At 68.5% G+C, this 56,828-nt stretch carries 49 protein-coding genes; 31 read left to right on the top strand and 18 right to left on the bottom strand.

The window, feature by feature from the left end:
* Positions 1-109: 109 nt before the first annotated feature.
* The 7 genes from U5798_RS20455 (at position 110) to U5798_RS20425 (ending at position 5,755) form a co-directional block, all read left to right on the top strand.
* The gene (locus U5798_RS20455) at positions 110-646 is read left to right on the top strand and encodes an NUDIX domain-containing protein (RefSeq protein ID WP_322082999.1); all 537 of its coding nucleotides are present in this window, start codon (positions 110-112) and stop codon (positions 644-646) included.
* A 139-nt stretch (positions 647-785) separates the two neighbouring features.
* On the top strand, positions 786-1,223 hold the full coding sequence (locus U5798_RS20450) for a thioesterase family protein (RefSeq protein WP_322082998.1): 438 nt from the start codon (positions 786-788) through the stop codon (positions 1,221-1,223).
* 9 nt (positions 1,224-1,232) lie between these two features.
* Complete coding sequence (locus tag U5798_RS20445) at positions 1,233-2,168, top strand: branched-chain amino acid ABC transporter permease (protein ID WP_322082997.1); 936 nt, start codon at positions 1,233-1,235, stop codon at positions 2,166-2,168.
* Positions 2,161-3,390 (top strand): branched-chain amino acid ABC transporter permease, encoded by a 1,230-nt coding sequence (locus U5798_RS20440; RefSeq protein ID WP_124455946.1) that lies wholly within the window; start codon positions 2,161-2,163, stop codon positions 3,388-3,390. Before U5798_RS20445 ends, U5798_RS20440 begins: the two co-directional genes overlap by 8 nt.
* A complete protein-coding gene (locus U5798_RS20435; protein WP_124455947.1) occupies positions 3,387-4,139 on the top strand; it encodes an ABC transporter ATP-binding protein in 753 nt (250 codons plus the stop codon). The genes U5798_RS20440 and U5798_RS20435 overlap by 4 nt, the downstream gene beginning before the upstream one ends.
* Positions 4,136-4,840, top strand: coding sequence for an ABC transporter ATP-binding protein (locus U5798_RS20430; protein ID WP_322082996.1), 705 nt, complete (start codon positions 4,136-4,138; stop codon positions 4,838-4,840). The genes U5798_RS20435 and U5798_RS20430 overlap by 4 nt, the downstream gene beginning before the upstream one ends.
* 168 nt (positions 4,841-5,008) lie before the next feature.
* Positions 5,009-5,755: an SDR family NAD(P)-dependent oxidoreductase gene (locus U5798_RS20425; RefSeq protein ID WP_124455949.1), complete on the top strand. Its 747-nt coding sequence runs from the start codon at positions 5,009-5,011 to the stop codon at positions 5,753-5,755.
* Between the two features lie 48 nt (positions 5,756-5,803).
* Here the strand turns inward: U5798_RS20425 and U5798_RS20420 are convergent, their stop codons facing one another.
* The 5 genes from U5798_RS20420 to U5798_RS20400 all read right to left on the bottom strand — a co-directional run bounded on the left by U5798_RS20420 (position 5,804) and on the right by U5798_RS20400 (position 12,151).
* Positions 5,804-6,298, bottom strand: a complete 495-nt coding sequence (locus tag U5798_RS20420) for a heme-degrading domain-containing protein (protein ID WP_124455950.1) — start codon at positions 6,296-6,298, stop codon at positions 5,804-5,806.
* Positions 6,299-6,396: 98 nt separating this feature from the next.
* Positions 6,397-7,215: a 5-deoxy-glucuronate isomerase gene (iolB, locus tag U5798_RS20415; RefSeq protein WP_322082995.1), complete on the bottom strand. Its 819-nt coding sequence runs from the start codon at positions 7,213-7,215 to the stop codon at positions 6,397-6,399.
* Between the two features lie 52 nt (positions 7,216-7,267).
* Positions 7,268-8,197, bottom strand: a complete 930-nt coding sequence (gene iolE / locus U5798_RS20410; protein WP_124455952.1) for a myo-inosose-2 dehydratase — start codon at positions 8,195-8,197, stop codon at positions 7,268-7,270.
* 65 nt (positions 8,198-8,262) lie between these two features.
* Complete coding sequence (gene iolD, locus U5798_RS20405; RefSeq protein WP_322082994.1) at positions 8,263-10,146, bottom strand: 3D-(3,5/4)-trihydroxycyclohexane-1,2-dione acylhydrolase (decyclizing); 1,884 nt, start codon at positions 10,144-10,146, stop codon at positions 8,263-8,265.
* Between the two features lie 46 nt (positions 10,147-10,192).
* Complete coding sequence (locus U5798_RS20400; protein ID WP_124455954.1) at positions 10,193-12,151, bottom strand: bifunctional 5-dehydro-2-deoxygluconokinase/5-dehydro-2-deoxyphosphogluconate aldolase; 1,959 nt, start codon at positions 12,149-12,151, stop codon at positions 10,193-10,195.
* A 316-nt stretch (positions 12,152-12,467) separates the two neighbouring features.
* Between U5798_RS20400 and U5798_RS20395 the strand changes: the two genes are divergently transcribed.
* The 8 genes from U5798_RS20395 to U5798_RS20360 all read left to right on the top strand — a co-directional run bounded on the left by U5798_RS20395 (position 12,468) and on the right by U5798_RS20360 (position 21,469).
* The gene (locus U5798_RS20395; RefSeq protein ID WP_124455955.1) at positions 12,468-13,394 is read left to right on the top strand and encodes a sugar ABC transporter substrate-binding protein; all 927 of its coding nucleotides are present in this window, start codon (positions 12,468-12,470) and stop codon (positions 13,392-13,394) included.
* Positions 13,395-13,462: 68 nt separating this feature from the next.
* The gene (locus U5798_RS20390) at positions 13,463-15,040 is read left to right on the top strand and encodes a sugar ABC transporter ATP-binding protein (RefSeq protein WP_322082993.1); all 1,578 of its coding nucleotides are present in this window, start codon (positions 13,463-13,465) and stop codon (positions 15,038-15,040) included.
* 27 nt (positions 15,041-15,067) lie between these two features.
* Complete coding sequence (locus tag U5798_RS20385) at positions 15,068-16,093, top strand: ABC transporter permease (RefSeq protein ID WP_124455986.1); 1,026 nt, start codon at positions 15,068-15,070, stop codon at positions 16,091-16,093.
* A 43-nt stretch (positions 16,094-16,136) separates the two neighbouring features.
* Positions 16,137-17,048: a sugar phosphate isomerase/epimerase family protein gene (locus U5798_RS20380; protein WP_124455957.1), complete on the top strand. Its 912-nt coding sequence runs from the start codon at positions 16,137-16,139 to the stop codon at positions 17,046-17,048.
* Positions 17,049-17,114: 66 nt separating this feature from the next.
* The gene (locus tag U5798_RS20375) at positions 17,115-18,128 is read left to right on the top strand and encodes a Gfo/Idh/MocA family oxidoreductase (protein WP_322082992.1); all 1,014 of its coding nucleotides are present in this window, start codon (positions 17,115-17,117) and stop codon (positions 18,126-18,128) included.
* A gap of 39 nt (positions 18,129-18,167) precedes the next feature.
* Positions 18,168-19,094 carry a TIM barrel protein gene (locus U5798_RS20370; RefSeq protein WP_124455959.1) on the top strand — a complete coding sequence of 309 codons (927 nt, stop codon included), beginning with the start codon at positions 18,168-18,170 and terminating at the stop codon, positions 19,092-19,094.
* Between the two features lie 39 nt (positions 19,095-19,133).
* On the top strand, positions 19,134-20,306 hold the full coding sequence (locus tag U5798_RS20365) for a Gfo/Idh/MocA family oxidoreductase (RefSeq protein WP_322082991.1): 1,173 nt from the start codon (positions 19,134-19,136) through the stop codon (positions 20,304-20,306).
* Positions 20,307-20,584: 278 nt separating this feature from the next.
* Entirely contained in the window at positions 20,585-21,469 is an 885-nt protein-coding gene (locus tag U5798_RS20360) for a MurR/RpiR family transcriptional regulator (RefSeq protein WP_322082990.1), read from the top strand.
* Positions 21,470-21,526: 57 nt separating this feature from the next.
* Here the strand turns inward: U5798_RS20360 and U5798_RS20355 are convergent, their stop codons facing one another.
* Entirely contained in the window at positions 21,527-23,047 is a 1,521-nt protein-coding gene (locus U5798_RS20355; protein ID WP_124455962.1) for a CoA-acylating methylmalonate-semialdehyde dehydrogenase, read from the bottom strand.
* 109 nt (positions 23,048-23,156) lie between these two features.
* Between U5798_RS20355 and U5798_RS20350 the strand changes: the two genes are divergently transcribed.
* The 7 genes from U5798_RS20350 to U5798_RS20320 all read left to right on the top strand — a co-directional run bounded on the left by U5798_RS20350 (position 23,157) and on the right by U5798_RS20320 (position 30,446).
* Entirely contained in the window at positions 23,157-24,092 is a 936-nt protein-coding gene (locus U5798_RS20350) for a LysR family transcriptional regulator (RefSeq protein ID WP_124455963.1), read from the top strand.
* Positions 24,093-24,208: 116 nt separating this feature from the next.
* A complete protein-coding gene (locus tag U5798_RS20345) occupies positions 24,209-24,436 on the top strand; it encodes a sulfurtransferase TusA family protein (RefSeq protein ID WP_006402122.1) in 228 nt (75 codons plus the stop codon).
* Positions 24,437-24,631: 195 nt separating this feature from the next.
* Positions 24,632-25,066: a peptidase gene (locus tag U5798_RS20340; protein WP_124455964.1), complete on the top strand. Its 435-nt coding sequence runs from the start codon at positions 24,632-24,634 to the stop codon at positions 25,064-25,066.
* Positions 25,067-25,333: 267 nt separating this feature from the next.
* A complete protein-coding gene (locus U5798_RS20335) occupies positions 25,334-26,038 on the top strand; it encodes a response regulator transcription factor (protein WP_006490421.1) in 705 nt (234 codons plus the stop codon).
* On the top strand, positions 26,035-27,396 hold the full coding sequence (locus U5798_RS20330) for a FecR domain-containing protein (RefSeq protein ID WP_322082989.1): 1,362 nt from the start codon (positions 26,035-26,037) through the stop codon (positions 27,394-27,396). The genes U5798_RS20335 and U5798_RS20330 overlap by 4 nt, the downstream gene beginning before the upstream one ends.
* 10 nt (positions 27,397-27,406) lie before the next feature.
* The gene (locus tag U5798_RS20325; RefSeq protein ID WP_322082988.1) at positions 27,407-29,794 is read left to right on the top strand and encodes a CHASE2 domain-containing protein; all 2,388 of its coding nucleotides are present in this window, start codon (positions 27,407-27,409) and stop codon (positions 29,792-29,794) included.
* Positions 29,795-29,831: 37 nt separating this feature from the next.
* On the top strand, positions 29,832-30,446 hold the full coding sequence (locus U5798_RS20320; protein WP_322082987.1) for a DUF4136 domain-containing protein: 615 nt from the start codon (positions 29,832-29,834) through the stop codon (positions 30,444-30,446).
* 52 nt (positions 30,447-30,498) lie between these two features.
* Here U5798_RS20320 and galU read toward each other — a convergent pair whose 3' ends face one another.
* On the bottom strand, positions 30,499-31,383 hold the full coding sequence (gene galU / locus U5798_RS20315) for a UTP--glucose-1-phosphate uridylyltransferase GalU (protein WP_124455968.1): 885 nt from the start codon (positions 31,381-31,383) through the stop codon (positions 30,499-30,501).
* Positions 31,384-31,470: 87 nt separating this feature from the next.
* The gene (locus tag U5798_RS20310; RefSeq protein WP_322082986.1) at positions 31,471-34,338 is read right to left on the bottom strand and encodes a valine--tRNA ligase; all 2,868 of its coding nucleotides are present in this window, start codon (positions 34,336-34,338) and stop codon (positions 31,471-31,473) included.
* A gap of 224 nt (positions 34,339-34,562) precedes the next feature.
* Between U5798_RS20310 and U5798_RS20305 the strand changes: the two genes are divergently transcribed.
* Positions 34,563-36,926 (top strand): UvrD-helicase domain-containing protein, encoded by a 2,364-nt coding sequence (locus U5798_RS20305; protein WP_124455971.1) that lies wholly within the window; start codon positions 34,563-34,565, stop codon positions 36,924-36,926.
* Positions 36,923-37,720 carry a 5'-methylthioadenosine/adenosylhomocysteine nucleosidase gene (locus tag U5798_RS20300; RefSeq protein WP_322082985.1) on the top strand — a complete coding sequence of 266 codons (798 nt, stop codon included), beginning with the start codon at positions 36,923-36,925 and terminating at the stop codon, positions 37,718-37,720. The genes U5798_RS20305 and U5798_RS20300 overlap by 4 nt, the downstream gene beginning before the upstream one ends.
* Before the next feature lie 66 nt (positions 37,721-37,786).
* On the opposite strand, the gene U5798_RS20295 is transcribed toward U5798_RS20300, so the two are convergent.
* The gene (locus U5798_RS20295) at positions 37,787-39,022 is read right to left on the bottom strand and encodes an MFS transporter (protein WP_322082984.1); all 1,236 of its coding nucleotides are present in this window, start codon (positions 39,020-39,022) and stop codon (positions 37,787-37,789) included.
* Between the two features lie 403 nt (positions 39,023-39,425).
* Between U5798_RS20295 and U5798_RS20290 the strand changes: the two genes are divergently transcribed.
* Positions 39,426-41,099 (top strand): methyl-accepting chemotaxis protein, encoded by a 1,674-nt coding sequence (locus tag U5798_RS20290; protein WP_322082983.1) that lies wholly within the window; start codon positions 39,426-39,428, stop codon positions 41,097-41,099.
* Positions 41,100-41,120: 21 nt separating this feature from the next.
* Here the strand turns inward: U5798_RS20290 and U5798_RS20285 are convergent, their stop codons facing one another.
* Genes U5798_RS20285 through U5798_RS20270 form a run of 4 tightly spaced genes read right to left on the bottom strand, consistent with a single transcriptional unit; the run spans position 41,121 to position 46,033 of the window.
* Complete coding sequence (locus U5798_RS20285) at positions 41,121-41,996, bottom strand: HlyD family secretion protein (RefSeq protein ID WP_011351755.1); 876 nt, start codon at positions 41,994-41,996, stop codon at positions 41,121-41,123.
* A 12-nt stretch (positions 41,997-42,008) separates the two neighbouring features.
* A complete protein-coding gene (locus U5798_RS20280) occupies positions 42,009-42,212 on the bottom strand; it encodes a DUF1656 domain-containing protein (RefSeq protein ID WP_011351756.1) in 204 nt (67 codons plus the stop codon).
* The gene (locus U5798_RS20275; protein ID WP_322082982.1) at positions 42,209-44,413 is read right to left on the bottom strand and encodes an FUSC family protein; all 2,205 of its coding nucleotides are present in this window, start codon (positions 44,411-44,413) and stop codon (positions 42,209-42,211) included. The genes U5798_RS20280 and U5798_RS20275 overlap by 4 nt, the downstream gene beginning before the upstream one ends.
* A 15-nt stretch (positions 44,414-44,428) precedes the next feature.
* Positions 44,429-46,033, bottom strand: a complete 1,605-nt coding sequence (locus U5798_RS20270; protein ID WP_322082981.1) for an efflux transporter outer membrane subunit — start codon at positions 46,031-46,033, stop codon at positions 44,429-44,431.
* A 157-nt stretch (positions 46,034-46,190) separates the two neighbouring features.
* On the opposite strand from U5798_RS20270, the gene U5798_RS20265 reads away from it, so the two are divergent.
* The gene (locus tag U5798_RS20265) at positions 46,191-47,132 is read left to right on the top strand and encodes a LysR family transcriptional regulator (RefSeq protein WP_124455977.1); all 942 of its coding nucleotides are present in this window, start codon (positions 46,191-46,193) and stop codon (positions 47,130-47,132) included.
* 117 nt (positions 47,133-47,249) lie between these two features.
* Complete coding sequence (locus U5798_RS20260; protein ID WP_185658256.1) at positions 47,250-47,402, top strand: hypothetical protein; 153 nt, start codon at positions 47,250-47,252, stop codon at positions 47,400-47,402.
* A 58-nt stretch (positions 47,403-47,460) separates the two neighbouring features.
* Here U5798_RS20260 and U5798_RS20255 read toward each other — a convergent pair whose 3' ends face one another.
* The 4 genes from U5798_RS20255 to wrbA are packed head-to-tail and all read right to left on the bottom strand — an operon-like array spanning position 47,461 to position 50,775.
* Positions 47,461-48,300 carry a metallophosphoesterase gene (locus tag U5798_RS20255; RefSeq protein ID WP_124455978.1) on the bottom strand — a complete coding sequence of 280 codons (840 nt, stop codon included), beginning with the start codon at positions 48,298-48,300 and terminating at the stop codon, positions 47,461-47,463.
* A gap of 25 nt (positions 48,301-48,325) precedes the next feature.
* Complete coding sequence (locus U5798_RS20250; RefSeq protein WP_322082980.1) at positions 48,326-49,747, bottom strand: FAD-binding oxidoreductase; 1,422 nt, start codon at positions 49,745-49,747, stop codon at positions 48,326-48,328.
* 18 nt (positions 49,748-49,765) lie between these two features.
* Positions 49,766-50,158 (bottom strand): DUF2069 domain-containing protein, encoded by a 393-nt coding sequence (locus U5798_RS20245; protein WP_322082979.1) that lies wholly within the window; start codon positions 50,156-50,158, stop codon positions 49,766-49,768.
* Positions 50,155-50,775 (bottom strand): NAD(P)H:quinone oxidoreductase, encoded by a 621-nt coding sequence (wrbA, locus tag U5798_RS20240; RefSeq protein ID WP_175844346.1) that lies wholly within the window; start codon positions 50,773-50,775, stop codon positions 50,155-50,157. Before wrbA ends, U5798_RS20245 begins: the two co-directional genes overlap by 4 nt.
* A 145-nt stretch (positions 50,776-50,920) precedes the next feature.
* Here wrbA and U5798_RS20235 point away from each other — a divergent pair, with 145 nt between their 5' ends.
* Positions 50,921-52,252: a YihY family inner membrane protein gene (locus U5798_RS20235; protein WP_322082978.1), complete on the top strand. Its 1,332-nt coding sequence runs from the start codon at positions 50,921-50,923 to the stop codon at positions 52,250-52,252.
* A 15-nt stretch (positions 52,253-52,267) separates the two neighbouring features.
* Here U5798_RS20235 and U5798_RS20230 read toward each other — a convergent pair whose 3' ends face one another.
* Complete coding sequence (locus U5798_RS20230; protein WP_069256448.1) at positions 52,268-52,585, bottom strand: Mpo1-like protein; 318 nt, start codon at positions 52,583-52,585, stop codon at positions 52,268-52,270.
* 157 nt (positions 52,586-52,742) lie between these two features.
* Between U5798_RS20230 and U5798_RS20225 the strand changes: the two genes are divergently transcribed.
* From U5798_RS20225 to aroC, 3 genes are all read left to right on the top strand, one after another.
* A complete protein-coding gene (locus tag U5798_RS20225) occupies positions 52,743-53,198 on the top strand; it encodes a CBS domain-containing protein (protein WP_006488504.1) in 456 nt (151 codons plus the stop codon).
* Positions 53,199-53,337: 139 nt separating this feature from the next.
* Complete coding sequence (locus tag U5798_RS20220) at positions 53,338-55,272, top strand: MFS transporter (RefSeq protein ID WP_124455983.1); 1,935 nt, start codon at positions 53,338-53,340, stop codon at positions 55,270-55,272.
* A gap of 290 nt (positions 55,273-55,562) precedes the next feature.
* Positions 55,563-56,663 carry a chorismate synthase gene (gene aroC / locus U5798_RS20215; protein WP_124455984.1) on the top strand — a complete coding sequence of 367 codons (1,101 nt, stop codon included), beginning with the start codon at positions 55,563-55,565 and terminating at the stop codon, positions 56,661-56,663.
* Positions 56,664-56,828 lie beyond the last annotated feature (165 nt).

The following is a 56,828-nucleotide window of genomic DNA, read 5'->3' as shown; positions in this document are numbered from 1 at the left end:
ACGGATCGTCTGCGGCGCGGGCAAACTCGCTAGAATGAAGCCTTTCCCGCGCCGAGCGGGTGCGCGGGCAGCCGTGAGGCGCCGTCCGGCGCTCGCCAGATCCTCACCGATGACCACCGCCGACTACCGTTTCTGCCCGCGCTGCGCGAGCCCGCTGACCGAGCGCGCCGATCCCGAACATGAAGGCGGCCGCGTGCGCCAGGCTTGCCCCGACGATACCTGCGGCTATGTGCACTGGAACAATCCGCTGCCCGTCGTCGCCGCGATCGTCGAGCTCGACGGCAAGATCCTGCTCGCGCGCAACGCGGCCTGGCCCGAAGGGATGTTCGCGCTGATCACCGGCTTCCTCGAAAACGGCGAGACGCCCGAGGACGGCATCGCGCGCGAGGTGTTCGAGGAAACCGCGTTGAAGGCCGAGCAGGTGTCGCTCGTCGGCGTGTACGAATTCATCCGCAAGAACGAGCTGATCATCGCGTACCACGTGCGTGCGTCGGGCACGGTGTCGCTGTCGCCGGAACTGCTCGAATACAAGCTCGTCGATCCGCCGCTGCTGCGCCCGTGGCGTGCCGGCACGGGCATCGCGCTCGCCGACTGGATGCGCGCGCGCGGCCTCGATTTCGAGTTCGTCGACCGGCCGGGGCAGTGATGGGCCGGCCGGTCCGCAGCGTGTCTGCCGCCGCGCCGCGAGCGATCGCGACGCGGCGTTCCGCTTCTCGCCGGCGTGCCGTGCCGCATGGCCGCCGCGCGTCATCCTCGTCGTTTCCCTCGTCCTGACCGCCATCGCCATGTCCGACAAGCCGCAGCCGCGTCCGCGCGACGCCTATCGCCACTTCCTGCCGATCACGACCCGCTGGATGGACAACGACGTCTACGGGCACGTGAACAACGTCGTCTACTACAGCTACTTCGACACCGTCGTGAACGAGTACCTGATCCGCGCCGGCGTGCTCGACGTCGAGCACGGGCAGACGATCGGGCTGGTCGTCGAGACGCAGTGCAACTACTTCGCGCCGCTCGTGTTCCCGCAGTCGGTCGACGCGGGGCTGCGGGTCGTGAAGCTCGGCACGTCGAGCGTGCGCTACGAGGTCGGCCTGTTCGCGCAAGGCGACGCGGCGCCGGCCGCGCAGGGGCATTTCGTGCACGTGTACGTCGATCGCAAGACACGCCGCCCCGTGCCGCTGCCCGATGCGTTGCGCGCCGCGCTCGAGCCGCTCACGGCCTGACGGCGCGCGGTGCACGCGTTCGCGCTCCAGGCCTTCAACGGCCTCAGCTACGGCTTGCTGCTGTTCATGCTGTCGGCCGGCCTCACGCTGATCTTCAGCGTGCAGGGCGTCCTGAACTTCGCGCATGCGAGCTTTTACATGCTCGGCGCGTATGTCGGCTACAGCATCGCGGCCTACGCGGGCTTCTGGCCCGCGCTGGTGCTCGCGCCGCTCGCGGTCGGGCTGCTCGGCGCCGGCTGCGAACGCGCGCTGCTGCGCCGCGTGCAGGCGCGCGGCCATACGAGCGAACTGCTGCTGACCTTTGGTCTCGCCTACCTGATCGGCGAGGGCGCGAAACTCGCCTGGGGCCTCGCGCCGCTGCCGGCGCCCATGCCGCCGCTGTTCGACGGCGCGCCCGTGACCGTCTTCGGCCTCGCATTGCCGCGCTACCGGCTGTTCATGATGGCGATGTCCGCGACGATGCTGGTCGCGCTCGGCGCGCTGCTGCGCGTGTCGCGCATCGGGCTCGTCGTGCGCGCGGCGCTCACGCATCGCGCGGCCGTCGAGGCGCTCGGCTACGACGTGCCGCGCGTGATGACGGGCCTGTTCGGCGCCGGCACCGCGCTCGCGGCGCTGGCCGGCGTGATCGGCGCGCCGCTCGCGGTGATCGAGCCCGCGCTGGCCGAGACCGTCGGGTCGGTCGTGTTCGCGGTCGTCGTGATCGGCGGGCTCGGCTCGCTCGGCGGCGCGTTCGTCGCGTCGCTCGCGGTCGGCTTCGCGCAGACCTTCGCGGCCGCGAGCGATACGTCGCTGCGCGACTTCGCGCAATGGGCCGGCGTCGCGCTGCCCGACCGCGTCGCCGCGGTGACGATCGCGCAACTCGCGCCGCTGGTGCCGTACCTGCTGCTCGTCGCCGTGCTGGTCGCGCGGCCGCGCGGGCTGTTCGGCGAGCGTGTCGATGCGTAGCCGCGTGCTCGCCGGCTGCGTGCGCTGGGCGCTGTTCGCCGCGTGCTTCGCGCTGCCCGCGTGGCTGTGGCCGCATGGCGCGGTGCTCGGCTATCTCGCGCAGACGGCCGCGCTCGTCGTGCTCGCGCTGTCGTACAACCTGCAGCTCGGCACGACCGGGTTGCTGTCGTTCGGGCACGCGGCGTTCGCGGGCCTTGGCGCGTTCGCGGCCGCGCACTGGTTCAATCATGTCGGCGGCCCGCTGCCGCTGCTGCCGCTCGTCGGCGGCGCGGCCGGCGCGGGCTTCGGGTTCGTCGCCGGATTGCTCGCGACACGCCGCTCCGGCACCGCGTTCGCGATGATCACGCTCGGGCTCGGCGAATGCGTCGCGGCCGCCGCGTGGAGCGTGCCCGCATGGTTCGGCGGCCTGGGCGGCGTGCCGATCGACCGCGCGAGCGGCGCGCCGTGGGGCAACTGGCATTTCGGCGCACCGGCACATGCCTATGCGGTGATCGCCGCGTGGTGCGTCGTGTCGGCGTGGGCCATGCACGCGCTGACGCGCACGCCGCTCGCGCGGCTCGCGAACGCGGTGCGCGACAACCCCGCGCGCGTCGCCGCGCTCGGCACCGATCCGCGCCGCGTGCGGCTCGCGATGGTCACCTGCGCGTCGTTCTTCGCGGGCATCGCCGGCACGCTGACGCTGATCGACATCGAGATCGCGACGCCCGACAGCGTGTCGATGGCGCGCTCGGCAACCGTGCTGATCGCCGCGGTGATCGGCGGCACCGGCGCATTCTTCGGGCCGGCGGCCGGCGCGGCCGTGCTGACCGCGCTGAGCATCGGCGTCGCGGGCGTGTCGCGTGCATGGGCGCTGTATCTCGGCGTGCTGTTCGTCGCGATCGTCGTGGCCGCGCCGCGCGGGCTCGCGGGTATCGCGCAGGCGTTCGCGCACGCGATGCGGCGCGATGCGCCGGCGGCCGAGCGGTGGCGGATGCTGTGCGCGCTCGGCGCGTGCATGTTCTGGGGCGTCGCGATCGTCTGCGCGGCCGAGCTCGGCTACGCGTGGCGCTTCGCGCAGGACGACGGCACGGGCCTCGCGTTCGGCGCATGGGCGATCGATGCCGATACGCCGGCCGGCTGGGCCGTCGCCGGCTCGGCGGCCGGCATCGGTACGCTGCTGTGGGGCTGGCGCGCGCGGTTCGTGCAGGGCGGGCAGGCCGGCAAGCGGGAGGACGCACGATGAGCGGCAATGCGATCGCGCTCCACGGCGTCGTGCAGCGCTTCGGCGCGCAGACCGTGCTCGACGGCGTCGAACTGAGCATCGCGGCCGGCGAGCGTCACGCGCTGATCGGGCCGAACGGCGCGGGCAAGTCGACGCTGTTCGGCGTGATTGCCGGTGCGACGCGGCCGACGCGCGGGCGCGTCGTGCTGCACGGCGTCGAGCTGCGCGGGCGCGGGCCGGTCGTCGCGAGCCGCCTCGGCATCGGCCGCAGTTTCCAGCAGACGAGTGCGTTCGCGCGGCTGACGGTATTCGACAACCTGCGCTGCGCGGCGCTGCATGCGCCGGCCGAACGGCGCCGATGGTGGAACCGGCTGCGCGAATCGGCGTCGGTCGATCTCGCGGCCGCGCGCGTGCTGCACGACATCGGCCTCGATGCGCGGCGCGACACGCCGGCCGCCGAACTGAGCTATGCGGAACAGCGCGCGCTCGACCTCGGGATCGCGCTCGCGAGCGATGCGCGCACGCTGCTGCTCGACGAGCCGACGGCCGGCATGAGCCGCGCGCAGGCGGCACGGATGATCGCACTGATCCGCGCGACGACGCAGGGCCGCACGGTGCTGATGATCGAGCACGACATGGACGCGGTGTTCGACTTCGCCGAACGTATCACGGTGCTCGTGCGCGGCACGGTGGTCGCGACCGGCGCGCCCGATGCCATCCGTGCCGATCCGCGCGTGCGTGCGGCGTATCTGGGCGAGGGTCGCGCATGAGCGCACTGCTCGACATTCGCGGCCTGCGCGCGTGGTACGGATTGCAACCCGTGCTCGACGGCGTCGATCTCGCGCTCGCGCCGGGCGAGACGCTCGCGCTGCTCGGCCGCAACGGCTCGGGGCGCTCGACGCTCGCGAAGGCCGTGATGGGGCTCGTCCGCACGGCCGGCTCGGTGCGCATCGCCGGTGCAGAATGCGCGGGCGCACGGACGTTCGAGATCGCGCGGCGCGGCGTTGCTTACGTGGCCGAAAGCCGCGACGTGTTTCCGCTGTTGACCGTTCGCGACAACCTGCGGCTCGGCTTGCGCGGCGCACGCGGCCCGGCCGAACGCGCGGCGCTCGACCGCCTGTTCGACCGCTTTCCGCTGCTGGCCGCGCGCGCGGACGTGAAAGCAGGGCGCCTGTCGGGCGGCGAGCAGCAGGTGCTCGCGCTGGTGCGCGCGCTGGCCGGGAGCCCGCGCGTGCTGATCGTCGACGAGCCGGCCGAAGGGCTCGCGCCGCTCGCGGTCGACGAAGTCGGCGCCTGCCTCGCCGCGCTGCAGGCCGACGGGGTCGCGATCCTGCTGATCGAGCAGCGGCTGCAGTTCGCGCCGCGGCTCGCGCGGCGCGTCGCGGTGATGGGGCGCGGACAGATCGTCTACGACGGCGCGCTCGACGGGCTGGGCGGCGAGGTCGCCAACGCGTGGCTGAGCGCCGGCTGACGGCGCGCGATCGATTGTTCGGCAAACTCCGCCAGTCAATTCGTCTCGAGCCGCTTTATCGCTGCAGTGCCGCAACGTAAATTTCCAGTCAGGCCGATTGCCGCGGCCACGCATCGACGCGGCAACCGGCGCCAACCATCGAAGGTCTTCTGACTGAGGAATGAAATCATGAGCAAGCTGACAGGCAAGGTAGCGATCGTCACGGGCGCATCGAAGGGCATCGGCGCGGCAATCGCGAAGGCACTGGCCGACGAAGGCGCGGCGGTCGTCGTCAACTACGCGAGCAGCAAGGCAGGTGCCGACGCGGTCGTGAGCGCGATCACCGAAGCGGGCGGCCGCGCGGTCGCGGTCGGCGGCGACGTGTCGAAGGCAGCCGACGCGCAGCGCATCGTCGATACCGCAATCGAAACGTATGGCCGACTCGACGTGCTCGTCAACAATTCGGGCGTGTACGAATTCGCGCCGATCGAAGCGATCACCGAAGAGCACTATCGCCGCCAGTTCGACACGAACGTGTTCGGCGTACTGCTGACCACGCAGGCGGCCGTCAAGCATCTCGGCGAAGGCGCGAGCATCATCAACATCAGCTCGGTCGTGACCAGCATCACGCCGCCGGCCAGCGCCGTGTACAGCGGCACGAAGGGCGCGGTCGACGCGATCACCGGCGTGCTCGCGCTCGAACTCGCCCCGCGCAAGATCCGCGTGAACGCGATCAACCCCGGCATGGTCGTGACCGAAGGCACGCACAGCGCGGGCATCATCGGTTCCGATCTCGAAGCGCAGGTGCTCGGGCAGACGCCGCTCGGCCGCCTCGGCGAGCCGAACGACATCGCGTCGGTGGCCGTGTTCCTCGCGTCGGACGATGCGCGCTGGATGACCGGCGAGCACCTCGTCGTGAGCGGCGGGCTGAACTGACCCATCCTGCGTGACTGCGCGATCGGCGCGCGTGCGCCGATCGCGTCGTTACGCCAGCATTGCCAACGCGTTCGCGCCGACGTGCCACTGCAGGCACTCGACGACGAGCGCGTGATTGTCTGCGGAGTCGAGCCCCGCGATCGTCATCGCGCCGACGATGCCGCCCCCGGCGAGCCGCAGCGGCACGCCGCCGCCGTCGAGCGCATAGTCGTCGTCGGACAGTCCCTGCGACTGCAGCGACCAGCCGGCACGCCGAAAGCACGCGCCGACCGCGAGCGAACTCTGGCCGAAACGCAGCACCGTGTTCTGCCGGCGGCGGATCGCGTCGCTGTCGTGTGCGCCGCTGCCGTCGAGCGCGCAGTAGAACAACGGCGCCTGCTCGCCGACGATGCTCACCGCGATCGGCAGCCCGCGCCGCGAGGCGAGGTTGACCGCGATTTCCCCCATCCGCCGTGCGGCGGCCGCATTGAAGCGCGGCAGCGCCGGATTCGATGCGTCGTCGTCGAAGGCGTGGGGTTCGAGGCGAAAATGGGTCGTCACCATGGCGGCTCCGTGGCGTCGCCGGCTCAGTGTGCGCGTGCCGGGCGTCGCATCGTCACGGGCCGCGCGGGCCCGTCTTCCGTTCAATGCTTCAGGGTTCCTCAGCGTTTCGGCGCCGCGTCGATCATCCACTCGTGCGCGGGATCGTTCTTGAACGCCCATGCGCGGCTTGGGCCCGCCATCACGTTCAGGTAGTACAGGTTGTAGCCGTGCGGAGCTACGACCGGATGGTAGCCGCGCGGCACCATCACGACGTCGTGGTTCTCGACGGCGCACGCTTCGTCGAGGCTGCGGTCGTCCGTGTACACGCGCTGGAACGCGAAGCCCTGCGGCGGATCGATCCGGTGATAGTAGGTTTCCTCGAGCGACGTCTCGTCGGGCGCCGCGTCGCGATCGTGCTTGTGCGGCGGATAGCTGCTCGAATGGCTGGCCGGCGTGACGACTTCGACGACGAGCAGCCGGTCGGCCGCCGGGTTGTCGCCCATCAGGATGTCGCAGACGTAGCGCGTGTTGGTGCCTTGCCCGCGCACCGACCGGCGCATCCGTTCGCCGTCGAGGCGCCGCACGGGCTTGTCGCCGCTCGCGTACGGCGCGGTGCACAGCGCGATTTCCGCATCGCGCGTCGCGACCAGCGTGACGGTCTTGCCGCCCGGCACGTACAGTGCGTCCGGCGACACTTCCTCGAAGACGCTGTCGCGCTTGCCGAGCGCATCGTAGGTTTCGCCGTCGACTTCGGCACGCACGGTGCCCGTCAGCACGACCACGCACAGCTCGCGCGTGCCGGTGTCGAGCGTTTCGGTGTCACCGGCCTTCAGGCGCAGCGCACGAAAGCCGACGTGCTTCCAGCCGGCCGATTCGGGCGTGACGTTGCAGATTTCACGGTCGGCCGAGGCCTTGACCAGCAGGGGAGAAATCGTCATGGGATGGGGCTCCGCAATAGGGTAGGGCTCACGCGTTCACGCACTCATGCACTCATGCACTCAACCGGTCGACGATCGCGCGCAGCGACTCGTAGCCCTTTTTCGCATACGCATAGCTCGGCGCGACGGCCGGATCCTGCTCGGCCTCGACGACGAGCCAGCCTTCGTAGCCGGCGTCCTTCAGCGTGCGCAGCGTCGCGTCGTAATCGAGCGCGCCGTCGCCGGGCACCGTGAACGTGCCGTTGATCACGCCGTTCAGGAAGCTCCAGCCGCCGTTGCGCGCCTGCGTGACGACCTGCGGCCGCACGTCCTTGCAATGCACGTGCGCGACGCGCGCCACGTGCTTCTTCAGCAGCGTGACGGGGTCGGCCGCGCCGCCGAAATAGGCATGGCCCGTGTCGAACAGCAGGAACACCTTCGCCGGGTCGGTCAGCGCCATCAGGCGGTCGACGTCGTCGGGCGACTCGACGTACGCGCCCATGTGGTGATGGTAGGCGAGCTTGATCCCGTACGTGTCGAGCAGGTGTGCGCCGAACGCGTCGAGGCGTGCCGCATAGCGCCGCCAGGCGTCGTCGTCGACGAAGCGCGGCCGTTTCGCGACCGGCGTGTCGATGCTGCCCTGGATCGTGCCCGCGCATTCGCCGTAGACCACGACCTTCACGTCGTTGAACTGCAGCTTCGTCAGGTGCGCGCGGCAGCGCTCGATCTCCGCCGCAACCGCATCGGCGTCGCTCATGCCCGGCGCGACTTCCGCGAGGAAGCCCGAATACCAGCCCGACACGCACACGAGGCCGAACTCGGCGAGCTTCGCCTTCAGCTCGGGGCCCGTCTTCGGAAACTTGTTGCCGAGCTCGAAGCCCGCATAGCCGATTTCGGCGCCTTCCTTCAGTGCCGTTTCGAGCGGTGTCTCGCCGCCGAGCGACGGCAGGTCGTCGTTCATCCACGACAGGGGATTGATGCCGATGCGGACGTTCCAGCTCATGAGGTGCTTCCTTGGTTCGGATGATGTGGGTGCAGGGCGTGGTCTTCGTGGCGCAGCGTGTGCGCTCAGCGCCGCTGCCGCGTTTTCGCGTCGAGATACGCGCGGTGTGCCGCTTCGACGCCGGTGCGTTCGGATACCTGCGGCACCGCGACCTCCCACCACGCGCCGCCGTCGTCGGTCGTGCGCCGGTGCGTGGTGTCGATCACGAGCACCTGGCTCTTCTTCGCCGCGCGGGCGCGTGTCATCTCGTGACGCAATTCGACGACGTCGCGCACGTGCACGGCTTCGGCGCCCATCGCACGCGCATGCATCGCGAAATCGATCGTCGAGCGCTCGCCGCCTTCGGGCACGCAATCGTCGAGCATGTTGTTGAAGCTTGCGCCGCCGCAGTTCAGCTGCAGCCGCTCGATGCAGCCGTAGCCGCGGTTGTCGAGGATCACGACGATGATCTTGCGGCCGAGCATCACGGACGTCGCGAGTTCGGCGTTGAGCATCATGTACGAGCCGTCGCCGACGATCACGATCACTTCGCGCTCGGGCCGCGCGAGCTTCGCGCCGAGGCCGCCTGCCACTTCGTAGCCCATGCACGAGTACGCATAGTCCATGTGGTAATTGCCCGGCACGCCGCTGCGCCACAGCTTGTGCAGTTCGGCCGGCAGCGTGCCGGCCGCGCAGACGACGAGATCGTCGCGTGCGCTGTCGCGTCCGGCGTCGGCCGCGGAGTCGCGCACCGCGCCGATCACTTCCGCGTCGTACGGCAGCGTGTCCTTCGGAATTCGTGTGGTCAGCTCGGTCACGCGTGCGTTCCACGCGGCGGCCTGGTCGCGGTTCGCGGCCGTCCACGCGGGATCGGCGTGCCAGCCGGCCAGCGCGGCCGACAACTGGCCGAGGCCCGTGCGCGCATCGGCAATGAGCTGACGGCCGCGTTTCTTGCCGGCATCGAACGGCTGCACGTTCAGGCTCAACAGCGTCGCGTCGCCGTAGAGCGCGTGCGAGCCGGTCGTGAAATCCTGCAGCCGCGTGCCGACCGCGAACACCACGTCGGCCTGCGCGGCGGCACGGTTGGCGGCGGGCGAACCCGTCACGCCGATCGAGCCGAGGTTCAGCGGGTGATCCCACGCGAGGCTGCCCTTGCCGGCCTGCGATTCGGCGACGGGCACGCCGTGCGTGTCGGCGAACGCACGCAGCGCGTCCCACGCCTGGCTGTACAGCACGCCGCCGCCGGCGACGATCAGCGGCTTCTTCGCGGCCTTCAGCACGTCGAGCGCATCGGCGAGTTCGAGCGCGTCGGCCGGCGGCCGGCGCATCCGGATCACCGGCGGCGCGAAGAAATCCTCGGGCCAGTCGTATGCGAAGGTCTGCACGTCCTGCGGCAGCGCGAGACACACGGGGCCGCACTGCGCGGGATCGGTCATCACCTGGATCGCGCGCGGCAGAGCGACGAGCAGTTGCTCGGGCGACGTGATGCGGTCGAAGTAGCGCGTCACGGGCCGGAAGCAGTCGTTCGCGCTGACGTCGCCCTGTTCGAAATCTTCCACCTGCTGCAGCACGGGGTCGGGCAGCCGCGACACGAACACGTCGCCGGGCAGCAGCAACAGCGGCAGCCGGCCGACGTGCGCGAGCGCGGCCGACGTCAGCATGTTGGTCGCGCCGGGGCCGATGCTCGACGTCGCGGCCATCATCCGCTGGCGGAAGTTCGCTTTCGCGAACGCGACGGCCGCATTGGCCATCCCTTGCTCGTTGTGCGCGCGGAAGATCGGCAGCCGGTCTTTTTCGGCATGCAGCGCTTCGCCGAGCCCGGCCACGTTGCCGTGGCCGAAGATCGCGAACACGCCGCCGCAGTACGGCAGGATTTCGGTGCGGCCGTCGGGCTGGACGACTTCGGCGCGCAGGGCGGCCAGGTAGCGTACGAGCGCCTGGCTGACGGTCAGTCTCACGGTGGTGGTCATCGTCGGTCGATAGAGAGGAGTCGGGTGGTCGTCACGGGCACGGGCATCAGGCTGCGGCAGCGGCGCGCGCGGCCGCACGGCGGCCGAGCCACGCGTCGACCAGTTGCGTGAAGTTGCCGGCGACTTCGTCGATCAGCGCCTGGTCGTCGATGCGGCCGGCGAACCAGTTCAGCGATGCATCGGCCCACAGCGTGCGCCCGACCATGAAGCCCTTGACGATCGGGTTGGTTGCCGAGCGGAAGCTGTCGACGAGGTATTGCAGCGGCTGGTTCAGGCCGAGGATCACCGCGCCGCGGCAGTGCGGGTCGCGCTCGGCGATCAGCGCGGCGAGCCGGGTCCAGCCGTCCGCGCTCAGCGGCGTGAGCTTCCACCATTCGGGCTTCACGCCGAGGTTGTAGAAGCGCGCGACCGTGCGCAGCACCGCGTCGTCCTCGGTGCCGGCCGGCGTGACCGCGCGCGGCGGAATCATTTCGAGCAGCAGCTCGTTGCCGCTGGCACGCGTGGCTTCCCACAGTTCCAGCACGCGCTGCTCCTGCTCGACGCGCAGGTCGACGTCGTCGTCCGGGTGATAGTGGACGAGGCATTTCACGACCTGTTCGGTCGGCCAGTGCGTGAGCGACGAGCCGACCGAGCGCGTCTCGTCGAAGCGCAGCGGCCGCGAGCCTGGCAGCTCGACCGGGCGGCCGACCCACCAGCCGCGCCCGGTGGCCGACGCGAGTGCGTCGCTGCCGTACGCGCCGCCGTCGATCAGCACGCCGACCTGGCCTTCGAGATGACGCTCGCGCTCGACCTGCTCGACCGCGCGCACGAGCAGCCGCTTCAGCGTCTTGATGCGCGCTTCGTCCGCGCCGGCCTGCACCGCGAGTTCGTAGAACTGGCTGCGATGGTCGAACGCCATCACGCACAGGTCGTCCCAGTCGCGGCGCGGTACCGTCACGCGGTGCAGGTGGGCGAGCGTGCGGTCGGCATCGACCACCGGATTGCGGCTGCCGTCGAACCAGTGTGCGAGTTCGGCCGGCGTCGGCATCGCGGCCGAGCACGCGTGGCGCGACACGACGATCGCGCCGCACGCGTTCGCGATGCGCGTCGCGTCGGCCCAGTCGCTCCCGCGCAGCAGCCCCGACAGCAGGCCCGACAGGAATGCGTCGCCCGCGCCGAGCACGTTGAGGACCTCGACGCGCTCGCCGAGGAAGGTCGGCGCAGCGTCGATGCCGGCCGGAATGTCGCCCTCGATCACGCAGCAGCCGAGCGCGCCGCGCTTGACGACGAGCGTCGCGTTCGTGATCGCGCGTACCGCCTGCAACGAGCCGATCAGGTCGTGCGGCACGCCGCCCGCGATCAGGAATTCCTCTTCGGTACCGACCAGCAGGTCGAATTCGCCGAGCACCTGCTGCAGCTGCCGCGTCACCTGCGCATCCGGCACGTAGCGGTTCTCGCCGGCGCCGCGCGCGGTCAGCCCCCACAGCACGGGCCGGTAGTCGATGTCCAGGATCCGGACGGCACCGTGGCGGCGCGCATACGTCAACGCAGTCAGCGACGCCTCGCGCGTGCCCGGCGTCGACAGGTGCGTGCCGGTGATCGCGAGTGCGCGGCAACCGGCGATGAAGTCCTCGCTGATCTCGTCGGCGCGCACGGCCATGTCCGCGCAGTTCTCGCGCACGAACAGCAGCGGGAAGGTGTCGCGATCCTTCAGCCCGAGCAGCACCAGCGCGGTGAGGCGCTCACGGTCGGTCTGCAGCTGGCTCGTGTCGCAGCCTTCGCGCTCGAGCGTCTCGCGCAGGAAGCGGCCCATCTGCTCGTCGCCGACGCGCGAGATCATCGCGGTCTTCAGCCCGAGCCGCGCGACGCCGAACGCGACGTTGCCCGACGAGCCGCCGAGATACATCTGGAAGCTGCGCGCGTCCTCGAGGCGGCTGCCGTACTGCTGCGCATAGAGATCCACGGCCACGCGGCCGAGGCAGGCGAGATCGATGGGGCGGTCACTCGGAAAGTTCAGCTGGCTCATATCACGTGTCACGCTCGCGGCCGGCGGTCGGCGTTGCCGGCAGATTAGGGGACCGATCCTGTGGCGGCTGTCCGCAGCGGGTGCTGCACGACGCGAGACTGCCTGCCGCGGGGAATCGGGCTACGGACGCAGTCTAGACTTTTTGGAAATCCAGTTCCCTAGGTGAAATCACGTAGAAATAAATTTCCAAATTTTCGAGGAAGTGATCTACAGTTTCATCCGGATGCTTCAGTCCCGATCGGACCAGATCGGACTCGGCCCGGCGGCGCGCAACGCGCCGTCTTCCGCCCCCCGGAGATGAGGAGACAGATTGATCATGAAGACCAAGCTGATGGCCGTCGCGGCCGCCGCGATCCTGGCTGCGCCGCTCGCGCATGCCGAGAAGATCGGCGTGACGATGGCATCGTTCGACGACACGTTCCTGACCATCCTGCGCAACAGCATCGCCGATTCGGCGAAGAAGGACGGTGCGACGGTGCAGATCGAGGACGGCGGCAATGACGTCGGCAAGCAGTTGAGCCAGGTCCAGAACATGATCGCGCAGAAGGTCGACGCGATCATCGTGAATCCGGTCGATACCGACGCGACGCCGAAGATCACGAAGATGGTGACCGCGGCGAAGATCCCGCTCATCTACGTGAACCGCAAGCCGGTCGATTTCGACAAGCTGCCGGCCGGCGTCGCGGTCGTCGCCTCCGACGAAAAGCAGTCGGGCACGCTGCAGGCGCGCCAGGTGTGCAAGCTGCTCGGCGGCAAGGGCGACCTCCTGGTGCTGATGGGCGAGCTGTCCAACGAATCGGCGCGCGCCCGCACCAAGGACATCGAGGACGTGATCGCGACGAAGGATTGCTCGGGCATGAAGATCGTCGACAAGCGCGAAGGCAAGTGGAGCCGCACGCAGGGCCAGGACATCACGATGAACTGGCTGAGCTCCGGGACGAAGTTCGACGCGATCGTGTCGAACAACGACGAGATGGCGATCGGCGCGATCAACGCGCTGAAGGCCGCGCGCAAGCTGACACCGAAGACGGTCGTCGCGGGCATCGACGCGACGCCTGACGGGCTCGCGGCGATGAAGGCCGGCGAGCTGAAGGTGTCGGTGTACCAGAACGCGACCGGGCAGGGCGCGCAGGCCGTGGCGGCCGCGCTGAAGCTCGCGAAGAAGCAGCCGGTCGACCGCTACGTGAACGTGCCGTTCGAGCTCGTGACGCCCGAGAACATGAACCAGTACGCCAAGCACTGACCGGCGGTCCGTTGAACTGCGCGGGCCCGGCGCGACCGGGTTCGCGCGCGATTTGTCGAGGAACGTCCATGTTTACAGCCAGGGTCGCGCGCCCGATGGCCGGCGGCGATACACCGGCCGCCTCGTCCGGCGGATCGTCCGCCGCGCCGGCTTCTCCCGCGGCCGACTGCGTGCTCGAGGTGCGCGGCGTCGGCAAGTCCTTCCCCGGCGTCGTCGCGCTCGACGGCGTGCAGTTCCGCGTGCGCCGCGGCACCGTTCATGCACTGATGGGCGAGAACGGCGCGGGCAAGTCCACGCTGATGAAAATCATTGCGGGCGTCTACACGCCCGACCAGGGCGAGATCCTGATCAACGGCGAGCCGGTCGTGCTGAACGGTCCGCTCGATGCGCTCGACCGCGGGATCGCGATGATCCACCAGGAACTGAACCTGATGCCGTACATGACGGTCGCGGAGAACATCTGGATCCGCCGCGAACCGAAGAACCGCTTCGGCCTGATCGACCACGCCGAGCTGCGCCGCCGCACGGCCGCGCTGTTCGAGCGGCTGTCGATCGACATCGATCCGGAAACCGATGTGCGCACGCTGACGGTCGCGAGCCGCCAGATGGTCGAGATCGCGAAGGCCGTGTCGTTCGACTCGGACGTGCTGATCATGGACGAGCCGACCTCCGCGCTGACTGACAAGGAAGTCACGCACCTGTTCCGGATCATTCGCCAGCTGCGCGAGCAGGGCAAGGGCATCGTCTACATCACGCACAAGATGAACGAGCTGTTCGAGATCGCCGACGAGTTCTCGGTGTTCCGCGACGGCAAGTACATCGGCACGCATGCGTCGAGCGACGTCACGCGCGACGACATCATCCGCATGATGGTCGGGCGCGAGATCACGCAGATGTTCCCGAAGGAAGACGTGCCGATCGGCGACGTGGTGCTGTCGGTGAAGGATCTCTGCGTCGACGGCGTGTTCCGCGACGTGAGCTTCGAGCTGCGCGCCGGCGAAATTCTCGGCGTCGCGGGCCTCGTCGGCTCGGGGCGCTCGAACGTCGCGGAAGCGCTGTTCGGCGTCGTGCCGGCCACCTCGGGCGAGATCCGCATCGACGGCAAGCCGGTGCGGATCGCGACGCCCGCGCAGGCGATGAAGCATGGCATGGCGTTTCTCACCGAGGATCGCAAGGATTCCGGCTGCTTCCTGAATCTCGACCTGCTCGCGAACATGGAAGCGGCGGTGCTCAGCAACCGCTACGTGAAGTTCAACTTCGTGCAGCACGCGCAATTGAAGCGCGACTGCGAGGAAATGAGCCGGATGCTGCGCGTGAAGTCGCCCGGGCTGCACGAGGAAATCCAGAACCTGTCGGGCGGCAACCAGCAGAAGGTGCTGATCGGCCGGTGGCTCCTCACGCAGCCGCGCATCCTGATCCTCGACGAACCGACGCGCGGCATCGACGTCGGCGCGAAGGCCGAGATCCACCGGCTCGTCAGCGCGCTCGCCGGCAAGGGCGTCGCGGTGCTGATGATCTCGTCGGAAATGCCGGAAGTGCTGGGGATGAGCGATCGCGTGATGGTGATGCACGAAGGGCGCATGACCGGCATCGTCGATCGCAAGGACGCCGACCAGGTCCGCATCATGGATCTCGCGTCGCGCTGAGCCGAAACAAGATTGGAGACAACTGAAATGGGCAACCTGAACCCGGTCGCGGATGCGCAGACCATGACACTCAAGTCGCGGCACACGAAATGGCCGCCCGAGCTGAGCATCTTCCTCGTGCTGGTCGGCATCAGCCTGTTCTTCGAGATCGTCGGCTGGATCGTCGTCGGCCAGAGCTTCCTGTTCAATGCCGAGCGGCTCGAGATCATCGTGCTGCAGATGGCCGTGATCGGCATCATCGCGGTCGGCGTGAACCTCGTGATCATCACCAGCGGGATCGACCTGTCGTCGGGGTCGGTCGTCGCGGCCGCGGCCGTCGTGTCGGCGAGCCTCGCGCAGGTGTCCGATTTCCCGCGCGCGGTGTTTCCGCACCTCACTGATCTGCCGATCATCTGGCCCGTGCTGGCCGGCGTGTGCGTCGGGCTGCTGGTCGGGCTGCTGAATGGCTCGCTGATCGCGATGACGGGCATCCCGCCGTTCATCGCGACCCTCGGCACGATGGTCGCCGCGCGCGGCTTCGCGAAGTGGTTCACCAACGGGATGCCGGTGTCGATGCTGACCGACCAGTTCGCGGCCATCGGCGCGGGCGCCAATCCGGTGATCATCTTTGTCGTGATCGCCGCGATCTTCCACGTCGTGCTGCGCTACACGCGCTTCGGCAAGTACACCTACGCGATCGGCGCGAACCGCCACGCGGCCGTCGTGTCGGGCATCAACGTCACGCGGCACCTGATCTTCGTCTATGCGATCGCGGGCCTGTTGAGCGGCATCGCGGGCACCGTGACGGCCGCGCGTGCGATTTCCGGCCAGTCGGGCATGGGCGTGATGTACGAGCTCGATGCGATCGCGGCCGTCGTGATCGGCGGCACGTCGCTGTCGGGCGGCCTCGGCCGTGTGACGGGCACCGTGATCGGCGTGCTGATCCTCGGTGTGATGACGTCGGGCTTCACGTTCATCCGCATCGACGCGTATTACCAGGAGATGGTGAAGGGCGCGATCATCGTCGCGGCCGTGATCGCCGACCAGTACCGCAACAAGAAGTCGCGTCGCTGAGCGCGCGCGTGATCCCCGAATCTCCCTTCACGAAGGACACCCGATGAAGATCGCGCTGGACCCCTACATGATTCGCCACCTGCCGCTCGACCGGCTGCCGCACGCGGTGGCCGAGCTCGGCTACGACCAGATCGAGCTGTCGCCGCGCAGCGACTTTCTCGACTGGTGGGTGATGCCGCGTGCGACGCGCGAGCGCATGGCCGCGTTCCGCCAGGCGATGCGCGCGAGCGGCGTCGGCCTCGCGTCGCTGCAGCCGATGTACCGCTGGGCGAGCCCGTTCGAGGACGAGCGGCAATGGGCCGTACGCTGCTGGAAGAAGGCGATCGAGGTGGCGGTCGAGATGGAGTGCACGCTGATGGTGTCGGAGTTCGGCCGTGGTGCGTCGCCCGAGCGTTCGGTCGGCGAGCGGCCGGGCGCGAACCCGAAGGAGCTGTGCGAGGCCGCGTGGTTCCGCTCGATGGACGAGCTGCTGCCGATTCTCGAGCGCGAACGCATCGTGTTGTCGGTCGAGCCGCATCCGGAAGACTGGATCGAGCAGCTGCAGCCGGCGATCGACATCGTCACGAACCTCGCTTCGCCGTCGCTGAAGCTGTCGTATATCGCGCCACACACGTTCTACTACGGCGACGACATGGCCGCGATGATCGCGGCCGCCGCGCCGATCCTCGCGCACGTGCGCGTGGCCGACACGTTCGACCACCGCAAGAGCAGCCAGCTGCGCTACATCGTGAACCCGCCCGGCTCGAACCAGATCCGCGTGCACCAGCACCTCGACATCGGGCAGGGCGAGATCGACTGGGACGTGTTTTTCCGCGCGCTCGGCGCGGCCGGCTTCGACGGCGTGATGTCGTCGTGCGTGTTCGCGTGGGAGGACCGCGCGGAAGCGTCGTCGCGCTACATGCGCGACGAGATCCAGCGCTACGTCGATCGCCATTTCGATCGCGCCGCGCGCTGACCGCTGACCGATTGCTGACCGGCGCGGCACGGGCCGCGCCGCTGATGAACGACTGGAGACTCGTAGATGACCTTGCAAATCGGCGTGATCGGCTGCGGCGCGATCGGCCAGGACCATATCCGCAGACTGACCCGCACGCTGTCCGGTGCGCGCGTCGTGGCCGTCAACGACATCGATCCGCAGCAGGCGCGCGACGCGGTGACGAAATACGGGCTCGACGCCGAGATCTACGGCGACGGCCACGAAGTGGTCGCGGCCGCCGACGTGCAGGCCGTGCTCGTCACGTCGTGGGGGCCGACGCACGAAGCGTTCGTGCTCGACGCGATCGCGCACGGCAAGCCGGTGTTCTGCGAGAAGCCCTTGGCCGTCACGGCCGACGGCTGCATGCGGATCGTCGAAGCCGAAGTCGCGCACGGCAAGCGGCTCGTGCAGGTCGGCTTCATGCGGCCGTACGACGAAGGCTATCGCGCGCTGAAGCGCGTGATCGACAGCGGCCAGATCGGCGCGCCGCTGATGCTGCATTGCGCGCACCGCAACCAGTCGGTCGGCGAGCGCTACACGACCGACATGGCGATCACCGACACGCTGATCCACGAACTCGACGTGCTGCGCTGGCTGCTCGGCGAGGACTATGCGAGCGCGCAGGTCGTCTATCCGAAGAAGACCCGCCATGCGAGCGCGCATCTCGCCGATCCGCAGATCGTGCTGCTCGAAACCGCGAGCGGCGTGCGCATCGATGTCGAGATCTTCGTGAACTGCCAGTACGGCTACGACATCCAGTGCGAGGTGGTCGGCGAGCAGGGCATCGCGAAGCTGCCCGATCCGCCGGCCGTCGGGCTCAAGCATGCGGCGCGGCAGTCGGTCGAGATCATGACCGACTGGAAGGAGCGGTTCATCGCGTCGTACGACGTCGAGCTGCAGGCGTTCATCGACGGCGTGCGGCAGGGCGCGCTGACCGGCCCGTCCGCGTGGGACGGCTATGCGGCGGCGGTCGCGGCCGACGCATGCGTGCGGGCACAGCAGAGCGGCGCGGTCGAGCCGATCGCGATGGCCGACCGTCCCGCGTTCTATCGCGGCTGACCCGCGGCCGCCCGCCGCTGACCTACTGGACCGACCGACATGACGATGAAGATTGGTTGCGCCCCGTGCTGCTGGGGCGTCGACGACGTGAAGAACCCGCATCTGCCGCCGTGGCGGCACGTGCTCGCCGAGGCCGCGCAGGCCGGCTACTCGGGCATCGAGCTCGGGCCGTACGGCTACATCCCGCTCGACCTCGACGTGGTGAGCGCCGAGCTCGACCGCCAGCGCCTGAGCATCACGGCCGGCACGATCTTCGACGATCTTGTATCGCCGGAGAACCTGCCGAACCTGCTGCGCCAGACGCGCGACATCTGTGCGCTGATCACGCGGCTGCCGAAGCTGCCGACGCAGGACGGCCAGCGCTACGCGGCGCCGTACCTGGTCGTGATGGACTGGGGCCACGAGGAACGCGACTACGCGGCCGGCCACGGCGATCGCGCGCCGCGGCTGTCCGACGAGCGCTGGGCGCGGATGGTCGACCATATCCGGCAGATCGCGACGATCGCACGCGACGAGTTCGGCGTGCGCGCCGTGATCCATCCGCACGCGGGCGGCTATATCGAGTTCGCGGACGAGATCGACCGGATCGTCGGCGATATTGCGGCCGACACGGCCGGCCTGTGTCTCGACACGGGCCACTTGTACTACTCGGGCATGGACCCGGAATCGTGGTTGCGCCGCCATGCGGCGCGTCTCGACTACGTGCATTTCAAGGACATCGACGCAGCGGTATACGACGCGGTGATGGGCGAGCACATCGCGTTTTTCGCGGCGTGCGCGCGCGGCGTGATGTGCCCGATCGGCACCGGCGTGCTCGACTACCCGGCGATCCGCCGCGCGCTCACCGACATCGGCTATGCCGGCTACATCACGATCGAGCAGGAGCGCGACCCGCGCAACGCCGGCACGAGCCTGCGCGACGTCGCCGCGAGCCGCGCGTTTCTCGCGTCGGCCGGCTTTGCATGACCCAAGAACCACTGAACCCGCACCAGGAACACCACCATCATGATTGACGGACAGATTCTGCTTGGACATTCGATTCGCTGGGGCATGGTCGGCGGCGGGCTCGGCAGCCAGATCGGCTACAGCCACCGGTCGGCTGCGCTGCGCGACGGCAGCTTCCAGCTGGTTGCCGGCGCATTCGATATCGATCCCGAGCGCGGCCGCCAGTTCGGCGTGAAGCTCGGCGTCGCGGCCGAGCGCTGCTATCCCGACTACGCGACGATGTTCGACGCCGAGGCACGCCGCCCGGACGGCATCCGTGCGGTATCGATCGCGACGCCGAACAACACGCACTTCGAGATTTGCCGCGCCGCGCTGAACGCGGGGCTGCACGTGGTCTGCGAGAAGCCGCTGTGCTTCACGACCGAGGAGGCCGAGGCGCTGCAGCGGCTGGCGGTCGAGAAGAACCGGATCGTCGGCGTCGCGTACGGCTACTCGGGACACCAGATGATCGAGCAGGCGCGCGAGATGATCGCGCGCGGCGACCTCGGCGAGATCCGCATCGTGCAGATGCAGTTCGCGCACGGCTTCCACAGCGAGGGCGTCGAGGCCGCGAGCGCGGCCGCGCGCTGGCGCGTCGATCCGAAGTTCGCGGGCCCGAGCTACGTGCTCGGCGACATCGGCACGCATCCGCTGTACATCTCCGAAGTGATGGTGCCCGAGCTGAAGATCAAGCGGCTGATGTGTTCGCGGCAGAGCTTCGTGAAGAGCCGCGCACCGCTCGAGGACAACGCGTTCACGATCATGGAGTACGACACCGGCGCAGTCGGTTACGTATGGTCGAGCGCGGTGAACGCCGGCTCGATGCACGGCCAGAAGGTGCGCGTGATCGGCTCGAAGGCGAGCATCGAATGGTGGGACGAGCATCCGAACCAGCTGCGTTACGAAGTGCAGGGGCAGCCCGCGCAGGTGCTCGATCGCGGGATGGGCTACCTGTATCCGCAGGCGCTGCGCGAGGATCGCATCGGCGCCGGGCATCCGGAAGGGCTGTTCGAGGCATGGTCTAACCTCTACGCGCGCTTCGCGCTCGCGATGGATGCGGCCGATCGCGGCGACACCGAGGCCCTGAAGCAGATCCGTTATCCGGACGTTCACGCAGGCGTGGAAGGGGTCCGCTGGGTCGAGAACTGCGTGCGCTCGGCCGACGCGGGCAGCGTGTGGGTCGACTATCGCTGAGCAGGGCAGGGCAGGGCAGGCTGCGCGATGTCGCCCGCCGACCGCCGGCCTCGGTACACGCCCTAATCTTTACGACGCCGCGAGCGCGTTGGACAATCGCTTCCAGTCTTGCCGTGGAGCGTGTGCAAGTGATGATCGAGCGCGTGGGAGCGAGCGTGCGGCGCGGGCCGTGCCGCAAACGTGTTTAAATTCGCCCTTCATGCATGGTTCCAGTCGAGCCCCGGGCCGCGTCCGCCAGCGTCGCGCGCGCATCGGGGCCGTCAACTTCGCGCTATCCGATGAGTTCATCCGAGAAACCTCCCGCCACCGTCGAGCAGTTCCTGCAGCACCTGACGCAGGAGTACGACGGCCTCAGCAATCGCCTGAAGGTGATTGCGCGCCACGTGGAAACGCATCGGGACCAGCTTGGCCTGGAAGGCATCCAGTCGCTCGCGGAGGCGTGCGGCGTCCAGCCGTCGGCCGTCGTGCGCTTCGCGAAGCACTTCGGCTTCTCCGGCTTCTCCGAGATGCAGCGGCTGTTCCGCGAAGGGCTCGCGCAGCAGATTGCGCCGGGGCGTGCGTACAACCTGCGGCTGCGCGACGTGATCGAAGCGGGCTCGTCGAGCCTGCAGCCCGAACAGATCGCCGACGAATTCATCAAGGGCAGCATTGCCGGGATGCAGCAGCTGCGGCAGACGCTCGATTCGCAGGCGCTCGCGCAGGCCGTCGATCTGCTCGCCGACACGCAGGCGATCTGGATTGCCGGCTCGCGGCGCGCGTTTCCGATCGCCGTGTATCTCGACTATGCGTTGCAGCACACGGACAAGCGCATCGGCCTGTTCAGCGCGCTCGGCAGCATGCACCTCGGGCAGATCCGCTCGGTGCGCGAGGGCGACGTGATGATCGTGATTTCGTTCATGCCGTATGCGGAGGAAACCGTGCAGGTCGCGCAGCTGGCCGTGCAGCGCGGCGCACGCGTGATCGCGATCACCGACAGCCGGATGAGCCCGCTCGCGCGGGAGGCCGAGGTGATGCTGATGGTGCAGGACAGCGAGACGTTCGGCTTTCGCGCGCTGACGGCCACGATGGGTCTCGCGCAGAGCCTGTTCGTCGCGCTCGCGTACCGGCTCGAGCTGTCGTACCTGCCGACCGCCGACGGCGCGCACGGCTCGAAAGCCGGCTGACCTCGAGTGCCGGCGTACCGCCCGCGACTTCGATCGGCGGGCGGCACGCCGGCGGGCTTACTTCGCGGTCGGCATCGCGAATTCGGCACCCTTGCCGATGCTCGACGACCAGCGCTGCATCACCGATTTCTGGCGCGTGTAGAAGCGCACGCCTTCCTCGCCGTACGCGTGCATGTCGCCGAACAGGCTCTTCTTCCAGCCGCCGAAGCCGTGCCACGCCATCGGCACGGGGATCGGCACGTTGATGCCGACCATGCCGACCTGGATGCGCTGCGCGAATTCGCGTGCGATGCCGCCGTCGCTCGTGAAGCACGACACGCCGTTGCCGAATTCGTGCGCGTTGATCAGGTCGACCGCTTCGCCGAAATCCTTCACGCGCACGCAGCCGAGCACGGGCCCGAAGATCTCTTCCTTGTAGATCCGCATGTCGGGGCGCACGTGATCGAACAGCGTGCCGCCGGTGAAGAAGCCGGCCTCGCGGCCCGGCACGCGCAGCCCGCGGCCGTCGACCACCAGTTGCGCGCCTTCGTTCACGCCTTGCTCGATATAGCCTTCGATGCGCTTCAGCGCCTCGCCGGTGACGATCGGGCCCATCTCGACTTCCGGCGACATGCCGTCGCCGATCACCAGCCGGCGTGCGCGCTCGGCCACCGCCGGCACGATCTTGTCTGCCACGTCGCCGACCAGCACCGCGATGCTGATCGCCATGCAGCGCTCGCCGGCCGAGCCGTACGCGGCGCCGATCAGCGCGTCGACGGCCTGTTCGAGGTTCGCATCGGGCATCACGACCAGGTGGTTCTTCGCGCCGCCGAGCGCCTGCACGCGCTTGCCCGACTGCACCGCGCGCTGCTGCACGTAGGCCGCGATCGGCGTCGAGCCGACGAAGCTGACGGCCTGCACGTCGGGGTGGTCGAGCAGCGCGTCGACCGCGCCCTTGTCGCCCTGCACGACGTTGAACACGCCGGCCGGCAGCCCGGCCTGCGTGAGCAGGTCGGCAATGAACAGCGCGGCCGACGGGTCGCGCTCGCTCGGCTTCAGCACGAACGTGTTGCCCGTCGCGATCGCGACCGGGAACATCCAGCACGGCACCATGCACGGGAAGTTGAACGGCGTGATGCCCGCGACGACGCCGAGCGGCTGGCGCATCGTCCAGTTGTCGATGCCGGTGCTGACCTGGTCGGTGAAGTCGCCTTTCAGCAGTTGCGGCACGCCGCATGCGAATTCGATGATGTCGATGCCGCGCGCGACTTCGCCCTGCGCGTCGGAGAACACCTTGCCGTGCTCGGCCGTGATGATTGCCGCGAGCGTGTCGCGGTGTTCGTTCATCAGCTGCAGGAAGCGGTGCAGCACGCGTGCGCGGCGGATCGGCGGCGTCGCGGCCCAGGCGGGGAACGCGGCGTGGGCCGACGCGACGGCCCGCTGCACTTCGCTGTCGTCGGCGAGCGCGACGCGGCGCACCGCGCGGCCGAGCGACGGGTTGAGGACGTCCTGGAAGCGGCCGCTGCGGCCGGCAACGGGCGCGCCGTCGACATAGTGGCCGACGTCGGCGTCGGACGTGTACGCGGGAACCGGATTCATCGTGTCTCCTGGGGATGAGGGGGGAACAGGATCCAGTCTAGGGAAACCGGCAGGGCGGGAGAAGACCGCGAAACTTGATTCACTGTTCAGAATTCTGAATAATCAATGGATGAATCAGCAAAATGTCCAGGCACTCTGGCCGCATATCCATTCGCTGACGGTGCTGGCCGCGGCCGGCAGTTTCACGGCTGCCGCGCAGCGGCTCGGCATCAGCAAGGCCGCGATGAGCCAGCGCATCGCCGATCTCGAAAAGGCGGCCGGCGTGCCGCTCGTGCGCCGCACGACACGCAGCGTGCGTCTTACCGATGCGGGCCAGACGCTCGTCGACAGCACGCGCGATGCGTTCGAGTCGATCGGGCAGCATTTCGCGCGTGTGAAGGATCTGGCCGGCGAGCCGCGCGGCCTGCTGCGCCTGACGGTGCCGGTCGCGCTCGGCCGCCAGCAGGTCGTGCCGCACCTGCCCGAATTCCTGCGGCAGCATCCGGGCGTGCAGATCGAGCTCGACCTGTCGGACCGGCTGCATTCGCTGACGCAGGAGGGTTTCGACCTCGCGATTCGGCATACGACCACCGCGCCGCAGACCCACGTCGCGTGGAAGCTGTGCGACACGCGCTCGCTGCTGGTCGCGAGCCGCGCCTATCTCGACGCGCGCGGCGCCCCGCGCCATCCGAACGAGCTCGTCGATCACAGCTGCCTGTGCTACCTGCGCGACAACGAGCCGGCCGCCTGGAGCTTCGAGTTGCACGGCAGGCGGCGCGAGCGCGTCAGCGTGCCGGTGCGCGGCAGCTTCGCGGCGAACAACAGCGAGGCGATGCGCGAGGCCGCGCTCGGCGGGCTCGGCATCGCGCTGCTGCCGGATTTCAGCGCGCAGCGCGACCTCGACGCCGGCCGGCTCGTCGCGCTGCTCGACGGCTGGCGGCCGTCGGGCGCGTTCGGCGACCACATCTTCGCGATCCGCCCGTACAGCCCGGTCGTGCCGAGCGCGGTGCGCGCGCTCGTGCGGCACCTGCGCGAGCGGCTCGCGGGCGGCTTTTCCGGCGCGTGAGCGCGGCCCCGTGTGCGCCGCGCCACGGGCTGCCCGGGCAGGCGCGGCGGCGCTGCGGTAAAATCGCGGCTTCCTCCCGCGCCGCATAGGGCGCGTCATTCGAAGGTCGAAAGCCGATGCAGATTCACAAGGAAGTGGACGCGCGCGGGCTTAATTGCCCGTTGCCGATCCTGCGTGCCAAGAAAGCGCTTGCCGATATGGAAAGCGGGCAGATCCTCAAGGTGCTTGCGACCGACCCGGGCTCGCAGCGCGATTTCGCCGCGTTCGCGAAGCAGACGGGCAACGAGATCGTCGAATCGACGACGCAGGACAAGACCTTCGTGTTCCTGATGCGCCGCCGCTGACGGCCCGCATCGCCGGCTCCGCCGTGCCGCGCGCCGGCCGGGCTTCTCTGACAATTCTTAAACCTCACCGCGTGACGGGCTGCGTATACTGACCCGGCCGGTCGTCCGCTCCCAGCGGACGCGCCGGCCACGGTACGTCGCAGGGCGGGCACGGGGGCCATGCCTGACGCTACCGTCGTACAACGGGGAGAGGACATGTCCTTCAGACCAGGGACCTTTCGAAGTCCGTCCGGAACGGAATGCATTGCGCCCGCGCGCGCGTCGGAATTGAGCCGGATCGAGCTCGATCCGCGACAGGATCGCCATGCGCGTGCCGCACTGGAGGCCTACGCGGATTCGGCGGCGGCCGAGATGCCGTGGCTGGCCGAGTGGCTTGACGAACGGCTGCGGGATGTCGCGCAGGACGACGGCCCGGGCCTGACCTACTGCGGTGCGACGATCGAGCGCGTGTTCGATCTGGCGCAGGCATGGGCGGCAGCCCAGCCCGATTACGCGGCGCCTGCGTGGGAGCGGGTGCGCGGCCAGCTGCAGCGGATGCTCGTTCAACCGGCGCTGCCGGAACGGCCGGCGCCACGCATGCCGGCGGACGATTGTGCCGAGCCGGTGGCCGGCATCGCGGGCGCGGATTAGGCGTCCGATTGCGCGGCAGGAAGGATTATTCGAAGAAAGAACGATAGTCCGCGCAATTTCTTGGCGAATTTCATACTACTATGATGAAATCGCCGGTTCGTCCGTGCCCCGTTTTTGAGATATTGGACCGGGGTCGCCGGTTTGCGCAGTGGCGCGAGCGGCGAACGACGGCTCGCCGGCCGAAATCCGGACGCCGCGCACGTGCTGCGCGGCCGGGGGCAGGCGCGGGAGTTGAATGGACGAATCGATTTCGATTTGCGGGGTGCTATGAGAATTGCTGTACTGGATGATGATCCGGCCCAGACGGATTTCGTCAGCCAAACGCTGACGGCCGTTGGCCATACGTGCTATGCGTTCAAGGAAGGCAAGGCCCTGAAGAAGCGCCTGCAGCGCGAGACGTTCGATCTGCTGGTGCTCGACTGGAACGTGCCCGACATGTCCGGCGAGGAAGTGCTCAAGTGGGTGCGTGCGAACCAGACCGAGCACAGCCTGCCGATCATCTTCATGACGAGCCGCGACGACGAGGCGGGGATCACGCAGATCCTCAATGCCGGCGCCGACGACTACGTGGTCAAGCCCGTGTCGGGCCCGATCCTGCGCGCGCGCATCGGCTCGCTGCTGCGCCGCGCGTATCCGGTCAACGCCGAGGCCACCGTCCGCGAGTTCGACCAGTTCCGTTTCGACGTGAACCTGAAGCAGGCGTATGTCGGCGACAAGGCCGTGAGCCTCACGCAAAAGGAATTCGAGCTCGCGCTGCTGCTGTTCCAGCACCTCGACCGGCCGTTGTCGCGTGCGCACATTCTCGATCTCGTGTGGAAGCAGGCGACCGACATCCCGTCGCGCACGATGGATACGCACATCTCGATGCTGCGCACCAAGCTCGGCCTGCGGCCCGAGAACGGCTATCGCCTCGCGCCGATCTACGGCTACGGCTACCGGCTCGAGCGGGTCGGCCAGGGAGAACCGGAGTGACCACGGGCATCACGCAGCGCACGGCGAACCTGCGCACGGCGGCGCTGCACGCGGCCTGCGCGGTCGCGCTTGCGTTCGCCGCGCAGCACGCGGCGGCGCAGCCGCCCGCTGCCGCGGGCAAGATGGTCGTGTACCGCACGCAGGCGGGCGACACGCTGTACGACGTCGCCGCACGCTATATGCAGGGCTCGGACGACTGGCAACTGCTCCAGCAGATCAACGGCGTGCCCGCGCCGAAGCACCTGCAGCCCGGCGTCGCGCTGAAGCTGCCAGTCGCGCGGCTGCGCAAGGAAAAGCTGACCGCCCGCGTGATCGCGGTGCAGGGCACGGCCGAACGCGCGTCCGGCGACGCTTTCACGGCGCTCGCCAACGACGCGACGCTCGCGGAAGGCGACCGCGTGCGCACGGGCCCGAACGGCTTCGTGACGATCGAGCTCGCCGACGGCACGCACATGAGCCTGCCGCCCGACAGCCAGCTCGACCTGAAGTCGCTGCGCCGTACCGTGCTGACCGGCACGCTCGATCGCGAGTTCGAACTCACGCGCGGCTCGGTCGACAGCGAAGTCACCCATCTGAAGAAGCGCGACGACCGCTTCCAGATCCGCTCGCCGTCCGTCGTGGCCGGCGTGCGCGGCACGCATTTCCGCGTGAACTACGACGCGGCCGGCAATGCGTCGACACGTGTCGAAGTCCTCGACGGCACCGTCGGCGTCGCGGGGCACCGGCAGGCGGCCGACCCGACGCTCGTGCATGCGAACTTCGGTAGCGTCGCGACGTCGTCCGGCACGGTCGGCGCGCCCGTCGAGCTGCTGGCCCCGCCCACGCTCGCGCATCCGGACAAGGTGCAGGACGAGTCCGACGTCGCGTTCGACGTCGCGCCGCTCGCGCAGGCACGCGGTTATCACGTCCAGCTCGCGCACGACGCGGGGTTGCTCGACCTGTTCCGCGAAACGCGTACCGATACGCCGCGCGTGGTGTTTCGCGACGTGCCGAACGGCAACTATTTCGTGCGAATCGCCGCGATCGATTCGAACGGTCTCGAGGGGCTGCCGCGCACCTATGCGTTCGAGCGCCGCGTGATGGGGCTCGACGCGAGCGCGTCGCCCGGCGCCGGCGGTTACGAGTTCCGCTGGTCGCCGAACGGTTCGGGCAAGGATGCGCGCTACCGGTTCGTGCTGTCGCGCTCGAAGGACCTGAGCGCGCCGGTCGTCGACCAGGTCGGCCTGCATGCGCGCCAGCTCACCGTTGCGCACCTGCCGCCGGGCGATTATTTCTGGGCCGTGACCGTCGAGGAATTCGAAGGCGGCAAGTTCTACGAGAAGACCAGTCCCGTCAGCGCGTTCACGTTGTCGCGCTGACCCGCGGCGCATGAAACCCCGCTCCGTGTCCCCGCGGCGGCATCTCGGCCGCCGCTTTCTCATCGAATGGATCGCGATCGGTTGCCTCGGGATCGCGGTGATCCTCGCGTGCGCGCTCGGCCGCCTGTCGTCGAGCGTCGACGGGCTGATCTACGACCGGCTGCTGATGCTGCGCAGCCTGCCGCTGTCGCCGGATGTGGTCGTCGTCGACATCGACAACCAGAGCGTGTCGGCGCTCGGCCGCTGGCCGTGGTCGCGCGACGTGCATGCGCGGCTGCTCGACACGCTGGCGCGTGCGCAGCCGGCCGCCGTCGTCTACGACGTGCTGTTCACCGAACCGTCGCCGGAGGATCGCGCGTTTGCGGACGCGATGAGCCATGTACCGACCTTCCTGCCCGTACTGCTGAGCCCGGAGCAAGCGGACGGCACGCGTAGCGTCGATCCGCCGGTCGCCGCGCTCGCGGCGCGCGCGACGGGGCTCGGCCACATCAATCTCGAAGTCGATCGCGACGGCATCGTGCGCAGCGTCGCGCTGTTCGAAAGCGACGGCCGCGTGCGCTGGCCGCAATTGATGGTGCCCGTGTACCGTGCGATCCAGGCCGGCCGGCTGCATCCGGTCGGCGGCGTGCCGGGCGCGAATGCGCACGACCTGTCGCGCGATGCGGCCGGCGAGGGCCGCTACCTGATCCCGTTCAGCCGCAATACCCCCGCTTATCCGACGCTGTCGTTCGACGACGTGCTCGAAGGGAGCGTGAAACCCGATGCGCTGCGCGGCAAGATCGTCGTCGTCGGCGTGACGGCGTCCGGGCTGTACGACCGCTTCGCGACGCCCGTGTCCGGCGAGTTCGGCCCGCTGGCCGGCGTGTATATCCATGCGAACGTGCTCGACATGCTGGCGACCGGCAGCGCGATCTCGCCCGCGTCGCGCCTGGGGCTGTTCGCCGCGTCGCTGCTGCCGCTCGCCGTGCTGCTCGGCGGTTTCCTGATGCTGTCGCCGTGGCGTGCGCTGCTGCTGACGATGAGTCTCGCGGTGCTCGCCGTGGTCGCGAGCCTGGCTCTGCTGTTCGAGGCGCGCATCTGGCTGACGCCGGCACCGGCGATCTTCGGGCTGATCGCCGTCTACCCGATCTGGAACTGGCGGCGCCTCGAAATGACGATGTCGTACCTGCGCCGCGAGCTGCAGCGGCTCGCCGACGAGCCGCACCTGCTGCCCGAGGCGCCGCGCACGCGCAGCGTCGGCGGCGACGTGCTCGAGCGGCAGATGGCGCTGATGGCGCAGGCCGCGCAGCGCGTGCAGGACATGAAGCGCTTCGTGTGGGACAGCCTCGACAGCATGCCGGAGCCGATTTTCGTGACCGACCTCGCCGGGACCGTGCTGATCGCGAACCACGCGGCGAAGCGCTACGGGTCGCGCCTGTCGCTGCCGCTGCCGGAAGGGCGGCCGCTGCGCAACGCGCTCGGCGAGCTGACCTTCATGAAGACCGTCGACGGCAATGCCGAACACGACGCGGCGATCCGCGAGCGCTGGCCAGCCGCGCTCGACCCGACGCTCGAGGCCGAACACGACGCAATGGCGCGCGGCATCGAGGTGCGCGATCGCGACGGGCTCGACCATCTGTTACGCTACGCGGCCTGTACGAACGCCCAGGGCCGCGTGACGGGCTGGATCGCCGGCCTCGTCGACGTGACCGAGCTGCATGCGGCCGAGCGGCAACGCGAGGAAGCGCTGCACCTGCTGTCGCACGACATGCGCTCGCCGCAGTCGTCGATCCTGGCGCTCGTCGAGATCGAGCGCGACCGTGTCGACACCGACGCGATGCGCGGGCTGCTCGCGCGGATCGAGCGCTATGCGCATCGCGCGCTGTCGCTGGCCGACGAATTCGTGCAACTGGCGCGCGCCGAGTCGCAGGCGTACCAGCTCGAGGTCACGAGCCTCGTCGACGTGCTGATCGACGCGAGCGACGAGGTATGGCCGCAGGCGCAGGCGAAGCATATCCGCGTCGACACCGAGGTCGGCACCGACATGTGCTGGGTGCGCGCGGACCGCTCGCTGATCACGCGCGCATTCGTGAACCTGCTGAACAACGCGGTCAAATACAGTCCGTCCGACACCGTGATCACGTGTACGCTGACGGTCGAGCACGCATCGAAGCGGATGTTCTGTACGATTCGCGATCAGGGGTACGGCATTGCGCCGGAAGATCAGCGGCATCTGTTCGAGCGTTTCAAGCGATTCCATGCCGGCGAGCGGCCCGAGATCTCGGGTTCCGGGCTCGGCATGGCATTCGTGAAGACGGTCGTCACGCGCCATGGGGGCAGCGTGTCGGTCGACAGCGAGGTGGGTGTCGGCACCGCGGTGACGGTGTCGCTGCCCGCGATCGACGAGCCGTCCGCCTGACAGGGCCGGGCACGACGGCAGGGATTTGGGGAAAGCCATGAGAAAGGAATGGGCAGCGACCGCACTGGCGGCGTCGCTGTTGACGGGTTGCGCCGGCGTGACGACCGGCGTGAGTGCGGTCGGGCAGCCGGATGCGTTTGCCTCCGGTGCGCACGGCTACGATTTCGTGCGGACGGCCGCGCAGGCGGGCGACACCGAGTACCGGCAGATCGAGACGCTCGTGCGCGACGAACTCGCGCGCCGCGGCTTCGATGCGCAGCCGCTCAAGGATGCGCGCTACCGGCTGTCGATCGCGTACGCGACGCAGCCGGCGTCGGTCACGGCGATCGCCGACCGGTGCGGCGCCGCGAGCAGTGCGTGCGTGACGGTCGACGGGCCGGCGCCGGTCGCGCTGCCGTTCATGGGCACCGTGTATCGCCACGTGCTCACGCTGCGTTTCGTCGACGCACGATCGGGGGCCGACGTGTACCGCGTATCGGCCGCGCTGCGCGATCGCGATCCGGGCACGCAGCTGGCCGCGCCGGCGCTCGTGAAGAGCGCGCTGGCGAAGGTGCCGTTCGGCGACGGCAACGGCTGGCTCGTCAAGACGAAAAAAGACGACGCGGGCGGGATGCCGGGCGTCGTCTCCGTGAAGCCGGCCGAAACGCGCTGAGCGCCGGCCGGTGAGGTGAGGGCGGGCTCGCCGCGGCGAGCCCTTGCCGCGTTCAGGCGGCCGGTTGCGTGCCGCCGCGCGTACGCAGGTACGCGTCGAATTCGGCGCTGACTTCCGGGTGGCGCAGCGCGAATTCCACCGTCGCCTTCAGGTAGCCGAGCTTGCTGCCGCAATCGTAGCGCGTGCCCTGATACTTGTAGGCCAGCACCTGTTCATCGGCGAGCAGCGCCTGGATCGCGTCGGTGAGCTGCAGTTCGCCGCCCGCGCCGGGCTTCAGCGCGCGCAGGTGTTCGAAGATCCGCGGCTTCAGGATGTAGCGCCCGACCACGCCGAGGTTCGACGGCGCGACTTCCGGCGCCGGCTTCTCGATGATCGCCGACATCTTGACGATCGACTCTTCCCATTCCTTGCCGTCGACGATCCCGTACGACTTCGTTTCCGACGGCGGGATCTCTTCGACGCCGATCACCGAGCTGTGATAGTGGTCGAACACGTCGACCATCTGCTTCATCACGGGCGGCGTGCCGTCGAGCAGGTCGTCGGCGAGGATCACCGCGAACGGGTTGTCGGCCACCAGCTTTTCCGCGCACAGCACCGCATGGCCGAGGCCGAGCGCTTCCGGCTGGCGCACGTAGAAACAGTCGACGTGGCTCGGCTTGATGCTGCGCACGAGCTCGAGCAGCTTTTCCTTGCCGCGCGCCTCGAGTTCGGCTTCGACCTCGTACGACTTGTCGAAGTGATCCTCGATCGCGCGCTTGCTGCGCCCGGTGACGAAGATCATCTCGGTGATGCCCGCGGCGATCGCTTCCTCGACCGCGTACTGGATCAGCGGCTTGTCGACGACCGGCAGCATTTCCTTCGGGCTCGCCTTCGTCGCCGGGAGGAACCGCGTGCCGAGACCGGCAACGGGAAATACCGCCTTGGAAACTTTCAGCATGATCGAACCTTTATTCCTGTAATCGACTTGTCAGACGGTCTATGTTCACGTTCGCATTATAGTGAACGCAAACGACCTTACCCTTTGTTACGCAGGCAACCGATCGAGCTGCGCCCGCAGTTTTTCGAGCGTGCTCTGGAATTCCGCGACGCGTTTCTGCTCCTGTTCGACCACGGCCGGCGGCGCTTTCGCGACGAACGCCTCGTTGCCGAGCTTCGCGTTGCACTTCGCGATCTCGCCCGTCAGGCGCGCGATTTCCTTCGACAGGCGCTCGCGTTCGGCCGCGACATCGATTTCCACCTTCAGCACCAGCTTGTTCGGGCCGACGATCGCGATCGGCGCGCCGTGCGCTTCCTTGTCGAGCGCCGCTTCGTCCGCGAGGATCTGCACTTCCGACAGGCGCGCGAGCGCCTGGACGTACGGCGCGAACGAGCGCAGGCGCTCGGCATCGCCGGCAGCCAGCAGCGGCACCTTGGTCGCCGGCGACAGGTTCATCTCGCCGCGCAGGTTGCGGCACGCGTCGACGATCGCCTTCAGGTCGGCCGCCCATTGCTCGGACGCCTCGTCGAGCTTCTGCAGGTTCGCGACCGGGTACGGCTGCGTCATCAGCGACGCTTCGCCTTCCGCCTTGCCTTGCGGATAGCGGCCGGCGAGCGGCGCGACCTTCTGCCAGAGCGCTTCGGTGATGAACGGGATGACCGGGTGCGCGAGGCGCAGCACCGTTTCCAGCACGCGCAGCAGCGTGCGGCGCGTCGCGCGCTGCTGTTCCGGCGTGCCGTTCTGGATCTGCACCTTCGCGAGCTCGAGGTACCAGTCGCAGTACTCGTCCCACACGAACTTGTAGATGCTGCTGGCGATGTTGTCGAAGCGGTAATCGGCGAAGCCCTTCGCGATGTCCGCTTCGGTGCGCTGCAGCAGCGACACGATCCAGCGGTCGGCCGCCGAGAAATCGAGGTAGCCGCCGGGGCCGCAGTCGCCCGCGCCGCACACTTCCGGCTTGTCGGCGCCGCAGTCGTGGCCTTCGCAGTTCATCAGCACGAAGCGCGTCGCGTTCCACAGCTTGTTGCAGAAGTTGCGATAGCCTTCGCAGCGCGCGAGGTCGAAGTTCACGTTGCGGCCGAGCGTCGCCATCGACGCCATCGTGAAGCGCAGCGCGTCGGTGCCGAACGCGGCGATGCCGTCCGGGAATTCCTTGCGCGTCTTCTTCTCGATCGTCGCGGCCTGCTTCGGGTTCATCAGGCCGGTGGTGCGCTTCGCGACCAGCGTCTCGAGGTCGATGCCGTCGACGATGTCGATCGGGTCGAGCGTGTTGCCCTTGCTCTTCGACATCTTCTGGCCTTCCGCGTCGCGCACGAGGCCGTGCACGTAGACGGTATGGAACGGCACCTTGCCGGTGAAGTGCGTCGTCATCATCACCATCCGGGCGACCCAGAAGAAGATGATGTCGAAGCCCGTGACGAGCACCGACGACGGCAGGAAATGCTGCAGTTCAGGCGTTTCGTTCGGCCAGCCGAGCGACGAGAACGGCACGAGCGCCGACGAGAACCACGTGTCGAGCACGTCCTCGTCGCGCTTCAGCGCGCCCGCATAACCCTTCGCGGCGGCCTGCGCGCGTGCTTCCTCCTCGTTGCGCGCGACGAATACCTCGCCGTTTTCGCCGTACCACGCGGGAATCTGGTGGCCCCACCACAGCTGGCGCGAGATGCACCAGTCCTGGATATTTTCGAGCCACTGATAGTAGGTGGTCGTCCAGTTTTCCGGCACGAACTTGATCTGGCCGTTGCGCACCACGTCGAGCGACGTCTCGGTGATTGACTTGCCGGGGTTGAACGTGCCTTCCGGTGCCGGCTTCGTCATCGCGACGAACCACTGGTCGGTCAGCATCGGCTCGATCACGACGCCCGTGCGGTCGCCGCGCGGCACCATCAGCTTGTGCGGCTTCACGGAGTCGAGGAAGCCCTGCGCGTCGAGGTCGGCGACGATCGCCTTGCGCGCGTCGAAACGGTCGAGGCCGCGATACTGCTCGGGGCCGTTGTCGTTGATCTTCGCGTCGAGCGTCAGGATCTCGATCGGCGCGAGGTTGTGGCGCAGGCCGACCTGGTAGTCGTTGAAGTCGTGCGCGGGCGTGACCTTCACGACGCCCGTGCCGAACTCGCGGTCGACGTAGTCGTCGGCGATCACCGGGATCTCGCGGCCCGTCAGCGGCAGCGTGACGAGCTTGCCGATCAGGTGCGCGTAGCGCTCGTCTTCCGGGTGGACCATCAGCGCGACGTCGCCGAGCATCGTCTCGGGGCGCGTGGTGGCCACCGTCAGCGAGCCCGAGCCGTCGACGAGCGGATAGCGGATGTGCCACAGGTGGCCGTTTTCCTCTTCGCTCGCGACTTCGAGATCCGACACGGCGGTGAGCAGCACCGGGTCCCAGTTGACGAGGCGCTTGCCGCGGTAGATCAGGCCCTGTTCATAGAGCGTGACGAACACGTCGCGCACGGCGGCCGACATCTTGTCGTCCATCGTGAAGTATTCGCGCGACCAGTCGGTCGACGCGCCGAGGCGGCGCACCTGGCCCGTGATCGTCGAGCCGGACTTTTCCTTCCATTCCCATACGCGCTCGACGAACTGCTCGCGGCCGAGGTCGTGGCGCGACACGCCCTGCGCGTCGAGCTGGCGCTCGACGACGATCTGCGTGGCGATCCCCGCATGGTCGGTGCCGGGCACCCACAGCGTGTTTTCGCCGAGCATCCGGTGGTAGCGGGCGAGGCCGTCCATGATCGTCTGGTTGAACGCGTGGCCCATGTGCAGCGTGCCCGTCACGTTCGGCGGCGGCAACTGGATCGCGAAATCGGGGCGCGACGGATCGAAAGCCGGGGCGGCGTAGCCGCGTTTTTCCCACTCCGGCCCCCATTGGGACTCGATGGTGTGGGGCTCGAAGCTCTTCGCAAGCGTGTTGTCGCTCATGTTGGAAATCTGCCGAAAAATGCGTGAATTGGATGCCGAATCTGACAATTATAAATGGATGCCCATCGGCCAGCCATCGCCTTGCCGGCACGGGCCTGCCGAGACGGGGCCGCAACGTGCCGGCAACGTGCCCGCCACGCGCGGCCGAACGGATCGGGAACGGCATCGCGCGGCCGACTTATAATGTCGGGTCCGCATTTTTCTCGCCCGTTAGCTGCCGCTCCATGCCCGATCTGCTCGCCAATCTGAACCCCGAACAACTCGCCGCCGTCACGTTGCCGAACGAACCGGCGCTGATCCTTGCAGGGGCGGGCAGCGGCAAGACCCGCGTGCTGATCACGCGTATCGCGTGGCTGATCCAGCAGGGCTACGCATCGCCGCCCACCGTGCTCGCCGTCACCTTCACGAACAAGGCCGCGCGCGAGATGATGGCGCGCCTGTCGGCGATGATGCCGATCGACACGCGCGGGATGTGGATCGGCACGTTCCACGGCCTGTGCAACCGGATGCTGCGCACGCACTGGCGCGACGCCGGCCTGCCGCAGACGTTCCAGATCCTCGATACCGCCGACCAGCTGTCCGCGATCAAGCGGCTGATGAAGGCCGCGAACGTCGACGACGAAAAGTACCCGCCGAAGAACGTCCAGTACTTCATCAACAACGCGAAGGAGCAGGGGCTGCGTCCCGACAAGGTCGACGCGACTGACAACTTCAACCGCAAGTTCGTCGAGCTGTACCAGGCGTACGACCAGCAGTGCCAGCGCGAGGGCGTCGTCGATTTCCCCGAGCTGCTGCTGCGCTGCTACGAACTGCTCGCGTACAACGCACCGCTACGCGCGCACTACCAGGCGCGCTTCCGGCACATCCTCGTCGACGAGTTCCAGGACACCAACAAGCTGCAGTACGCGTGGCTCAAGATGCTCGCGGGCGGCGAGAACGCGATCTTCGCGGTCGGCGACGACGACCAGTCGATCTATGCGTTCCGCGGCGCGAACGTGGGCAACATGCGCGACTTCGAAGACGAATTCCGCGTGCGCAACCTGATCAAGCTCGAGCAGAACTACCGGTCGCACGGCAACATCCTCGACGCGGCGAACCAGCTGATCTCGAACAACGCGCACCGCCTCGGCAAGAACCTGCGCACCGACGCCGGCCACGGCGAGCCCGTGCGCGTGTACGAGGCGAGCACCGATTCGCAGGAAGCCGGCTGGATCGTCGAGGAGATCCGCTCGCTGATCAACACCGGGATGGCGCGCAGCGAAGTGGCCGTCCTGTACCGCAGCAACGCGCAGTCGCGCTCGATCGAGCACACGCTGATGTCGTCGGGCATCCCGTACCGCGTGTATGGCGGCCTGCGCTTCTTCGAGCGGCAGGAAGTGAAGCACGCGCTCGCGTACCTGCGCCTGATCGACAACCCGAACGACGACACGGCGTTCGTGCGCGTCGTGAACTTCCCGACCCGCGGGATCGGCGCGCGCTCGATCGAGCAGCTCGCCGACGCCGCGCGTCTCTACGGCTGCTCGATGGCCGCCGCGATTCCGTACGTGACGGGCAAGGCCGGCACGAGCCTCGGCGGGTTCGCGAACCTGGTCGCGAAGATGCGCGCCGATACCCAGCACATGAACCTGCCCGACACCGTCGAGCACATCGTGCGCGCCAGCGGCCTCGCCGATTTCTACCAGGGCGAGCGCGAAGGCCAGGACCGCCTCGAGAACTTGCAGGAACTCGTGAACGCGGCCACCGCGTTCATCGCCGAGGAAGGCTACGGGCTCGATACGCCGGCCCGCTCGATCCCGCTGCGCGCGGGCGCGATCGCGGCACCCGAGCTCGGCACCGCGACCGACGATCCGGCGGTCGACGTGCTCGATCCGGAGTCGCCCGCGGACCCGGCGCAGAACCCCGACACGATGACGCCGCTTGCCGGCTTCCTGTCGCATGCGTCGCTGGAGGCCGGCGACAACCAGGCGCAGGCCGGCCAGGACGCCGTGCAGCTGATGACGGTCCACGCGGCGAAGGGGCTCGAATTCTCGGCCGTGTTCATCACGGGCCTCGAGGAAGGGCTGTTCCCGCACGAGAACAGCGTGCTCGAATCCGACGGCCTCGAGGAAGAGCGCCGGCTGATGTACGTCGCGATCACGCGCGCGAAGGAGCGGCTCTACCTGTCGTTCGCGCAGAGCCGGATGCTGCATGGCCAGACGCGCTACAACGTGCGTTCGCGCTTCTTCGACGAATTGCCCGAGCACGTGCTGAAGTGGCTGACGCCGAAGGTCGAGGCCGGTTCGCGCTGGGGCGGGCGTTCGGACAACGCCGGGTACGGGCGCGACTGGTTCGCGCGGCCGGGCGGCGGCAGTCGCGAGCAGATCGTCGATGCGGCCGTGTCCGCGCCGCTGCCCGCGTTCGCGGACAAGCAGCGCGCAGCCGACGCAGGCTTCCGGGTCGGCCAGCAGGTGTTCCATACCAAGTTCGGCGAAGGCACGGTCACCGCGCTCGAAGGCAACGGCACCGATGCGAAGGCCCAGGTGAAGTTCAAGCGGCACGGCGAGAAGTGGCTCGCGCTCGCGGTCGCGAAACTGCAGGCGGTGGAATGATGGACATCGACATGGATTCCACGCTTGCGGCCCGGCCGCTCGGCATTCTCGCCGCGCTGCCCGAGGAACTCGGCGACCTGATCGCCGCGATGCGCGCCGAAGGCGCGATGAAGACGGTCACGCTCGGCCGCCGCGATTACCACGTCGGCACCGTGCACGGCGCGGCCTGCGTCGTCACGCTCGCGCGGATCGGCAAGGTCGCGGCCGCCGCGACGGTCAGCGCGCTGATCCACGTGTTCGGCGTGTCGGGCGTCGTGTTCACCGGTGTCGCGGGCGGCGTGTCGCGCACGGTGCGGGTCGGCGACGTCGTCGTGGCCGATACGCTGCTGCAGCACGATCTCGACGCATCGCCGCTCTTTCCGCGCTACGAGGTGCCGCTGCTCGGCATCACGCGCTTCACGACCGACGCGGCACTGACGGCGCGCCTGCGTGCCGCGTGCACGCTGTTCGTCGCGGAAGAGGGCGCGCAGTTCGCCGAGCGCTTCGGGCTCGCCGGCGCGACGCTGCACGCGGGGCTCATCATCAGCGGCGACCGCTTCGTGTCGAGCGAGCGCGAGGTCGTCGCGCTGCGCGACGCGCTGCCGGACGCACTCGCGGTCGAAATGGAAGGCGCCGCGATCGCGCAGGTGTGCGCGGAGCACGACGTGCCGTTCGCGCTCGTGCGCACCGTTTCCGATACGGCCGACGATCATGCAACGCAGTCGTTCTCGCACTTCCTGTCGGCGATCGCGAGCAGCTATTCGTCCGGCATCCTCAAGCGTTTCCTGACGCTGCATGCGACGACGGCGGCCTGAAGCCGCCGCCGTACTCTCCCTCCCAGCCGTTCGACCGGCCGCGGCGCGCACGCCGCGGCCGGCTTGTCACGCCTTCTTGCGCCGGCTGCTTTCGAGGTTCGGCAGGAAGATCGTCAGCACGCCGATCAGCGGCAGGAACGAGCACACCTTGTAGACGAACGTGATGCTCGTCGCATCGGCGAGCTGGCCGAGCACGGCCGCGCCGACCCCGCCGAGCCCGAACGCGAAGCCGAAGAACAGGCCCGCGACCATCCCGACCTTGCCGGGCATCAGTTCCGTCGCATAGACGAGGATCGCGGCGAATGCCGATGCCAGCACGATGCCGATGATCACGGTCAGCACGCTCGTCCAGAACAGGTTCGCATACGGCAGCAGCAGCGTGAACGGCGCGACGCCGAGGATCGAAACCCAGATCACGTACTTGCGGCCGATCCGGTCGCCGACGGGCCCGCCGATCAGCGTGCCGGCCGCCACGGCCGCGAGGAACACGAACAGGTGGATCTGCGCGGCCTGCACCGACAGGTGGAACTTGTCGATCAGGTAGAACGTGAAATAACTGTTGATGCTCGCGAGGTAGAAGTACTTCGAGAACACGAGCAGCACCAGCACGCCGATCGCGCCCATCACGCGGCCGCGCGACAGTGTCGGGTGGCCGGCCGGCACGGCCTTTTTCTTCATCGACGGATGCCTCTTGTACCAGTGGCCGATCTGCGTGAGCACGATCATCGCGACGAGCGCGGCTGCCGAGAACCACGCGATGCTGTGCTGGCCGTGCGGGATGATCACGAGCGCGGCGAGCAGCGGCCCGAGCGCGGAGCCCGCGTTGCCGCCGACCTGGAACACCGACTGAGCGAGCCCGTGCTGGCCGCCCGACGCCATCCGCGCGACGCGCGACGATTCGGGATGGAACACCGACGAGCCGCAGCCGACGAGCGCCGCGGCCACCAGCAGCATCGGGAAACTCGACGCCGCCGACATCAGCAGCAGCCCCGCGAGCGTGAAGCCCATGCCGACCGGCAGCGAATACGGCTTGGGCCGCTTGTCGGTGTAGAGGCCGACGAGCGGCTGCAGCAGCGACGCGGTGATCTGGTAGGTGAGGGTGATCAGGCCGATCTGCGCGAACGACAGCGCGAACTGGCTCTTGAGCATCGGATAGATCGCGAGGATCAACGACTGGATCATGTCGTTGAGCATGTGCGAGAAGCTGATCGCGCCGAGCACCGGGTAGACGGTGCGGGCGACGGGTGGGGCGGACGGCTGGGCGGCGGCTGCGCCTGCCCGGGAGTCGAGGCTGGTTTCCATGTGAGCTGAACGAGTTGAGGTGGAGGGCGCGCTCTGATGGGGATCGGCGCGTCTTTGATTCGTTGATGCGTCAAACAAGTGTAATGTGGCGTATCGAGAATGTCAGGCCAAGTTTTATCGCGAATCGGACATTCATCGGACGGATTGGCCGCTGCGTGCTTTTTTGGACGGGTATAACGCTGGCGGCGCGTCCGCCGCTTCAGCAGGGCTGCGCCGGGGCTCGGTGGTGTTTTACCGGACTCAAGAAACGGCGGTGGCGGCCGTAGAACGACCCAATGACAACATGCGCGCCGCGTCCGGCCGGCTACCCGCCGGGCGGGCGCAGGACGCGCGGCATGGCCTGCCATCGCGGGATTGCCGGGACCGACCTTTCCGGCAGCGTGATCCATACGGGGATAGTTCGATGAAAGCAGCATCTTTGCATCCACAGCCCGGTGCGGCGGCCGCCGCACCCGACGTTGCCGCCGGTCGCGCCGCACGGCGCACGCGCGCGGCGCGCCGCGCGCGCCGGCCATGGACCGTCAAGGCGACGTTGCGCGCCGCGTTCGCGATCCTGCTGGCCGGCACGCTCGCGATCGGCGTGTTTTCGTTGTGGCAGATCAGCCGGCTGAACGCGTCGATCGCGTCGGTCTATGAGCAGGGCCACGTCGCGAGCCGCGCGGCGCAGGAGGTGCGGGCCGAGGTGCTGCGTGCGAGTCGCGCGCAGAAGATGCTGCTGACCGCGACCACCGCGAAGGAGCGCGACGAACTCGGCGCCGACGTCGGCGCGGGGCTCGCGTCGATCGGCCAGGCGCTCGGCACGCTGCAGCGCTACGCGGATCCGGCCGATGCCGACGATTCGGCGCGGCTGCGCGCATTCTCGACGGCCGTCGGCACATGGAGCGCGCATCTGCGCGATTTCGTCACGCTCGTGCGCGCGCAGCCGCTCGACCTGTCGCAGATGAACTGGCAGGTCGGCACGCAGGACGTGTCGCTGCTGGTCGAGACCGGCAAGCTCGAGAAGCTCGTCGCCGAACTCGTGAAGACGCGCGGCGAGAAGTCGAAGGCGACGCTCGATGCATCGGCCACCATCTTTTCGTCGTCGTTCGCGATGATCGCGGCGATGACGGCCGCGCTGATCGTGCTCGCGATCGTGATCGCCGAGCGCGTCGTGCGGCGCCTCGCGTCGCAGCTCGGCGGCGAGCCCGCGCTCGCGAAGGAGATTGCCGCGGACATCGCGCGCGGCGACCTCACGCGGCCGATCACGCTCGGCCGGCACGATCGCGACAGCATGGTGCGCGCGCTGGCCGACATGCAGACGGGGCTCGCGGCCACCGTAGGCGAGATCGCCGTGAGCGCCGAGGCCATCGCGGCCGCGTCCGGCGAAATCTCGACTGGCAATCTCGACCTGTCGCGCCGCACCGAGCAGCAGGCCGTCGCGCTCGAGCGTACCGCGGCCAGCATGGAGCAGCTCACGTCGACCGTGCGGCAGAACGCCGAGAACGCGCGGCAGGCGAGCACGCTCGCGGCCAATGCGTCGGCGGTGGCGGAGACGGGCGGGGAGGTCGTCGGGCGCGTGGTCGCGACGATGAGCGAGATCGACGACAGCGCGAAGAACATCCGCGACATCATCGGCACGATCGAGGGGATCGCATTCCAGACCAACATCCTGGCGTTGAACGCGGCCGTCGAGGCCGCGCGCGCCGGCGAACAGGGGCGCGGCTTCTCGGTGGTTGCCGGCGAGGTGCGCCTGCTCGCGCAGCGCTCGGCGACCGCGGCAAAGGAGATCCGTGAGCTGATCGGCGCGTCGGTCGAGCGGGTGGCGAACGGCGCGGCGCTCGCGCACGACGCGGGCCGCACGATGGGCGACGTCGTGCGCGCGGTGAAGCGCGTGACCGACATCATCGGAGAGATTTCGGCGGCATCGGACGAGCAGAGCGCCGGGATCGACGAGATCGGCCGCGCGGTCACGCAGATGGACGCCGGCACGCAGCAGAACGCGGCGCTCGTCGAGCAGGCGGCCGCTGCCGCCAACGCGCTCGACGAGCAGGCTCAGGCGCTCAAGTCGCTGGTCGGGCGGTTCCGCATCGCGGCCTGAGCGCGCCGGGCCGTCCGGCCGTTACGACTTCTTCTGCTTGTCCGGATCGATGATGACCGTGCAGGTCGTGCCCGCCGACAGCACCACGTCGGCCGGCACGTCGTCGATCTTGATGCGCACCGGCACGCGCTGTGCGAGGCGCACCCAGTTGAACGTCGGGTTCACGTCCGCGACGAGGTCGCGGCTTTGCGGGTTGTCGCGATCGTAGATGCCGCGCGAGATGCTCTCGACGTGGCCCTTCATCACGCCGCCGCTCATCAGCCGCATTTCGGCCGGCGCGCCGATCTTCACGCGCGGCAGCTTGGTTTCCTCGAAGTAGCCGTAGACCCAGAACGAGTGGCTGTCGACGATCGCGAGCTTCGCCTGGCCGGCCACCGCGTAGTTGCCCTTGAACGTCTGCAGGTTCGTGATGTAGCCGTCGACCGGCGCGACCACGCGCGTGCGCTCGAGGTTGAGCTTCGCGGCGTCCAGCGCGGCGATCGCCTGCTGGTACTGCGCATCGGCGCTCGACGCGCTGTGCGCGGCGTTCTCGCGGTTTTCCTTCGACACGACGAGCGCATCGAGATCCGCGCGGCGGGCCGCGTCGTCGCGGCGCATCTGCAGTTCCGCGCGGCGAGCGGCGACCGCCGCCTGCGCCTGCTCGACCGCGATCTGGTAGTGCGACGGGTCGATCTGCATGATCAGGTCGCCTTTCTTCACGAGCTGGTTGTCATGCACGGGCAGCTCGACGATCGCGCCCGACACGTCCGGCGCGACGTTGACGATCTCGGCGCGCACGCGCCCGTCGCGCGTCCACGGATCGTCCATGTAGTGCACCCACAGCGAGCGCCCGATCAGGATCGCGACGAGAAGGATGACGGCGGTCGCGACGAAGCCGAAGAGTTTTCTGAGAATCATGATGGTTCGGAATCAACGGTAAACGGCGAGACTCAGTCCGCCGCAAATGCAGACGAGAAGGCAGGCCCGGAACAGCGACGGGTGCCAGACGAGACGGTAGAGGCCCGTATAGGCGAGCAGGCGGTCGACGGCCCAGGTCGCGAGCGCGCCCAGGACGAACATCAGCACCACCGTGGGCATGTAGGCATCGAGAATGGCGATTTCACGCGGCATCATGACGAGGCTCCTGGTTGGGGACGCACGGGGCGGTTGCGGTTGAGCGGCTCGAGCGGCGATTCCGGATCGAGCAGCGCGGTGCGCACGAAATGCAGATGGCTCAGGATGCGCTGCAGCCGGTGGCGCTCCTCGCGCGACGGCTCGAACGCGTCGAGCACCTGCCGCGTCGCGTCGATTGCCGCATTGGTCGCGGCGAGCGTCGCGTCGAAACGTGCGGCGTTCGGCTTCGAGAACAGCGCGGCCAGCGCGCTGCGCATCGTCTCGATCGCACGACGCCACGGCATCGCCGGCGCATAGCGCGGGTCGGGCGGCAGCGTCGCCAGCTCGTGGCGCAGGTCGATCGTCGCGTTGCCGGCTTCGAGCACCGCGAACATCCAGCGCAGTGCGTCGCGCTGCACGTCGGGCTGGTCGGCCGACAGCGTGTGCGCCTGGTACATCAGGTCGCGCGCGCCGCTCTCGAAGCGTGTGCGCAAGCCGGCGAGCCGCGCATGGCCGGCCGCGACGGCCTGGTGGCGCAGGTCGGCGAACAGCCGCTTCTTGAGCCACGGCGCGGTCGGCGGGAACAGCACCGCGAACGCGATCGCCGATACCAGCATCGACAGCACGAGCGCGAGCGCATCGTTCATGAAGCTGGTCGGGTCGTAGTGCGTGATGTTGTCCGGGCCGGCGAGGAAGCTGAAGAAGATCAGGTAGCCCATCCCGTACCCGGCGAGCTTCGGCTTCAGCGTCATGAAGATGCCGATCGCGAGCAGCGGCGCGAGCGCGACGCACAGCAGCGGGAAGCCGTCGATGTGCGGATAGATGCCGAACGTCAGCAGGAAACCCGTGCAGACGGCGAGCGCGGTACCCATGCCCATCTGCGCGGACATCGCGGTCGGACGCGGTGTCGACGACGCGAGCGCGCAGGTGGCCGCCGCCGTCAGCGTCATCGTCACGCCGCTCGGCCACGCGGTCTCGATCCAGAACCAGCCGAGCACGAGGATCACGGTCGCGGTGCGGATCGCCGCGATCACCATCGCGGTCATGTTGGTGCGCGGCTCGTAGCGCTCGATCCAGCGTTCGCGTTCGTGCGTCGCGGTCGACAGCGACGCGTAGGTCGCCGCGTATTCGTGCAGGTCGGTGATGAAACGGTACAGCAGCTCGGCGGCCGTATCGAAGTCGAGCAGCGGAAAGTCCGGCTGCGTTTCGAGCGCCGCGCGCGTCGCACGGATGCGGCGCGGCAGCGCGTCGCGCCAGGCGAGCAGCTGCTCGGCCGCATGACCGGCGTCGGCCGACGTGCGCACGGGTTCGCCGGCGGGCGTCAGCAGCAGCGGCGCGATTTCGCGGAAGTACGGCTCGATCGCGTCGATCGCGGCCTGCGCGCCGGCCGCATGCAGCCGGTTCATCAACTGGTGCAGCGCATGGAAGCGGCTCGACGCGCTCATGAATTCGCTGTTCAGCCGTGCGAGGCGGCCGCTGCGCATCCGCGTGTCCGGATCCTCGAACACGGCCATGCTGCGCGCGGCCTCGAACCCGACCACGTCCGCGACGAAGCGCGTATGGATGGTTTCGATATGCGCGCGATCGAGCGTGCCCGACAGCGCCGACGCGACGTAGTCGACGAAGCTGCCGAAGCGCTTGCGCACCGTCGTGCGCATCTGCTCGCCCGTGGTCTGCGGAAACACGAGCGCGGAGACCACGCCGGCCGACACGATCCCGACCATGATTTCGGCCACGCGCGTCATCGCGCTCATGAACGCGCCGTCCGGGTGCTGCGACGCGGGCAGCCCGATCAGCGCGGTCGTGTAGCCGGCCAGCAGGAAGCCGTAGCTGCGGAAGTTGCGGTTGCGCGCGGCGCCGGCCGTGCACAGCGCGACCCACAGCGCGACGGCCAGCAGGAACAGCTGCGGCTGCTGCGGGAAGAGCCCGACGAACGTGAGCGTCGCGATGAGCCCGAAGATCGTGCCGGCGACGCGATAGAAGCTCTTCGCGAGCACTGCGCCGCTTTGCGGCTGCATCACGATGAACACCGTCGTCATCGCCGTTTTCGGCGCGGGCAGGTCGAGCCGCATCGACACGCCGGTCGCGATGAACGCGGCGAGCAGCGCCTTGAACAGGTAGAGCCACGCGGCGCCGTCGGTGCGGGCCCAGTCGCCGAACGCGGCGGTCCAGGCCGCGAACGGGCCGCCGGCGGGCGCGGAAGCGGGGGAGGAGGCAGACATGGCGGTCGCTCCGCGTTACCGTGCGGCCGTCACGCCGGACGCGCCGGCGGTCGCGACCTGCGCGGGCCGGGCGACGGCTGCCACGGGCTTCGTGCCCGACGCGGCGGCGGCCTTGTCCTTCGGCGGTTGGCCGCCCGACGGATCGCCTCCCGACGGATGGCCGTCCCGCACATCCTTGCCCGTCTCGACCCCGCCGCCGAGCGCGGCCATCAGCTGCGCATGCGCGGCGAGGCGTTCCGCATCGATGCGGGCGGCCGTCTCCTGCGCGCGCAGCAACTGCTGTTGCGCGACCAGCACGTTCACGTAATCGGTCAGCCCGCGGCGGAAGCCTTCGCGCGACAGCTGGTAGCTGCGGTCATTGGCGGCCACCGAGCGCGCGGCGTCCTTCTTCTGCGTATCGAGCGAGCGGATCCGCACGACCTGGTCGGCGATGTCCTTGAGCGCGCCGACGATCGTCTGGTTGTAACGCTCGACCGCCTGGTCGTAGCCGGCGTTCGCCGCGCCGAGCTGCGCACGCAGCCGGCCGCCTTCGAAGATCGGCAGCGACAGCGCGGGGCCGGCCGTCCAGCCGCCGTTCATCGCGCGCAGGAAGTCGGTGAACGGCGCGGTCACGCCGAAGCCGCCGACTGTCGCGAGCAGGTCGATGTTCGGGTAGAACGACGCTTTCGCGACGTCGATGCCGCGTGCCTGCGCGTCGACCGTCCAGCGCGCCGCGACGACGTCGGGGCGGCGGCCGAGCAGGTCGGCCGGCAGCGCCGCCGGCAGGCCGGCCGGCGCATCGAGCGACAGCTGCGGCCGCTTGAGCGCGTCGCCGGCGCCCGGGCCCTTGCCGGCCAGCGCGGCGAGCTGATGGCGCGCGAGCTGGATCGCTTCCTCGTAGCTGTCGATCTGGCGCTCGTAGTCGGGCAGCGTCGATTCCGCCTGGCTCACTTCGAGCTGCGTGCCGAGGCCGGCCTGCAGCCGCTTGCGCGCGAGATCGGCGAGCGAACGCTGGCGCTCGAACGTTTCATGCGCGAGGTCGAGCAGCGCGTAGTTCATCGACATGCCGACATACGCGCGCACGACGTTGACTTCGAGTTCGAGCTTCGCCGCACGCGCGTCGGCGGCGGTCGCATGCGCTGTGTCGAGCGCGCGTTCGGTCGCGTTCTTGTCCTTGCCCCACAGGTCGAGGTGGTACGACAGGCCGAGCGTGCCCGTGTTGTTCCAGGTGTCGGCGTTCGCGAGCGGGCCCGGGCCGTAGAACACGTTGTCGGGCCAGTGCTCGCGCGTCAACGACAGGTTGCCGTTGATCTGCGGCAGTTCGGCCGAGCGGGCGACGCGCGCCATCGCCTGCGCTTCGCGCACGCGCGCCTCGGCGGCCGCGAGGGTCGGATTGCCGGCCTGGGCGGACGCAATCCATGCGTCGAGTTGCGGATCACGATAGGCGCGCCACCAGTCGGCCGCGGGCCAGCCCGCGTCGCGGTCGGCCCCGCGGATCGCGGCGCCGGCGTCGAGCGCGTTCGCCTCGAGGCGGGCCGATTGCGGCTTGTTGTTGTCGCCCATGCTCGCGCATCCGGCCATTATTAATGAGACTGCAAGAACCGCCAGTGCGAGCGTCCCTTTTGTCGCCGGAGACTGCACGATTTTCTCCCTTTCGGATATAGATGAGTCGGATGCGATTATATTTTTCAGTGATTCCTGAATAAACGAACAACGGTGCAAGTCATTTTTACGAATCCTGAGATAATATTTGTTGGCCCCTGTGCAACAATCCCTCCGGATTCAAACGGGTAATGGGATGGATACGCTACAAAACATGCGGGTGTTCGTTCGCGTGGTCGACGCGGGAAGCTTTACCGCGGCTGCCCAGCAGATGAACTCGACCACCGCCTACGCGTCGCGCGCGGTCTCGGATCTCGAGGCGCACCTGCGCACGCGTCTCCTGAACCGCACGACGCGCCGGATCGCGCTGACCGAAGCCGGTGAGCGCTACCTGCAGCGCTGCGAGCAGATCCTGGCGTACGTCGATCAGGCCGAAGCCGAGGCCGGCGACGCGCACGCACGCCCGTCGGGCAAGCTGAAGGTCCATTGCTTCACGAGCCTCGGCCAGCACTACCTGGTGCCGGCGATCGCGCGCTACCGCGAGCGCTATCCGGACGTGCATGTCGAACTGACGCTCGCGCAGCGGATGCCCGACCTGCTCGACGAGGGGTACGACGTCGCGATCGTCGTCGGCCGCGACCTGCCCGATTCGGGGCTCGTATCGCAGCGGCTCGGCGAGAGCTACAGCGTCGTCTGCGCGTCGCCCGGCTACGTCGAGGCGCACGGCGTGCCGCGGCTGCCGGCCGATCTCGCGCAGCACGTATGCCTCGGGATGGTCGCGCCGGGCTTTCACTTCGACGAATGGGCGCTGGCGGGGCCGAACGGCGACGAGATCGTGCCGATCACGGCGCCGCCGTTTCGCGTGAACGTCGCCGAGGCGCTCGCGGTGGCCGTGCGGGAAGGGATGGGGATCGGCGGGTTGCCGCTCTATTCGGCGATCGGCTGGCTGCGCAGCGGGCACATCGTGCGCGTGATGCCGGCGTACCGGTCGCACGTGATGAACATTTACGCGCTGTATCCGTCGCGCCAGTACCTCGACGCGAAAATCCGCACCTGGGTCGATTTCCTGCGCGAAGAGTTGCCGCTCACGCTCGAAGCGGACGAAGCCGCGCTCGAGCAGTACACGCATGCGACATGACAGCGCGGTTGACCGCAATCTGACGAGATTTGTCCTTCACGCAACATTTTTTTACGAACGCGTGTCAGACAGTTTGATACTGTGGGAATTAACGAGATACGCAACCCCGGAGTAGCAATGGATACGCACCTGATGATCGGCCTTGGCGTCCTGCTGGGCGCAGCCGCTGCCGCCGCGGCGACCCGCGACCTGCTGCGCGCGATGAAGGCGAAGGCGCAGATGAAGCCGGTTCCGGTGCGCGTGCGCGAGCCGCGCGGCCGCGGCCGCTGATCCTGCCGTCACGCGCGGTGGCGGGAAGGCCGCGCAACGCGGCCTGGCGGGCCGGCGTTCAGCCGAGCTCGACGACCTTGTCCCACGCGAACGCTTGATTTTCGAGTTCGCCGGTGCGCCGGTGGATGTAGCCGCGCGGGTTGCACACCACGCGCGTGCCGCCGCCCGCAACGTAGTCGAATGACGTATGGGTGTGGCCGTGAAGCCACAGATCCACCGGCGGCTGCACCAGTTCCGCCATGTCCGTCACAAACCCCGCCGACGCAAGATCTTCCGCATAGCGTGCCGCCAGCGAGCGCCGGTGCGGCGCATGATGGGTGACGACGATCGTCTTGCCCGCGAACGGCGTCGCGAGTTGCGTTTCCAGCCATTTACGGCTTTGCCGGTGCAGCGCGATCGCGTCGGCCGGCGAGAAATCCCGTTCAGGCGCACCCGGCGTACCCGGTGCCGCATGCAGCGCCGCGTCGTGCGGCCAGGTCACCTGGATCAGTCCCTTGAAATCGAGCATCACGCGCAGCGCGGCGTCGATCGCGCCGGCCATGCTGGCTTCGTCGCGGCCGAACAGCGAAAAATCGGCCCAGAGCGTCGTGCCGAGCACGCGGAAGCGCTGCTCGGGATCGACGTAGACGCCGTTGTTCAGGTAATGCACGTTGTCGAGCGCGTGCGCCGCGTCGCGCATCGCCGTCTCCAGCGCGCCGAATTCCCCGTCGTAATACTCGTGGTTGCCCGGCACGTAGACCACCGGCACGGAGGGATCGAACGTCTCGGCGGCCCAGCGCAGGCCCTCCGCGTGATTGTGGATGTCGCCGGCCAGCACGACGAGATCCGCGTCGGCATGCGCGATCACGTCGGGCTGGTTGCTTTCGAGATGCAGGTCGGACAGGACGCGGACTTTCACGGGCGGGGCTCCGGAGTGGGCGGCTTCAGCGCAGGACCTTGCCGGGATTCATCAGGCCGCGCGGGTCGAGCGCGGTCTTCAGCGTGCGCATCAGCGTCGTCTCGACCGGCGCCTTGTAGCGCTGCGCGTCGTCGATCTTCAGCTGGCCGATCCCGTGCTCGGCGCTGATCGTGCCGTGGTGGCGGTGCACGTTGTCGTACACGATCCGGTTGATCGGCCCCTGGAACGCCGCGAGGAACGCCTTCGCGTCGCCGCCTTCGGGCATCTGCACGTTGTAGTGGAGGTTGCCGTCGCCGAGGTGGCCGAACGTGACCATGCGTGCACCGGGCGCGGCCTGCTGGATCGCCGCGTCGGTCTCGTCGATGAAGCGTGCGACCGACGAGATCGGCACCGCGATGTCGTGCTTGATGTTGAGCCCTTCGTCGGCCTGCGCGAGCGGGATATGCTCGCGCAGGTCCCAGAACGCGCGCGACTGCGCGAGATTCTCCGCGACCACCGCGTCGACCACGAGCCCCGCTTCGAACGCTTCTTCCATCAGTTTCTCGAACAGCGCGCGCGCATGCGCTTCGCTTTCGTTGTCGGACAGTTCGAGCAGCACCGTCTGCGCATGCGTCTGCGCGAACGGGTAGCGAAGTTGCGGGTAGTGCTTGCCGACCAGCTGCATGCAGAAATCCGACATCAGTTCGAAGCCGGTCAGGAGCGGCCCGGCCGCGCGCTGCGCGAGCGACAGGAAGTCGAGCGCCGCGTGCGGCGATTCGAGCGCGGCGAGTGCCGTGACCTGCGCGGCCGGCAGCGGATGCAGTTTCATCACGGCCGCCGTGATGATCCCGAGCGTGCCTTCCGCGCCGATGAACAGGTCGCGCAGGTCATAGCCCGTGTTGTCCTTGCGCAATCCGCGCAGGCCGTCCCAGATTTCGCCCTGCGGCGTCACGACCTCGAGCCCGAGGCACAGCTCGCGCGCGTTGCCGTAGCGCAGCACCGCGGTGCCGCCCGCATTGGTCGACAGGTTGCCGCCGATCGTGCAGCTGCCTTCCGCCGCGAGGCTCAGCGCGAACAGCCGGCCGCCTTCGCGGGCGCGTGCCTGCACGTCGGCGAGGATCACGCCGGCTTCGACGGTGATCGTGTTGTTGTGCGGATCGAGCGCGCGCACGCGGTTCAGGCGCGCGACGCTCAGCACGGCCTGGCTGCCGCTCGCGTCGGGCGTGGCGCCGCCTGCGAGGCCGGTGTTGCCGCCTTGCGGCACGAGCGCGACGCCGTGCGTGTTGGCGAGCTTCACGAGTGCGGCGACTTCAGCCGTGTTCGCGGGCTTCAGCACCGCGCACGCGGCGCCCTTGTAGCGGCGGCGCCAGTCGGTCAGGAACGGTTCGGTATCGTGCGGGTCGGTCAGCACGTGGTCGGCGCCGATCGCGTCGCGGCACGCGGAAACGAAAGCTTCGGAGGACATCATCACCTTGTCGCGTAAGGGTCAGGACGCGGCGCGCGACTTTTTCGCCGCGCGCTTGTACGGCGCGACGTAGGCCAGCGCCGCCACGAAGAAGCCGACGGCAAGCGCGGTCTCGCACCAGCCGAGCGTCGCGGACAGCCCGCGATCGGACATGCCGCGCACGATGCCTTCGGCAAAATAGACGAGGATCAGCATGCTCGCCCACTGCATCGTATAAATGTTACGCCGCCAGACGCCGGGCAGTGCGAGCGCGAGCGGCACGGCCTTGAGCATCAGCGCGGAGCCGCCCGGGCGCAGCGGCGCAAGCCACAGTTCCCACGCGAGCGACAGCGCGATCAGCGCTGCGAGGCATGCGGCGGCGGCCAGCGCGTAGCGCGGCCGGGCCGCGACGGCGGGGCGGGCGGGAGCGTTCATGCGGCCTCGGCGGCCTGGGCGGCCGACAGGGCGGCCGCCGCGCGCGCCAGCCGCACGCCGAGCGCGGCCGCGAGCGCCTTCTCGTCCGCGGACAGCCCGCCGGGCGCCGTGCGGTCGTGGTGCGCGACATGCGACGCGCCGTACGGCGTGCCGCCGGTGCGCGTCGTGCTGAGCGCCGATTCCGTGTATGGGATCCCGACGATCATCATCCCGTGATGCAGCAGCGGCAGCATCATCGACAGCAACGTCGATTCCTGGCCGCCGTGCAGGCTGCCCGTCGACGTGAACACGCTCGCCGGCTTGCCGGTCAGCGCGCCCGACAGCCATTGCGGCGTCGTACCGTCGAGGAAATACTTGAGCGATGCGGCCATGTTGCCGAAGCGCGTCGGCGAGCCGAGCGCGAGGCCCGCGCATTCCTCGAGATCGCGCAGCTCGGCGTACGGCGGGCCGTCGGCGGGGATGTCGGGGGCAGTCGCTTCGCAGACGGTCGACACGGGCGGCACGGTGCGGATGCGCGCCTGCATGCCCGGCACGCTGTCGATGCCGTTCGCGATCGCGAGCGCGAGATCGCGCGTGGCGCCGTGACGGCTGTAATAGAGGACGAGGATGTCTTTCATGGGCTACGGAGCCGCATGCGGCCGCGCGCGTGCCCGGTGCAGTCGGCCCCTGCTGGAATCGAGCGGCTATTATAGGGGCTGAAGCCGTCGCGCAGCGCGGCGGCGGCGCGCCATGAGGCGCGCGGCATCAGGAAGGAGAAGTCGTTTGCCGAAGTTGAGCGTCGATCTCGACACCCTCAAGCGCCTCGCGCAGTTCGCGGCTCGGCGCAGCGCCGAGGATCGCATCCCGCAAGTGGCGGGCAGCCTGACCTTCACGACGATGCTGGCGCTCGTGCCGCTCGTGACGGTCGCGTTCGCGCTGTTCACCGCGTTCCCGATGTTCGCGTCGTTCCAGATCTCGCTGCAGGGCTTCCTCGCGGATCACCTGATGCCTGCGCAGTTCAACGTCCAGATCTTCAAGTACCTGAACCAGTTCGCGTCGAAGGCCAAGGGGCTGACGACGGCCGGCCTGATCGTGCTCGTCGTCACGTCGGTGATGACGATGATGACGATCGAATCGGCGTTCAACCTGATCTGGCGCGTGCGCAAGCCGCGGCCGTTCGCGCAGCGCGTGCTCGCGTACTGGGCGCTGATCACGCTTGGGCCCTTGCTGTTCGGCGTGAGCCTGTCGATCTCGTCGTACCTGTTCACGCAGTCGCTCGCATTCACCGGCGCGGGGCCGTCCACGTCGATCGTCGAGTGGCTGCTCGCGCTCGTCTCGCTGCCGCTGACGGTGCTCGCGTTCACGCTGCTGTACGTGTACCTGCCGAACTGTGCGGTCGCGTGGCGCGACGCGGTGATCGGCGGCCTGTTCGCGGCCGTCGCGTTCGAGCTCGCGAAGCGCGGCTTCGGCTACTACGTGCGGCGCATTCCGACCTATACGGCCGTCTACGGCGCGTTCGCGGCGCTGCCGGTGTTCCTGCTGTGGGTGTACCTGAGCTGGTTCATCGCGCTGCTCGGCGCGATGGTGGCGTCCGCGCTGCCGGCGATCCGCGTCGGCCAGTTCCACCGCATTCACTATCCGGGCAGCGACCTGCTCGACGCGCTCGAACTGCTCGCGCGGCTGGCCGAAGCGCGCGCGGCCGGCAAGCGCGGCTACACGGCAATGCGGCTGGCGACCATGCTGCGCTGCGACATGGAAACCGCGCAGCGGTTATTGACGACGATGGAGGAGCGCGAGTGGATTGCGCGGCTCGAAGGCGGCGGCGAGACCACGCCGCGCTACATCCTGCTCGCGAATCCGGAGCAGCTGACGCTCGCGCAACTGTTCGACGTGCTGGTGATCGACCGCACGGAGCTGACCTATCAGCTGCAGCGTCGCCGCAGCCACGTCGAAGGCGCGGCGCTGCTCGCGGTGCTGTCGAGCGACCGGTTCGACGTGTCGCTTGCGTCGCTGATCGCCGCGCACCGGCTCGCGGGCGCGCAGCCGGCCGGGAGCGGCGGGCAGGCATCCGACGGCGTGCCCGACCCGCACGCGCGGCCGCCGCGGCCTGCGTGAAGGCGGCGCCCGGCGCTACAGCGGAATCTTGCCGGTGCAGATGTCCTTGAACATCACCCAGTCGCCCATCAGGCTGTAGATCGGGTGCCGGAACGTGGCCGGGCGGTTCTTCTCGAAGAAGAAGTGTCCGACCCACGCGAACCCGTAGCCGCAGACGATCGCCGCCGGCAGCCACAGCCAGTGGCCCGTCGCGATCGCCATCGCGACGCAGCCGATCACGCCGAGCGAGCCGATGAAGTGCAGCCGCCGCGACGTCAGGTTCTGGTGTTCGTTCAGGTAATACGGGTAGAAATCAGCGAAGCTGGCGAATTGCTCGGAATGCGTATGCGCCATGGCCGTCTCCTCGGGCCGCCATCGATAGGGTCATTGTGCGGCGGCCGGCCCGGGTCCGCAAGCGGCGGCGGGCCGCCGCGCCGGGCCGCGCTTTCCTTTTGACAGGCTTTCCGATAGGATCGAAAGAGATTTTGCATTCAAGCATGAGGGGACTACGATGCGCGTCAGCGATATTCTGAAAGTGAAGGGCAACACGCTGTTTACGGTGACGCCCGATAAGCCGCTGCGCGAAGCGGTCGATACGATGGCCGAACACGATATCGGTTCGTTGGTCGTGATGGAGTACGGCGATCTCGTCGGGATGCTGACGTTCCGCGAGATCATCCTGCGCCTGCACGTGAACGGCGGCGCGATCGGCGACGTCCAGGTGCGCAAGGTGATGGACGAGCCGCTCACGTGTACGCCGGAAACCGACGTCAACGAAGTGCGCCGGATGATGCTCGAGCGTCACGCTCGCTACATGCCGGTGCTCGACAAGAAGGTGCTGATGGGCGTCATTTCGTTCTACGACGTCGCGAAGACGGTCGTCGAGGCGCAGAGCTTCGAGAACCGGATGCTGAAGGCGTACATCCGCGACTGGCCGGAATCGGAAGCCGAAGCGCACAAGCCGTGAACCATGCCGCGCCCGGCACCTCGATGCATGGGCGCCGCCATCCGGCATGCGGCGGCGCAGGCTTGTCCTGCGCCGCCTTTTTTTTAACGACAACACGAGGCCCGCGCAGCTTCGCCGAGACGACGCGCGCGTATTCCGCATGAGCGATCACACGCAAGCCACTTCGGGGCGGCGCGACGAACGGCGCGCCCACGCATCGCAGTTCGACCTGCTGCGCGAGCGCCGTTTCGCGCCGTTCTTCACGACCCAGTTCCTCGGTGCGCTGAACGACAACGTCTTCAAGATCGGCTTCACGTCGCTTGTCACCTATCACACCGCACGGTTCTCCGGCGTCGACGCGAAGACGGCCGCGTTCCTGATCTCCGCGATCTTCATTCTGCCGTTCGTGCTGTTCTCGGCGACGTCCGGCCAGATCGCCGACAAATACGACAAGGCGACCCTCACGCGCTTCGTGAAGACCTTCGAGATCGTGCTGATGCTCGTCGGCGCGGCCGGTTTCGTCACGCACAGCGCGACGCTGCTGTATCTGTGCACGTTCATGATGGGGATGCACTCGACGCTGTTCGGGCCCGTCAAGTATTCGTACCTGCCGCAGCATCTGGGCGAGCATGAGCTGGTCGGCGGCAACGGCCTCGTCGAAATGGGCACGTTCATCGCGATCCTGATCGGCACGATCATCGGCGGTGCGGCCGCGGGCATCGAAGGCGCCGGCGAGCGCGTGCTCGCGGTAAGCGTCGTGGCAATCGCGCTCGCGGGGCGGCTCGTCGCGCAGCGCGTGCCGTCGACGCCCGCGCCGCAGCCCGATCTCGTGATCAACTGGAATCCGTTCAGCGAAACATGGCGCAACCTCGGGCTCGCGCGCCAGAACCGCACCGTGTTCCTCAGCCTGCTCGGCATCTCGTGGCTGTGGTTCGTCGGCGCGACGTTCCTCACGTCGTTCTTCAATTTTGCGAAGGACGTGCTGTCCGCGAGCCCCGACGTCGTCACGATCCTGCTCGCGACGTTCTCGGTCGGCATCGGCCTCGGCTCGCTGCTGTGCGAGCGGCTGTCGCAGCGGCGGGTCGAGATCGGCCTCGTGCCGCTCGGCTCGATCGGCATCAGCGTGTTCGCGATCGAGCTGTATTTCGCGAGCCACGCGCTGCCGTCGCCTGGCCACCTGCTGTCGGTCGGCGAGTTCCTGGCCGGTGCGCGCCACTGGCGCATCCTGGCCGACCTGTTCCTGCTCGCGATGTTCGGCGGCTTCTACAGCGTGCCGCTGTACGCGCTGATCCAGAGCCGCAGCGCGCCGACGCACCGCGCGCGGATCATCGCCGCGAACAACATCCTGAACGCGCTGTTCATGATCCTGTCGGCCGTGATGGCGATGGGGCTGACCAAGGCCGGCGTCGACATCCCGGGGCTGTTCCTCGTCACCGCGCTCCTCAACGTGATCGTCGCGACGTATATCTACCTGCTCGTGCCCGAGTTCCTGCTGCGCTTCGTCGCGTGGGTGCTCGTGCATACGTTCTACCGGATCCGCCTCGTCCATGCGGAGCGGATCCCGGCGGAAGGGGCGGCCGTGCTCGTGTGCAACCACGTCAGCTACGTCGACGCGCTCGTGCTGGCCGCCGCGAGCCCGCGCCCGATCCGTTTCGTGATGGATCACCGGATCTTCAAGACGCGCTTCGCGAGCTGGGTGTTCCGGCATGCGAAGGCGATCCCGATCGCGCCGCGCCACGAGGATCCCGCGATGCTCGCGCGCGCGTACGACTTGTGCGAGGCCGCGCTGAAGGAAGGCGAACTCGTGTGCATCTTCCCCGAGGGCAAGCTGACGAAGACGGGCGACATCAATACGTTCCATCACGGCATCACCGAGATCCTGGGCCGCACGCCGGCCCCCGTGATCCCGATGGCGCTGCGCGGGCTGTGGGGCAGCTATTTCTCGCGGCATTCCGATGCGCGGATGCCGCGCCCCATCAAGCGCGGCGTGATGAGCCGGCTGACGCTGGCGGTCGGCGAGCCGATCGCGGCATCGGTCGCGACGCCCGAGTTGTTGCAGGCGGCGGTGACCGAGCTGCGCGGCGCGCGGAAGTAGGCAGGTGCCGGGTCCGGCGCGGGATGATCGATCCGCGCATCGGGCCGGGATGGCGGCCCCGGTTCGGCGGGTCCCGGGCGCAACGCCGAGGGCCCGCGATCGCCTACTTGCCTCATACCTTCCCTTATCCGCGGCCGGCCCGTGTGGTCTGAACGGTTCACACGGCCCGCGGGTCCGGGACGGCTGGCATAATAGCGGTTTACCTCTTTTTCTCGACCGGCAAACGGATCGGCCTGCCTGCGGCCCTGGCAGTGCATCGGTTTGCCCATTTCTCTTTGGGCGGTTCCATCATGTCCGGCAATACCCTCGGCACGCTTTTCACTGTCACGACCTTCGGCGAATCGCACGGTCCCGCGATCGGCTGCGTGATCGACGGCTGCCCGCCGGGGATGGCGCTGACCGAAGCCGACATCCAGGTCGAACTCGATCGCCGCAAGCCCGGCACGTCGCGGCACGTGACGCAACGGCAGGAGGCCGACGAGGTCGAGATCCTGTCGGGCGTGTTCGAAGGCGTGACGACCGGCACGCCGATCGCGCTGCTGATCCGCAACACCGACCAGCGCAGCAAGGACTACGGCAACATCGTCGAGACGTTCCGTCCCGGTCACGCCGACTACACCTACTGGCAGAAGTACGGCATCCGCGACTACCGTGGCGGCGGCCGCTCGTCCGCGCGCCTGACCGCGCCGATCGTCGGTGCGGGCGCGGTCGCGAAGAAGTGGCTGCGCGAGCGCTTCGGCGTCGAGGTGCGCGGCTACATGAGCGGCTTGGGCGAGATCGACGTGCCGTTCGTCGACTGGTCGCACGTGCGCGAGAACCCGTTCTTCTCGCCGAATGCGGCGATCGTGCCGGAACTCGAGGCGTACATGGACGCGCTGCGCAAGGATGGCGATTCGATCGGCGCGCGCATCGACGTCGTCGCGTCGGGGGTGCCGGTCGGCTGGGGCGAACCCGTATTCGACCGTCTCGATGCCGATATCGCGAAGGCGATGATGAGCATCAACGCGGTGAAGGGCGTCGAGATCGGCGCGGGCTTCGACAGCGTCGCGCAGCGCGGCTCGGTGCACGGCGACGAACTGACGCCGGGCGGCTTCGTCGGCAACCATGCGGGCGGCGTGCTCGGCGGGATTTCGACGGGGCAGGACATCACCGTGTCGATCGCGATCAAGCCGACGTCGAGCATCCGTACGCCGCGCCGTTCGATCACGAAGGCAGGCGACGAGGCGACGGTCGAGACGTTCGGCCGCCACGATCCGTGCGTCGGCATTCGTGCGACGCCGATCGCCGAGTCGATGCTCGCACTGGTGCTGATCGATCACGCGCTGCGCCATCGTGCGCAGTGCGGCGATGTCGAGACGTCGACGCCGAAGATTGCCGGCAGCGCGACCTGACGCAAGCGGGGCGGGGCGCGGCGTCTCGCCTGACGGCCTGCCAAGAATGCAAAACGGGGCGCTGCGTCAAGCAGCGCCCCGTTTCGTTTGTGGCGGTCCACAAAAGCGCGCCGCGCGTGGCGGCGCGTTCCGGCGGATTACATGTTCGGGTAATTCGGCCCGCCA

The sequence above is a fragment of the Burkholderia sp. BCC1972 genome, from assembly GCF_905339605.1.
In the GTDB taxonomy this organism is placed as follows: Bacteria; Pseudomonadota; Gammaproteobacteria; order Burkholderiales; family Burkholderiaceae; genus Burkholderia.
Note: the sequence above shows the minus strand (reverse complement) of the source record. Positions and strands in the feature narration are given on the sequence as shown.

Excerpts from the sequence above, each read along its gene's own strand:
- U5798_RS20250 (WP_322082980.1), bottom strand. The coding sequence starts at position 49,747 with ATGATGTCCTCCGAAGCTTTCGTTTCCGCGTGCCGCGACGCGATCGGC.
- aroC (WP_124455984.1), top strand. The coding sequence starts at position 55,563 with ATGTCCGGCAATACCCTCGGCACGCTTTTCACTGTCACGACCTTCGGC.
- galU (WP_124455968.1), bottom strand. The coding sequence starts at position 31,383 with ATGCTGAAAGTTTCCAAGGCGGTATTTCCCGTTGCCGGTCTCGGCACG.
- U5798_RS20220 (WP_124455983.1), top strand. The coding sequence starts at position 53,338 with ATGAGCGATCACACGCAAGCCACTTCGGGGCGGCGCGACGAACGGCGC.
- U5798_RS20300 (WP_322082985.1), top strand. The coding sequence starts at position 36,923 with ATGATGGACATCGACATGGATTCCACGCTTGCGGCCCGGCCGCTCGGC.
- U5798_RS20230 (WP_069256448.1), bottom strand. The coding sequence starts at position 52,585 with ATGGCGCATACGCATTCCGAGCAATTCGCCAGCTTCGCTGATTTCTAC.
- U5798_RS20360 (WP_322082990.1), top strand. The coding sequence starts at position 20,585 with ATGAGTTCATCCGAGAAACCTCCCGCCACCGTCGAGCAGTTCCTGCAG.
- U5798_RS20320 (WP_322082987.1), top strand. The coding sequence starts at position 29,832 with ATGAGAAAGGAATGGGCAGCGACCGCACTGGCGGCGTCGCTGTTGACG.
- U5798_RS20285 (WP_011351755.1), bottom strand. The coding sequence starts at position 41,996 with ATGATTCTCAGAAAACTCTTCGGCTTCGTCGCGACCGCCGTCATCCTT.
- U5798_RS20310 (WP_322082986.1), bottom strand. The coding sequence starts at position 34,338 with ATGAGCGACAACACGCTTGCGAAGAGCTTCGAGCCCCACACCATCGAG.
- U5798_RS20355 (WP_124455962.1), bottom strand. The coding sequence starts at position 23,047 with ATGAATCCGGTTCCCGCGTACACGTCCGACGCCGACGTCGGCCACTAT.
- U5798_RS20450 (WP_322082998.1), top strand. The coding sequence starts at position 786 with ATGTCCGACAAGCCGCAGCCGCGTCCGCGCGACGCCTATCGCCACTTC.
- U5798_RS20455 (WP_322082999.1), top strand. The coding sequence starts at position 110 with ATGACCACCGCCGACTACCGTTTCTGCCCGCGCTGCGCGAGCCCGCTG.
- U5798_RS20395 (WP_124455955.1), top strand. The coding sequence starts at position 12,468 with ATGAAGACCAAGCTGATGGCCGTCGCGGCCGCCGCGATCCTGGCTGCG.
- U5798_RS20435 (WP_124455947.1), top strand. The coding sequence starts at position 3,387 with ATGAGCGGCAATGCGATCGCGCTCCACGGCGTCGTGCAGCGCTTCGGC.
- U5798_RS20225 (WP_006488504.1), top strand. The coding sequence starts at position 52,743 with ATGCGCGTCAGCGATATTCTGAAAGTGAAGGGCAACACGCTGTTTACG.
- U5798_RS20295 (WP_322082984.1), bottom strand. The coding sequence starts at position 39,022 with ATGGAAACCAGCCTCGACTCCCGGGCAGGCGCAGCCGCCGCCCAGCCG.
- iolE (WP_124455952.1), bottom strand. The coding sequence starts at position 8,197 with ATGAGCTGGAACGTCCGCATCGGCATCAATCCCCTGTCGTGGATGAAC.
- U5798_RS20365 (WP_322082991.1), top strand. The coding sequence starts at position 19,134 with ATGATTGACGGACAGATTCTGCTTGGACATTCGATTCGCTGGGGCATG.
- wrbA (WP_175844346.1), bottom strand. The coding sequence starts at position 50,775 with ATGAAAGACATCCTCGTCCTCTATTACAGCCGTCACGGCGCCACGCGC.
- U5798_RS20370 (WP_124455959.1), top strand. The coding sequence starts at position 18,168 with ATGACGATGAAGATTGGTTGCGCCCCGTGCTGCTGGGGCGTCGACGAC.
- U5798_RS20335 (WP_006490421.1), top strand. The coding sequence starts at position 25,334 with ATGAGAATTGCTGTACTGGATGATGATCCGGCCCAGACGGATTTCGTC.
- U5798_RS20305 (WP_124455971.1), top strand. The coding sequence starts at position 34,563 with ATGCCCGATCTGCTCGCCAATCTGAACCCCGAACAACTCGCCGCCGTC.
- U5798_RS20350 (WP_124455963.1), top strand. The coding sequence starts at position 23,157 with ATGAATCAGCAAAATGTCCAGGCACTCTGGCCGCATATCCATTCGCTG.
- U5798_RS20420 (WP_124455950.1), bottom strand. The coding sequence starts at position 6,298 with ATGGTGACGACCCATTTTCGCCTCGAACCCCACGCCTTCGACGACGAC.
- U5798_RS20385 (WP_124455986.1), top strand. The coding sequence starts at position 15,068 with ATGGGCAACCTGAACCCGGTCGCGGATGCGCAGACCATGACACTCAAG.
- U5798_RS20430 (WP_322082996.1), top strand. The coding sequence starts at position 4,136 with ATGAGCGCACTGCTCGACATTCGCGGCCTGCGCGCGTGGTACGGATTG.
- U5798_RS20290 (WP_322082983.1), top strand. The coding sequence starts at position 39,426 with ATGAAAGCAGCATCTTTGCATCCACAGCCCGGTGCGGCGGCCGCCGCA.
- U5798_RS20245 (WP_322082979.1), bottom strand. The coding sequence starts at position 50,158 with ATGAACGCTCCCGCCCGCCCCGCCGTCGCGGCCCGGCCGCGCTACGCG.
- U5798_RS20275 (WP_322082982.1), bottom strand. The coding sequence starts at position 44,413 with ATGTCTGCCTCCTCCCCCGCTTCCGCGCCCGCCGGCGGCCCGTTCGCG.
- U5798_RS20380 (WP_124455957.1), top strand. The coding sequence starts at position 16,137 with ATGAAGATCGCGCTGGACCCCTACATGATTCGCCACCTGCCGCTCGAC.
- U5798_RS20375 (WP_322082992.1), top strand. The coding sequence starts at position 17,115 with ATGACCTTGCAAATCGGCGTGATCGGCTGCGGCGCGATCGGCCAGGAC.
- iolB (WP_322082995.1), bottom strand. The coding sequence starts at position 7,215 with ATGACGATTTCTCCCCTGCTGGTCAAGGCCTCGGCCGACCGTGAAATC.
- U5798_RS20340 (WP_124455964.1), top strand. The coding sequence starts at position 24,632 with ATGTCCTTCAGACCAGGGACCTTTCGAAGTCCGTCCGGAACGGAATGC.
- U5798_RS20440 (WP_124455946.1), top strand. The coding sequence starts at position 2,161 with ATGCGTAGCCGCGTGCTCGCCGGCTGCGTGCGCTGGGCGCTGTTCGCC.
- U5798_RS20390 (WP_322082993.1), top strand. The coding sequence starts at position 13,463 with ATGTTTACAGCCAGGGTCGCGCGCCCGATGGCCGGCGGCGATACACCG.
- U5798_RS20345 (WP_006402122.1), top strand. The coding sequence starts at position 24,209 with ATGCAGATTCACAAGGAAGTGGACGCGCGCGGGCTTAATTGCCCGTTG.
- U5798_RS20425 (WP_124455949.1), top strand. The coding sequence starts at position 5,009 with ATGAGCAAGCTGACAGGCAAGGTAGCGATCGTCACGGGCGCATCGAAG.
- U5798_RS20260 (WP_185658256.1), top strand. The coding sequence starts at position 47,250 with ATGGATACGCACCTGATGATCGGCCTTGGCGTCCTGCTGGGCGCAGCC.
- U5798_RS20265 (WP_124455977.1), top strand. The coding sequence starts at position 46,191 with ATGGATACGCTACAAAACATGCGGGTGTTCGTTCGCGTGGTCGACGCG.
- U5798_RS20280 (WP_011351756.1), bottom strand. The coding sequence starts at position 42,212 with ATGATGCCGCGTGAAATCGCCATTCTCGATGCCTACATGCCCACGGTG.
- U5798_RS20325 (WP_322082988.1), top strand. The coding sequence starts at position 27,407 with ATGAAACCCCGCTCCGTGTCCCCGCGGCGGCATCTCGGCCGCCGCTTT.
- iolD (WP_322082994.1), bottom strand. The coding sequence starts at position 10,146 with ATGACCACCACCGTGAGACTGACCGTCAGCCAGGCGCTCGTACGCTAC.
- U5798_RS20400 (WP_124455954.1), bottom strand. The coding sequence starts at position 12,151 with ATGAGCCAGCTGAACTTTCCGAGTGACCGCCCCATCGATCTCGCCTGC.